Consider the following 56,939-nt stretch of genomic DNA (forward strand, 5'->3'; position numbering starts at 1 on the left):
TGGGGGTGGGGGCGCCCCCCCGGGGGCTTTGTTTCCCCGGGGGGGGCGTCCCCCGCCGCTCCTACCATGGCCTGGGCGGTCTGACCTCATGCTCGTCACCCGTCCCATATCTGCCGATCTCGATTTGCTCGACCTGCATCGGCTGGCGCCGTCGCGCTACCCGATGCTGCTCGAATCGGCCGCCCACGGCACCGCGCAAGGACGCTGGGACCTGCTCCTGGCGACTAGCGGGGAGGCGCTGTCGCTGCATGCCGATGGCAGCCTGCACGGTGGCGATGGCAGCGCAGGGCAGCCGAACTTCCTCGACGCCCTAGACGCCTGGTGGCACGCGCTACGCTTGCCGCGCGACGAGCCGCGCTGGCCGTTTCGCGGCGGCTGGGCGCTGTTTCTCGCCTACGAACTCGCGGCGCAAGTCGAACCCGTGCTGCGTTTGCCGCGCGCGCTCGGCATGCTGCCGGTAGCGCAGGCATTGCGTTGCCCCGCCGCGATCCTGCGCGACCATGCCACCGGCGACTGCATCGCGGTGGCCGAGGCTGCGCATGCCGGCCTGATCGAGCAGATCGTGGGTGACATCATCCGCTACGCCGACAACGAGCCGCTGCCGGCCTGGCAGCCGCCCACATCCCTGCGCGAGGATCCGCCGCAGCGCTTTACCCGGGGCGTGTCCCGGATCCTCGACTATCTCGCCGCCGGCGACATCTTCCAGGCCAATCTCTCGCGCGGCTGGCAGGCACAGTTCGATCGGACGCTGGATCCGGCTGCGCTGCACCAACGCCTGCGCTCGGCCAATCCCGCGCCGTTTTCCGGGCTGTTCGCGGGGGAAGGATGGGCGGTGGTCAGCGCTTCCCCGGAACGCCTGGTTTCGGTGCGCGCCGATGTGGTCGAAACACGTCCTATTGCCGGGACGCGGCCGCGCGTTGCCGGCGACGATGACCTTCTGCGCATCCGAGAACTGGTCGGCCACCCCAAGGAGCGGGCCGAGCATGTGATGCTGATCGACCTGGAGCGCAACGACCTGGGCCGGGTCTGCACGCCGGGCAGCGTCGAGGTGGACGAATTGATGAGCGTGGAAAGCTATGCCCACGTCCACCACATCGTGAGCAACGTGCGCGGCCGTCTGCGCCCGGAAGCCACGCCCGGCGAGATCGTGCGTGCGGTGTTCCCGGGCGGCACCATCACCGGATGCCCCAAGGTACGCTGCATGCAGATCATCGCCGAGCTCGAGGCAACGGGACGCGGCGCCTACACCGGCGCGATGGGCTGGCTGAATCGCGACGGCGATCTGGACCTGAACATCCTGATCCGTAGCGCCGAGATCGAAGGCGAAAGCCTCCGGTTCCGGACCGGCGCCGGCATCGTCGCCGACTCCGATCCCGAGCGCGAACTGGAGGAAACCCGCGCCAAGGCGCGCGGCATGCTCCGGGCGCTGGGGGTGGAGACGTGAGCGTCGGCCTGTATCGCGGCAATGCGCGCATCGAGGCGATCGATCCCGACAGTCGCGGCATTGCCTACGGAGACGGGCTGTTCGAGACGATGCGCGTGCACGCCGGCGGCGTGCCATGGTGGCAGCGGCACTGGGCGCGATTGACGGCCGGTGCGGCGCGCCTGCACATCCGGCTGCCGGATCCGGGTTTCGTCGCCGCCGAGGCAGGCCGGATGCTCGAAGGCCGGCGCGAAGGCGTATTGAAACTCGTCGTCACCCGGGGGGCAGAAGGCCGCGGCTACACGCCTGCATCCGACGTCGATGCCGACTGGCAACTTGGCTTGCACCCGCTCCCCGACGCCGAGGGTTCAGATGGCCTGGTATTGCGCTGGTGCCGCATCCGGCTCGCGCACCAGCCGCTGCTGGCCGGGCTCAAACATTGCAACCGGCTCGAACAGGTGCTTGCACGTGCGGAATGGCGGGAAGCGGACGCGTGCGAGCGCGTGGCGCACGAAGGCCTGCTGTGCGACCAGGCCGGCCACGTGGTCTGCGCCACCGCGGCCAATCTGTTCGTTCTGCAGCAAGGGCATTGGCGCACGCCGGTGCTCGACGCCTGCGGCGTCGCTGGCATCTGCCGGCAGTGGGCGATTGATGCGCTGGACGCGGAGCAGGCGAGGCTCGCGCCGGCCGATGTGGAAGCCGCCGACGCCGTTTTCCTGTGCAATGCAGTGCGCGGTATCCTGCCGGTCGCTCGCCTGGGCGATCGGAGCTGGCCTCCGCATCCGGCCGTTGCGCGGGCCATGCGCCTGCTCGCAGGTGCGCACCCCGCCTTCGCCACGGAGCAGTCGTGAGTTCCAGCCGCCAACGCCGCCCTGGCCTGACCCTGCTGAGAATCCTGTTCGTGCTGTCCGCCCTGGTTGCAGGCGCGGCAGGCTACTGGGTCGTCGCGCGCTACATGACGTTCGCCGATGCGCCGATCGCGGGCGTCGACAAGGGCGACAGCGTGCTGGTCGAACGCGGCGACTCGTTCGTGAGCGTGCTCGGCAAGCTTTACGAGGCGGGCGTTCCGGGTGGGCAGGAACTCGAGTGGCAGGTACTGTCGCGCCAGCTCGGCGTGGCCGGCAAGCTGCAGGTGGGCGAGTACGCGCTGGAGCCGGGGATCACGCCGCGCGAGTTGCTCACGCGCATGCGCCAGGGCAAGGTGGTGGGGCATCGCTTCACGATCGTCGAGGGCTGGAACATCCGCGAGTTGCGCGCGGCGCTGGCCCGGGCGACGCCGCTGGAACACGAAACCGCGCAGCTCGATGCGTCCGCACTGATGCAGGCCGTGGGCGCGCCGGGCCAGCATCCGGAAGGCCGCTTTCTGCCGGAGACCTATGTCTATACCCGTGGCGACAGCGACCTGGATATCCTCAAGCGCGCGCACGCCGCCATGGTCAAGGCCCTGGACGCCGCGTGGGCCGCACGCGCGCCCGACCTGCCGCTTCGCAACAAGGACGAGGCGCTCACCCTGGCTTCGATCGTGGAGAAGGAAACCGGGATCGCCTCCGAACGGGCGGAGATCGCCGGCGTATTCGTGCGCCGGCTCAAGACCGGCATGCTGCTGCAGACCGATCCCACTGTGATCTACGGAATGGGCCAGGATTACCGCGGCAACATCCGCCGCGCCGACCTGCTCGCCCATACCCCCTACAACACCTATACGCGCGCGGGCCTGCCGCCCACGCCCATCGCCATGCCCGGAGTCGACGCGCTGAAGGCCGCGACCCGGCCCGCGGGAGGCGATGCGCTGTACTTCGTCGCCGTGGGCGATGGCAGCGGCCGACATGTGTTCACGCGTTCGCTGACCGAGCACCAGACGGCAGTGCAGGCCTACCTGCGGCGTTATCGCCAGCGCGTGGCGACCCCGGCGCCCGCAACGACCCCGGCGCCCGCGCCAACGACGCCCCCTGCGCAATGAGCGACACGCTCAGGATCCATCCGCGTTTCGTCACCGTCGAAGGCGGCGAGGGTGCCGGCAAGACGACCGTGCTCAAGGCCCTGGTGGTTGCCCTGCAGGCGGCTGGCGACGAAGTCGTGCTCACCCGCGAACCCGGCGGCACGCCGCTGGCCGAGCAGATCCGGGAACTGCTGCTCTCGCCCGCGCACGAGGCCCCGGTGGCCGAGGCGGAACTGCTGCTGATGTTCGCGGCGCGCGCGCAGCATGTGGCCTACACGATCATTCCGGCGCTCGAACGCGGGGCCTGGGTGCTCAGCGACCGTTTTACCGATTCGAGTTACGCCTACCAGGGCGGCGGGCGCGGGCTGCCAGCGACGCTGATCGAAGCGCTCGAACAGCATGCGGTCGGCATCGCGCCTGGCTTGACGCTGCTGCTCGATCTTCCGGTCGCCCAGGGCCGCGAACGCACGCGCGGCCGTGAGCTGGCGCTGGGCGGCACCGGGCCGGACCGGATCGAAAGCGAGCAGGACGCGTTTTTCGAACGCGTGCGCGATGCCTACCGGAGGCGGGCGCAGGCCGATCCCGAACGGTTTCGCGTGATCGACGCGTCCGTGCCGGCCGCCGATGTCGCGGCCGAAGCGGTCGCGCTGCTGCGCCAGTGGCAGGAGACGACGCGATGAGCGTGTCCGGGTTCGCGCCCTGGCAGCGGCGCGCTTACGAGGCCGCCCGCGCACGCATGGATGGCGGTGGCCTGGCGCACGGATTGCTCTTCTGCGGGCCGGCCCACCTGGGCAAGCGCGCCGTCGCAGAAGCGCTCGCCCGGCGCATGCTCTGCACCAGCCGCGACGCGCACGGCAATGCCTGCGGCGCATGCCGCGGTTGCGAATTGTTCGCGGCCGGAACCCATCCGGATTATCGCTTCGTCAGTTTCATTCCCAACAAGGAAGGTACCCGGCTGCGTACCGAACTGGTGATCGAGCAGATCCGCGAAGTCTCGGAACGGCTGACGCTCACGCCGCAGTACGGCGGCGCGCAGATCGTGGTCATCGATCCTGCCGATGCGATCAACCACGCCGCCTGCAACGCCCTGCTCAAGACGCTGGAAGAGCCGCAGCCAGACCGTTACCTGTGGCTCGTGACCGCGCATCCGGCGCGTCTGCCCGCAACGATCCGCAGCCGCTGCCAAAGGCTCGAATTCCCGTTACCGCCGCACGACGAGGCGCTGACCTGGCTGCAGCAGCAGGGGCACGCCGCAAAAGCGACCGACGAGGCGTTGCAGGCCGCGCGCGGCCATCCGGGGCTGGCGCACGCCTGGCTGGCGGAAGGCCGGATCGCATTGCGGCGCGAAGTCGCCGGCGACCTGTCGCATCTCACCTCGGGCAAGGCCGCCGCGGTGCAGACAGCGCAGCGCTGGACCGCGGATGGCGATGCGGACCTGCGCCTGCGCTTCGCCGCCGAGATCGCGCTGGAGCAGGCTGTGTTGGAGCAGGTCGCGCCTGCGCAGGGTGCCGGCTTGACCGATCCCCGGCGAACCCGCAGGCTGGCGGCGTGGTTCGACACCGCCAACCGCACCCGCGACCTGCTGCGCACCACGGTGCGCGCGGACCTGGCGGTGACCGAACTGTTGCTGGCCTGGCGCGATGCCACGGCCGGACAGGTCGAGCGCATGGGGGCACGTTGATATGGGAAGGCTGACATGACCGCCGGAGCGGGTGGAGCACGCCAGGGCATCCTGTCGCTGGCGGTGAAGGACAAGGCTTCGCTGTACAACGCGTACATGTCGTACGTGAAGCATGGCGGCATTTTTGTCCCCACCACCAAGCGCTACTTCCTGGGGGACGAGGTGTTCCTGCTGCTGACCCTGCCCGAATCCAGCGAACGCCTGCCGGTGCCCGGCAAGGTGATCTGGGTGACGCCGCCCGGCGCGCAGGGCAACCGCACCGCCGGGATCGGCGTGCAGTTCGCCGATACCGCCGAGGGCGAGAACGTCAAGGGCAAGATCGAGACCCTGCTCGCCGGCACGCTCAGCGCCGAGAAACCCACCCATACGATGTAGCGCGCGATGCGCGGCCGGCTTGTCGCTGCGGCCCTGCTCGCACTGGCCCTCGCCGGCTGTCGGGATGCGCGCGATCTGCGGGTGGAGGTGCGGCCTGCGCCCGGCCACCAGGCGTGGTGGATGCGGACGGACATCGTGCCTGTCGGCACCCGCGTACGCGGTATTGCGGCACAACAGCTCGATCCGGCGTGGTGCAGGGCGAGCGCGCTGTCCGAAGAGGCGTTTCCCGATTCCGTGCGATACGGAACGCAGGGGCTGGACGCCTACTTCGCGCGAGGGCGGCGCGGGTTCTCGGCTGAAGGAAGCTTCGACGGCCGGTCGCTGGAAATCATGCTCGGAATCTTCGAGAGCTGTCGAGGCGAGACCGGGAACTTCCTGCTGGTGCTCGCGGCGGATCGTCCGGTTTCGGCACCGGGCGCAGTCGTGCAAGTCGAGCAGATTTCCTCCCAGCCAGTGCTGATGCACATGGCCACGGATCCTGCGCGTGGCGAGATATTCGTCTCGAGCTGCTTCCAGTGCGATGAGGTCGGCAGGTGGCAGTGGCAGAGTGCCTCAGGCCGCTTCATACGCCAGCCAGAACCCGATCCCGGCTGATGTGCCGGCTTGCGTCCCCTGTGCGGCGGACGCCTACACCTGATTCTGATCGCGGTTGCCATCGCCCGGCTGGACGTCGCGCTGGTCCGATGGACGCGCCCAGCGATCTTCCCCGGGCTGTGCAGCCGTGGCCGGCGTCGCCGCTTCCTGGGTCTCCGCGGGCACCGCGCCGTCGGCGCGCAGCCGGGGCGAATCCCAGCCCGGCCGCGGCGCGAACCGCTCGCCGTAGCGGGCCTGCAGCGCCTCGAGTTTCGCAAGCAGCACGTTGGCGCCGGTTTCGCGGATGTACTGGATCGGCCCGCCGCGGAACGGGGCGAAGCCGGTGCCGAAGATCACCCCGGCATCGAGCAGGTCGGCATCGGCGACCACGCCGTCGTGCAGGCAGGCGACGGCTTCGTTGAGCAGGGGCAGGATCAGGCGATCCTCAAGGTCGCCAGGCGCCTTGTAGTCCTTGGCCACTTCGGGCTTCCGGGCCTTGCCGTTTTCCCAGGCGTACAGGCCCTGGCCATCCTTCTTGCCGCGCTTGCCGGCCTCCGGCGGTGCCTGCAGCGCGGCTGGAATCGGCAAGCCCAGGAACGGCGCGAGTTCGGCACCGACACCGGCGGCGACATCCAGCCCGACCGTGTCGACCAGTTCGATCGGGCCCATCGGCATGCCGAACTTCACCGCGGTCTTGTCGATGACCGGGCCGGGGATGCCCTCGGCGTATGCGGTCATCGCCTCGAGCATGTAGGGGAACAGCACGCGGTTGACCAGAAAGCCCGGCGTGCCGGCGACCGGCACCGGCAGCTTGTCGAGCTTCTTGCAGAACGCGGCTAGCCGCGCTTCCACGTCGCCGCCCATCGCGTCGTGGCGGATGATCTCGACCAGCGGCATCAGCGCCACCGGATTGAAGTAATGCAGCCCGGCGAACCGTGCGGGACGCTGCAGGTGGTCGCGCAGCTCGACCAGCGGGATCGACGAGGTGTTGGTGGTCAGCAACGCGTCGGGCTTGAGTTTGGGCTCGAGCGTGGCGTAGAGCTCGCGCTTGGCCTGCGCCTGTTCGATGATCGCCTCGATGACCAGGTCTGCGCCCGCAACGCCGCTGCCCTCGAGGTCGGATTTCAGGCGCGAAGCGACCTGTGGCCGCTTGCTTTCGTCCTTTACCTTCTTTGCGAACAATTCCTGCGCGCGCGCCAGGGCGCCGTCGATGAAACGCTGCTCGCGATCCTGCAATGTGACCTCGAAGCCCTTGTAGGCCGCCCATGCGGCGATGTCGCCGCCCATGACACCGGCGCCGACCACATGCACCGACCGGATTCCCGGGTCCTTGCCTCCGAGCCCCTTCAGCCGCTCCTGCAGGAAGAACACCCGGATCAGATTGCGCGCGGTCGGCGTGCCGGCCAGCTTCACCACCGCCTTGCGTTCGGCCGCGAGCCGCGACTGGATGCCGCCGCCGCTGCGCCGCCAGGTCTCGATCAGCGCATATGGGGCGGGGTAGTGATCCTTGCGCGCCTTGCGCGCGACCTGCTTCACCAGCATCGGCGCCAACAGCTGGCGCGCCGGCCAGGTGTTGGTGATCCAGCCCAGGAAGCGCTGCCGGAAAGGACGCGCCGTTCCCTTCAAGGCGAGTTCGACCGCCGCATCCACCAGTACGGCGGGCGCCACCACCTTGTCGACCAGGCCCATCGCCTTCGCGCCCGATGCCGACAGGGTCCGCCCGGTCAGCATCACATCCATCGCCGCCGGCGCGCCCACGAGCCGGGGCAGGCGCACGCTGCCACCCCAACCGGGATAGATGCCCAACTTCACTTCCGGCAGGCCGATGCGGGTCGACGGATCGCTCGACGCCACGCGGTAGCGGCAGGCGAGTGCGATCTCGGTCCCGCCGCCCATGCAGAAGCCGTGGATCGCCGTGACCGTGGGGCAGGGCAGTTCGGCGATCTTCTGGAACACTTGCTGGCCGCGAAAGATCGCGTCGTTGACCGTGCCCTTGGCGTCGAAAGCCTGGAATTCCTTGATATCGGCGCCGGCGACGAAGCCGCTGGCCTTGGCCGAGCGGATCACCAGCCCCTTGGGCGGATCCACCGCGAGCCGCTCGACAATGCCGTCGAGTTCGATCAGCACGTCCTGGGCGAAGGTATTGACCGAGGCGTCGGCACGGTCGAAGGACAGCACGATCACGCCATCGGGGCGCTCCTGGGCCTGCCAGTGGGCGAAACGCAGTCCGGCAAGGCGGGCGGTGGTCATGGAGGGGTCATCCGCGGGGGAGATGGGACCTTATGATCCGGAGGTTGTTCCGAATGCGTCAAATCGGGGCGCGAGCAGGCGACGCGAACCAGCGCGAACCAGCGGCGAAGCAGCGCGATCGCGTCACGATCGCAGCCATGAGCGCGCGGGCATGGCTTGTGGCAGTCGTCCCGCGGCCCCAGCTCCTCCACACTGGCGGCCGTTCGGGAATTGCTCCAGAACATCATCGCGGGTCGTTATCACGCACGGTCGCAAGGCCGCGCATCCAAGGAGTCCCCGGCCCGATGGCCGAAACCCCCTCAATACCGGAATCGAATCAGGCCGAACCGCCGCAGGGGGGTTCGCAACAGCAGGATTCGCAGCAACTCGACCAGGAACTGGTGGGACGCGTGCAGCGTGGCGACATGGCGGCGTTCGACCTGTTGGTGCGCAAGTACCAGCACCGGATCGCCGCGCTGATCGGGCGTTACGTCTCAGACTGGAGCGAATGCCAGGACATCGCCCAGGAAACCTTCATGCGCGCGTATCGCGCCCTCGGCAATTTCCGTGGCGACGCGCAGTTCTACACCTGGCTGCACCGGATCGCGGTGAACACCGCCAAGAACCACCTGGTCGCGAGCAACCGGCGCCCCCCGACCGACGACATCGAGGTCTCGGATGCCGAGCAGTTCGATTCAGGCATCCGCCTGCGCGACAACGACACGCCAGAGCGCGAGCTGATGCGCGAACAGATGGAGCGCACGGTGATGCGGGCGGTGGAGGCATTGCCGGAGGAGCTGCGGATGGCGATCACCCTGCGCGAGGTCGACGGGCTGAGCTACGAGGAGATCGCCGGCCGGATGGACTGCCCCATCGGTACGGTTCGCTCCCGGATCTTCCGCGCCCGGGAGGCGATCGACGCCCAGCTGCGCCCGCTGATGGATGGGGAACCTTCGCGCCAGCGCGTGGTCGGATAGGCGCCATCCGGAAACCTGGCCAGAAGCCTGGTCTTCCTGCCCACCCCGATTGCGTGACCTCGATATGCAGGAACTCGATGCCCTGATGCGGGACAAACTTGAAACCCACTGCCGTCAGCAGCTCTCGGCGATGCTCGATGGCGCGTTGGCGCCGGACGAGGCCCGTTTCCTGCTCCGGCGCCTGCAGCACGACCACGAGCTGGCCGGCTGCTGGGAGCGCTGGCAGCTGTGCGGCGATCTGATGCGTGGCAGCATGCCGGCGCTGTTGCCGCGCGATTTTTCCCAGCGGGTGCTCGGGGCCGTCGCCGAGGAAGGTCGGGCACATGCGGCAGTCACCCGTGCAGCCGGCCGAACCGGTCTTCGCTGGGGCTGGGCCGGTGGTGCAGCCCTGGCGGCTTCGGTCGCTGTGGCGGCCTTGTTCATCGCGCAGCGCAATCCAGCGACGGTCGAGCCGACCGTCACCGGAGCGGTCGCGCCGCTTGCCGCGGCCGCGCCGACGCCGGACATACCAGTCAGTCCGCAGCAGCCTGCGCCGAAGCCGACTCCTGCCACATCGGCGCGGGACACCGCCGCCAGCGTCGCAGCCGCCGCGCTCATGGCATCGGATCGGCCGCGCCGCGCCACGCGCCGCGCGCGTGAACCGCTGCGTCGTACCGTTGCACAGCAGGTCGAGAGCCAGCAGCCCGCCGTCGTTGAAATCGCCGTGGCCGAGCCAGGCGGGGGCCAGCCGGACACGCGTGTCCCGGAAACGGTCGCCTCCCACGATCCCTTCGCAGCCTCCGCGCTTGCGCCGTCCAGACCGTGGCCGCGAGCCGTCCTACCGGGCCTTGCGTCGGGAGCGCTGACGGTGGATTACGAGACCGCCGGGACTTCGTCCGGCTACGACTATTTCGAACCGCAGCTGCCTGTCGACGAGGCGCCCGTCGACTAGCCGGATCGTGCCGGGCGCGGCGCTCCCGCTTCGCCCGACCGACGTTCGCCGCATTTCGCGTCATCCAGCCTTCGTTCGCGCCCTTCGAGTTCACGCCCTTCGAGTTCATGCCCGATGAAATCTTCCGTGCGCATTCTGGTCCTGATCGCGGCTACGGCCGCCGCCACTACGGCGGTCGTCGCCCCCTACGTGTCCACCGCCCAGTCACCCGCCCCCGCGCCGGCGCCGCAGCTGGTCGCGGGTTTGCCCGACTTCACCCGCCTGGTCGAGGAAGTGGGACCGGCGGTGGTCAATGTCGAAGCCCAGATCGGAGGCGGGCGCCGCAGCGCGCAGCAGATGCCCGATGAGGAAGAAATACCCGAAATCTTCCGACGCTTCTTCGGCCCCGGCTTCCCGGGTATGCCTGCGCCGGATGGTCCGCAGGGCGGTCCGCGCGGGGTGTCGATGGGCACCGGCTTCATCATTTCCAACGACGGCTATGTGCTGACCAACCACCACGTGGTGGAGGGTGCCGATGAAGTGAAGATCAAGCTGTCCGACCGCCGCGAGCTGACCGCAAAAGTCGTCGGCAGCGACCAGCAGTCGGACGTGGCGCTGCTCAAGGTGGCGGCGACCGGCTTGCCCGCGCTGCGCATCGGCGATTCCAAGACCCTCAAGCCGGGCCAGTGGGTGGTAGCGATCGGTTCGCCGTTCGGGCTCGATCATTCGGTCACCGCCGGCATCGTCAGCGCGGTGGGGCGCTCGAATCCCTACGCGAACCAGCAGTACGTGCCGTTCATCCAGACCGACGTGGCGATCAACCGCGGCAACTCCGGCGGCCCGCTGCTCGATACGCGCGGCCAGGTGGTCGGCATCAATTCGCAGATCTTCAGCAATTCCGGCGGCTACATGGGCGTGAGCTTCGCCATTCCCATCGATACCGCGATGGGGGCGGTGAACCAGCTCAAGAAGAACGGGCGGGTCCAGCGCGGCATGATTGGCGTCCAACTGCAGCCGATCACCGCCGACATCGCGCGTGCATCGAACCTGCCCGATACCCGCGGCGCCCTGGTCAGTGGCGTGCAGCCCAACGGGCCCGGAGAGCGCGCCGGCATCGAACGCGGCGACGTGATCCGTTCGGTCAATGGCACGCCCATCTACGATTCCACGCAGCTGCCTCCCATCGTCGGGGCCATGGCGCCGGGTACCCGGATCACCCTGGGCGTGCTGCGCGATGGGCGCGAGCGCGACGTGTCGGTCACCCTCGCGCCGCTGGACGAGGGCGTGGCGAGTGGCGCAGAGCCGTTCGGCGAGGACCCGCAAGGACAGGACGCCCCGCGCGCCGCCTCCAATCCGCTGGGCATCATCGGCCAGGACCTCGATGCCGATGATCGCCGCCAGCTCGGACTGGGCCAGGACGAAGGCGTCGGCGTGGCGCGGGTGCAGGGCCTGGCCGCGCGCGAAGCCGGCATTCGTCCTGGCGACGTGATCCTGGCGGTGGGGCGCGCCAACGTGGCCAGTGTCGCCGCACTCGAACGTGAGCTCGGCAAGATCAGGGCTGGGCAGGCGGTGATGCTGCTGGTGCGCCGCGGCGGCGGGACCCAGTACATCGCGGTGACGCCGCGTACCGACGGCGAGGAGGAGTAGGCGCCTCGCCCTGAGCGGCCCGGGTGGCGATCGTTCGCCGCTCGGATCGCGATCATGGCCGCTCCGGTCCCCGCGGGGTGGGACATGCGATAATTCTGCGTTGCAACACAGGGCCGTCCACGGCCATTGCGCCGTCCATTGCCCATGTCCAACGCCACGCCCGCGTCCATGCGGAACATCCGCAACTTCTCGATCATCGCCCACGTCGACCACGGCAAGTCGACCCTGGCCGATCGGATCATCCAACTGTGCGGCGGACTGGAAGCGCGTGAGATGGAAGCGCAGGTCCTCGACTCGAACCCGATCGAGCGCGAGCGCGGCATCACCATCAAGGCCCAATCCGTGTCGCTGCCGTACAAGGCGAAGGACGGGCAGATCTACCAGCTCAATTTCATCGACACGCCCGGCCACGTCGATTTCAGCTACGAGGTGAGCCGTTCGCTAGCTGCGTGCGAAGGCGCGCTGCTGGTGGTGGATGCCGCACAAGGGGTCGAAGCGCAGTCCGTCGCCAATTGCTACACCGCGGTGGAGCAGGGCCTGGAAGTGGTGCCGGTGCTCAACAAGATCGACCTGCCCACCGCCGACATCGAACGGGTGAAGGCCGAGATCGAGGCGGTGATCGGCATCCATGCCGACGATGCGGTCGCGATCAGCGCCAAGACCGGCCTCAACGTCGGTGACGTGCTCGAGGCCATCGTCAGCCGGATTCCTCCGCCGCAGCCGCGCGACACCGACAAGCTGCAGGCGCTGATCATCGATTCCTGGTTCGACAATTACCTGGGCGTGGTCTCGCTGGTACGGGTGATGCAGGGTGAGATCAAACCCGGCGCCAAGATGCTGGTGATGTCCACCGGACGCAGCCACCAGGTGGAGTCGGTCGGCGTATTCACGCCCAAGCGCAAGGCGCTGCCCAAGCTCGGCGCGGGCGAAGTGGGCTGGATCACGGCCTCGATCAAGGACGTGCACGGCGCGCCGGTCGGCGACACGCTCACCCTGGCCGGCGATCCGGCGCCGCACCCATTGCCCGGTTTCCAGGAAATGCAGCCGCGCGTGTTCGCCGGACTGTTCCCGGTCGACGCCGAGGACTATCCGGACCTGCGCGAGGCCCTGGAGAAGCTGAAGTTGAACGACGCCGCCCTGCGCTTCGAGCCGGAGAACTCCGAAGCGATGGGGTTCGGCTTCCGCTGTGGCTTCCTGGGCATGCTGCATCTGGAGATCGTGCAGGAGCGCCTGGAGCGCGAATACGATCTCAACCTGATCACCACCGCGCCCACCGTGGTGTACGAGGTGCTCAGGACCGATGGCAGCGTGATGCCGCTGGATAATCCGGCCAAGCTGCCGGCGGCGAACCTGATCGAGGAAGTGCGCGAGCCGATCATCCGCGCCAACATCCTGACCCCGCCGGACTACGTCGGCAACGTCATCACCCTATGCGAGGAAAAGCGCGGAAGCCAGATCGGCATCACCTACCTGGGCAGCCAGGTGCAGATCAGCTACGAGCTGCCGATGGCCGAGGTGGTGCTGGACTTCTTCGACCGGCTCAAATCCGTCAGCCGCGGCTACGCCTCGCTCGACTACCACTTCCTGCGTTTCGACCCCGGTCCGTTCGTGCGCGTGGACACGCTGATCAACGGCGACCGGGTGGACGCGCTCTCGCTCATCACCCACCGCCAGCACGCCGATCGCCGCGGACGCGATCTGGTCGAGAAGATGCGCGAGCTGATCCCGCGGCAGATGTTCGACGTCGCGATCCAGGCGGCGATCGGGTCGCAGATCATCGCCCGCAGCACGGTCAAGGCGCTGCGCAAGAACGTGCTGGCCAAATGCTACGGCGGCGACGCCACTCGCAAGAAGAAGCTGCTGGAGAAGCAGAAGGAAGGCAAGAAGCGGATGAAGCAGGTCGGGCGGGTGGAGATCCCGCAGGAGGCCTTCCTCGCCGTGCTGCAGGTGGACAACAAGTGAGGCGGGGGTGGGGACTGGAGGCTGGAGACTGGCGGCAAACGCTAGGATCCCGTGTGCCCGTCTCGGTGCCCGTGTTCTCCCAGCCCCGAGTCCCCAGTCCCTAGTCTCCGTTCAAAGGAACCCGAATGCGCTTGTTCGAAGTCGGCTTGGTACTACTGACACTGTTGAGCGGTCTGATATGGCTACTGGACAAGCTGTTCTTCGCCCGGCGTCGGCTGGCGCGCGAGGGGCTGGTCGAGGCCGGGGAGCCGGTGGTTGTCGACTACGCCAAGGCGTTCTTTCCGGTGCTGGCGATCGTACTGATCCTGCGCAGCTTCGTGGCCGAGCCGTTCCGGATTCCGTCCAGTTCGATGATGCCGAGCCTGCTGATCGGCGACTTCATCCTGGTCAACAAGTTCGCCTACGGGCTGCGCCTGCCGATCACCAACCAGAAGTTCGTCCCCATCGGCGAACCCAGGCGAGGCGACGTGGTGGTGTTCCGGCCCCCGCATCACCCCGACCAGGACTGGATCAAGCGTGTCATCGGCCTGCCGGGCGACACCATCGGCTACCGCGACCACGTGGTCTACGTCAACGGGGAGCCGCTGCACTACCGTCCGATCGGCCAGTACATCGGCAAGGGCAAGGGGCAGGACATGACCGGCGCCACCCTTTCCGCCGAGGCGCTGCCAGGCCGTACCCATCCGGTCCTGGCGCGTGAGGACCTGCCGTTCATGATGCAGGGCGAAGGCGAGTGGCAGGTGCCGCAGGGCAGCTATTTTGTGATGGGCGACAACCGCGACAACAGCGAGGACAGCCGGTTCTGGGGCACCCTGCCGGAGCGCAACCTGCGCGGCAAAGCCTTCCTGATCTGGATGAACTGGGACTCCAGCGCCGGCGGGGTAGACTTCTCGCGCATGGGCAGCCAGATTCCGTAGGCCGTACAGTACGCCGGCGGCGTCGGGGGACGCGGCACTCACTTCAAGGGGACAGCGATGAAGCGCAACCAAACCGGGCTCACCCTGATCGGCTTCGTGATCGTGCTGGCGGTCGCCGGCGTGTTCGTCTACGTGGGAATGAAGCTGGTGCCGATGTACACCGAGTACTACGCGGTCAAGCAGGCGCTCAAGGGCCTGGCCGAGGAGCCGAACATTGCGCAGCAGGATCCGTCGAGGATCAAGGACCTGTTCTTCCGGCGGCTGTACATGAGCTATTCCGAGAACGTCAAGCCTGCCGACGTGCAGCTGCAGCGCCATGAGGAGGGTGGCTGGAAGATGAGCGTCAACTACGAGCTGCGCAAGCCGATGATGGGCAACCTGGATGTCATCGCGAAGTTCAGCGCCACCGAGGACCTGGTGAGGCGTGACGCGGCAAATTGACCGCGACGCCGGCCGCTTCGGCGGCCATCGTTTCACCGATGCCGGGTTGCTGGAACAGGCGCTCACCCACCGCAGCGCGGCGGCGCGCCACAACGAACGGCTGGAATTCCTCGGCGACGCCCTGCTGAACCTGTTCGTCGCCGAAGCGCTGTACGCGCACTGGCCACAGGTGGACGAAGGCGCGCTGACCCGCGCCCGCGCCGAACTGGTGCGCGAATCCACCCTCGCCGCCATCGCCCGCGACATGGCCCTGGGCGAGCGCATCGTGCTCGGGCCGGGCGAGCTCAAGAGCGGCGGTCACCGTCGCGATTCGATCCTCTCCGACACCCTCGAAGCGCTGATCGCGGCGATCTACCTCGACAGCGACTTCACGACGTGCCGCGCGGCCGTGTTGCCCTGGTTCCAGGACGCCATCGCAGCGCTACCGCCGCCGCACCGGGTGGGCAAGGACGCCAAGACCCGATTGCAGGAATGGCTGCAGGGGCGGCAACGCCCGCTGCCGCAGTACGCGCTGGTGGCCGAAAGCGGCAACGACCATGCCAAGCGCTTCGTGGTGCGCTGCTCGCTGGTGGACGCGGCGCTGCAGGCCGAAGGCGAGGCGGGTTCGCGCCGCGCCGCCGAGCAGATCGCGGCCGAGGGCGTGCTGGCGCAGCTGGAAACCCCGTAGGGCGGGTCTTGACCCGCCTCCCCCGGGGCAACGGCGTGCGTGCGGCCTGCGATGGCGGCTTCGGAATTGCAAGCTTCGTGATGGCGGGCCAGGGCCCGCCCTACAATCCACGCATGAATCCTTCCAGCCATCGCGCCGGCCACGTCGCCGTCATCGGCCGCCCCAACGTCGGCAAGTCGACCCTGGTCAATGCGCTGGTCGGCGCCAAGGTCAGCATCACCTCGAACCGGCCGCAGACCACCCGCCACCGCCTGCTCGGCATCGCCACGTTTCCGCAGGGCCAGCTGATGCTGGTCGACACGCCCGGCCTCCACCGGGAGCAGGGGCGCTACAAGGCCTCTGCGATGAACCGCTGGATGAACCGTGCCGCACGCGGCGCGCTGGAAGGCGTGGACGCGGCGGCGCTGGTGATCGAGGCCGGGCGCTGGGACGACGAGGACGGTCTCGCTTACGAGGCACTGCGCGAGGCTGGGGTTCCGGTCGTGCTGGTGGTCAACCAGGTCGACCGGATCAAGGACAAGAGCGCCCTGCTGCCGTTCCTGGCCAAGGTAAGCGAAGGGCGTGCGTTTGCGGCGGTGCATCCGGTCTCGGCGCTCAAGCGCAAGGGACTCGAGGCGCTGGTCGATTCGTTGCTCGGCCTGGTTCCGGAACAGCCGCCGGCGTACGGAGAAGACGAGATCACCGACAAGAGCCAGCGTTTCCTGGCCGGCGAGATGGTGCGCGAACAGCTGATGCGCCAGCTCGGCGCGGAACTGCCTTACGCGACCACGGTGGAGATCGAGCAGTTCGTCGAAGAGGGTGCGTTGCTCCGGATCGGCGCGGTGATCTGGGTCGAGCGCGAGGGACAAAAGGCGATCGTCATCGGCAAGGCCGGCGAACGCCTGCGCGAGATCGGCAGCAAGGCGCGCGCGGCGATGGAACGCCTGTTCGGCTGCAAGGTGTTCCTGCAGACCTGGGTGCGGGTGCGCGAGGGCTGGTCCGACGACGAAACCGCGTTGCGCAGCCTGGGTTACCACGACTGACGATGCCGGCATGCGCTACGTCGCCGAGCCCGCGTTCGTGCTGCACGCACGCGCCTATCGCGAGACCAGCCTGCTGGTCGAGGTCCTGAGCGCACAGCACGGACGCATCGGGCTGCTCGCGCGCGGCGTGCGCGGCGCCAGGCGACATGTGCTGCGCGCGGCGCTGCAGCCGTTCCAGCACATCAGGTTCGATGCGGTGCAACGGGGCGAGCTGGCACAGCTGCATGCGGCTGAGGCGCTGGACGCCGCGCCGCTGCTTTCCGGTGACGCAGGCCTGGCGGCGTTCTACGTCAATGAACTGGTGCTCCGTCTGGCGCCGCGGCTGGATCCGCATTCGGACCTGTACGCGGCCTACGCCCGGGCGCGCGAGCGCTTGCGTCTAGTCCAGGCCGACCGGCAGGCGCTGTCATGGACGCTGCGCCGTTTCGAACGCGATCTGCTCGAGGCGCTGGGTTTCGGCATGCCGCTGGCGCTGGATGGCGATGGGGTGCCGATCGATGCCGCGGCGCGTTACCGGCTCGATCCCGAACACGGCCCGCGCCGGATGCTCAGCGACCGCGGACGCAGCGAGCGCGAAGACGCCGCGACCGGGCGCGCATTGCTGGCGCTGGGCGAGGACCGGCTGCCCGATGAAGACGACCTCGCTGGCTTGCGTCGCGCGCTGCGACCGGTGCTGGCCCATCACCTCGGCGGCCGCGGGCTGAAGTCCTGGGAACTGATGGGCGAACTGGGACGTCTTGCCAGGAGCGCGAGCGAAGGCATGCTGGATCGCTGACGCATCTGCCACGGGAAGGCGATCGGGGCGACTTTGGCCGGTATTGCTGCTGCGCGAAGGCTCCCGGTACCCGCACCGCAATGCTCATCGCGCTTGCGCGATCGTGTCCTGTGCAATGTCGACAAAGGCCTGCAGTGCCGCTGGCGAATCGCCTTCTTCCTGCAGCCTGGCGGCCGCGTCCTGCAGCCGGCTCGCACCGACAAAGCCGCAGCTGGCACGCAATCGGTGTAGTTGTTCACGTCGCGCAGCGCCACCGCCTTCGCGCACCGCGTGCACCTGCATCGGGAGTTCGCCCAGGAACAGCGCACGCAGCGCGGCGACGTTGTCCATGTTGCCGCCCAGTGCCTGCGCCGCTGCGGCATCGTCCCAGACCGGCCGCTTGTCCGTGGCCACCTCGCGGCTCTCGGTTTCCCTGTCGCTGACCGCGAGCCCGAGCGCGCGCCGGATCGCGCCGAGCCAGGCGGGGGCGTCGACAGGCTTCACCAGCACTTCGGAAAAGCCTGCTGCGATCAGCGGATCGAGTTCGCTACGCTCGTGCGCTGCGGTATGCGCCAGCGCGGGCGTCGCTGGCCAGTCGCGGCGTAGCGTGTGCAGCAGCTCGGTGCCGGTGCTGTCGGGGAGGTTCGCATCGATCAGCCACAGGTCGTAACGCCGCCGGGCCGAGAGCCGCAGCGCCTCGGCCGCGCTGCCCGCGCCATCCACCCGCGCCGGCAGGGTTCGGGTCAGGGCCAGCAGGTAGGCGCAGGAGGTGGGATCGTCTTCCACCAGCAGGATATCCGGATTCATCGCTCCCTCGCTTGCGCCCGCTATCCTCGCGGCATGCGCCCGATTTTAAGCATGCCCTGCCTGCGTCTGGCCTGTGTGGCCCTGCTGGCCGTGCTGTCGATGCAGGCGCAGGGGCGCACTCTGCAGGCGCGCATCGCGAAAGTGTCCACGCCGGTCGCCACGCTTGAGCAGGTACGCGTGCGCCTGGATTGGCCTGCCGATGCCACCGAGGGCGAGCTGACGCTGCAGGCTGCGGCGGTGGATGCAGCCGACCTGGGCTACCGCTGGCGCCACGTGAGCTGGCATTGCCCACTGCAGCGCACCGGACCGGATAGCTGGCGCTGCGACGGCGTGCTGCGCAGCGGGCGCAGCAAGGCGCTGCGGCTCGCGCTGGACCTCGGTGCCGCCTCCAGCGACGCGGTGCTGAGTGACGGCCCGGCCCGCTTCGCCGTGCGACGCAGCGCGGCGACGCCCGACCTCACCACGCTCGATCTGACCCGGGTACCGATCGTGTGGTTGCAAGCGTTGCTCGCACAGGCCTGGAGCGAAGGACAACTGAAGGCGGGCACCCTCGACGGCCGGCTCTCGGTCGAAACTCCGACCGGGCGGCCGTTGCGCATCGCCGGCGCGCTGACCGCGCGCGCCGTGGCGCTGGAAACCGCCGATGCGACCATCGCCGCCGAACACCTCGACGGTCGGTTCGACATCGACTACCGCAAGACACCGCTGCTGACGCTGCTTGCCGTAGACGGGGAATTGCGCGGTGGCGAATTCCTGGCCGGGAGCACCTACGTCGCATTGCCCGATTCGCCCGTGGGGTTGCGGATCGATGGCATGCAACGTCCGGGGCAGGGCTGGCAACTGCCGACGATCGCCTGGAGCGACGGCGACGCGCTGGTCGCCGAAGGCTCGGCAGCGTTCGGCCCCGACGCACGCCTGCGCGAGCTCGACATCCGCGCCCGCAGCGCGAATCTCGAGCCCGTGCGCCAGCGCTACCTGTCAGGGCAACTGGCGCTGTTCGGCCTGGGGGAGGTGGCGCTGGACGGCGCCGCCGACCTGCACCTGCAGGTACAGGACGGCCGGTTGGCGCGCGCGGACCTCGCCCTGCATGCGGTCGACCTGCGCGACCCGAACGACCGCTTTGGATTCGGCAACCTGGAGGGCGATATCCGCTATGCGTCGAACGGACAGGTCGACAGCGAACTCGCCTGGCAGGACGGCAAGCTGTATGGCCTGGATTTCGGCGCCGCGCGCCTGCCCTTGCGCAGCAATGATGGGATCCTCGTGTTCCGCGAACCGGTTGTCCTGCCGATGATGGGCGGGCGATTGCGATTCGAGGACGTCAGCCTGCGCCCGCCCGCTGGCGGCGAAGGGCTCGATCTGCGTTTCGCGCTGGACATCGACGGCGTCGATTTCGGTCAGGTGTCGAAGGCGATCGGCCTGCCTGCGTTCCAGGGCACGCTTTCGGGCCGAATCCCGCAGGCGCGCTATGCCAGGGAACGTCTGGATTTCGACGGTGGGCTGTCGATGCGGCTGTTCGACGGCACGGTCGAGTTCACCTCGCTCGCGCTGGAGCGCCCGTTCGGCACCGCCCCCAGCCTGAACGCGGACATCGCCTTCGAAGACCTGGACCTTCTGCGGCTGACCGAGGTCCTGGATCTGGGCAGCATCACCGGCCGCCTGGATGGACGCATGGATGAGTTGCGCCTGGTGGACTGGACGCCGGTCGCGTTCGATGCGCAGTTCCGCAGCGATGCCGCTGCCGCAAAGCGCGAGCGGGTGAAACAGCGCATCAGCCAGCGCGCGGTGCAGAACATTTCCAGCGTGGGCGACGCGTCGTTCGTCAGCAGCCTGCAGGGCCGGTTGATCGGCCTGTTCGACGATTTCGGCTATGCGCGGATCGGGATCGGCTGCCGTCTGGCGAACGAGGTCTGCCGCATGTCCGGCCTGGACGGCGATCCTGGTCAGGGCTCAGTGCGAGCCGGTTCAGTGCGAGCTCGTTCAGAGCAGGACGGGTTTACTATCGTCGCAGGTGCAGGGCTGCCGCGGCTCAACGTGGTGGGCTACAACCGCGACGTCGACTGGCCCACCCTGGTCGAACGCATTGCCGCGGTCGGCAAGGGCGACGTCAAACCGGTGGTGGAGTAGGTCGGGGCTACGCCCCCGACGCGGAAACGCAGACGCCGGGGGCGTAGCCCCGGCCTACGGAGTAGGGCATGAAACGCTGGATGGGGACACGCTTTACCGGAGCACCGATCACCGCTGCGCTGGTGCTGACCGCGTGCGTGACGATCAACGTGTACTTCCCCGCCGCCGAGGCGAAGGAAGCGGCCAAGGAGTTCGTGGAAAACGTCATCGACCATGCCGACAAGGTCGAGATCAAGACCGAGGGCGAGAATGGCGGCGGCATGGCCTGGCGTCTGCCGCGGATCGATCCGCTCGCCCTGATCGGCATCGCGCCTGCCTATGCGCAGGGCGCGCCGGACATCACCATCAAGACGCCGGCGATCCAGGCGATCCAGTCGCGGATGGAATCGCGCTTCAACAGCACCCTGCGCCGTGGCTTCGACTCGGGCGCCCTTGGCTTCACCAGCGATGGTCTGGTCACCGTGCGCGATGCCTCCAAGCTGGAACTGAAGGACCGCGTTGCGATGAATGCGGCGGTGGCCGACGACAACCGCGACCGCAAGGCCGTGTATCGCGAAGTCGCGGTGGCCAACGGCCATCCGGAGTGGGAAGCCCAGATCCGCGGTGTGTTCGCCAAGCAGTGGATCGAAAGCGCCAGGTCGGGATGGTGGTACCAGTCCGGCGGGGCCTGGAAGCAGAAGTAGGGCGAAATCGCCATAGCGTCGCCCGCGATATCCACGCGCGGGCGCAACGCCTGCGCCGCGCAGGCGGTCGATCACGGCAATGCGACAATATCCGGTCGCCCGATCACCTCCCGCATCGCTTGGCCAAGATCGACCAGACCCCGTTCGAGATCCAGATCCTCGACCTGAGCCACGACGGGCGCGGCGTCGCGCGCCGCCCGCCCGACCATGCCAATGCCGGCAAGACCGTGTTCGTCTCCGGCGCGCTGCCCGGCGAAACGGTGATGGCCCGCCAGAGCGCGCGCTCGCGCAGCTTTGACGAAGCGAAGACGCTGGAGGTACTTGTCGCTTCGCCCGACCGGGTGCCGGCGCGCTGCCCGCATTTCGGCACCTGCGGTGGATGCGTGCTGCAGCACCTCGCCGAGGACCGCCAGATCGGCGCCAAGCAGCGTGTGCTGCTGGACAATCTGGAGCGCATCGGCCACGTGGCACCGGATGAAGTACTGCCGCCACTGACCGATGCCAGCTGGGGGTATCGGCGCAAGGGCCGCTTCTCGGTCCGCCGGGTGGAGAAGAAGGACCGGACCCTGGTCGGCTTCCGCGAGGAGGATCCGCGTTTCGTCGCCGACCTGCGCGAATGCCATACCGTGATTCCCTCGATCGGCACCCGGATCGCGGCACTGTCCGATCTGGTCGACGGGCTGGAGGCGCGCCGGGACATCCCGCAGATCGAATTCATCGCCGGCGACGCGACCGACGCGTTCGACGGCGTCGCCCTGGTATTCCGCCATCTGCGGCCGTTGTCTCCGGCCGACCTCGACGCGTTGACCGCTTTTGGCCAGGCGCACCGCTTCGCGATCTTCCTGCAGCCGGGCGGCATCGATTCGGTGCATCCGCTGTGGCCGCAGGCACCGGAATTGTCGTTCGAGCTGCCGCAGTGGGAGGTCGAGATGAAATTCCGGCCGCTCGACTTCATCCAGGTCAATGCTGGTCTGAACCAGAAGATGATCGCCCGCGCGCTCGCGTTGCTGGATGTCCAGGCGGGCGATCGCGTGCTCGATCTGTTCTGCGGGTTGGGCAACTTCACCTTGCCGCTGGCGCGTATCGGTGCCGATGTCGTGGGCGTGGAAGGCGATGCCGGCCTGGTAGCGCGCGCGCGCGAGAATGCCGTGCACAACCATCTGCCGAATGCGCAATTCCATGCCGCGGATCTCGCCCAGGATCTGCGTGGGCAGCCCTGGATGCGTGCCGGCTTCGATCGCTTGCTGCTGGATCCGCCTCGTTCCGGCGCGGACGTCGTACTCAAACAGCTCCCGCTCAAGGGGCTCAGGCGTATCGTCTACGTCAGTTGCCATCCAGGCTCGCTGGCGCGCGACGCGGGTTATCTGGTCAATGAACGTGGCTGGAAGCTGCGCGCCGCCGGTGTGATGGACATGTTTCCGCATACCGCGCACGTGGAATCCATCGCGATGTTCGAAACGTAGGCCGGGGCTACGTCCCCGACGCGTCGATGTCTGGCCGACGGCGCGTAGCCCCGACCTGCGCACATGTAATCGCGGCCAACGCTGCTGTCCAGGGTGAATGATGGGGATCGAGATCGAACGAAAATTCCTGGTCGCCGGCGACGCCTGGCGTGCCGCTGCGCACGCGGTCGTGCCGATGACCCAGGGCTACCTCAACGATCAGGATGCGATGGACGAGGCGGTGCATGGCAACGCGGCGCAACGCGCTTCGGTCCGGGTCCGGATCGCGGGCGATCAGGCCTTCCTCAATCTCAAATCGCGCGAACTAGGGTGCAGCCGCCAGGAATTCGACTACCCCATTCCGGTCGACGACGCGCAGGCCCTGATGGCGCTGTGCGTGGGCGGAACCATCGACAAGCGCCGTCATCTGGTCCGGCATGGTACGCACCTGTGGGAAATCGACGAGTTCCTGGGCGACAACGCCGGGCTGGTCGTGGCCGAAATCGAGCTGGAAAGCGTCGACGAACCGTTCGAGCGACCGGACTGGCTGGGCGCGGAAGTCACCGGGCTTGCGCGCTATTACAATCTGGCGCTGGCGTCGCGTCCGTTCTCGCAATGGAATCCTGGCGAGCGCGCCGCCGCCGATGCCTAGCGTGTACCGTGCGCGCGATCTGAACCGGGCATCACCCTCGTGCGTACGGCGCACGCGACGGAGAGTTCAATGCTGCTGATTGGTCTGACCGGAACCGAACTGGAAGCGCGCGAACGCGACTGGTTGCAGCATGACGCCTGCGCCGGAGTCGTGCTGTTCGCGCGCAATTTCGCCTCCCGGGCGCAGGTCGCCGATCTTTCGGCGGCCATCCGCGCCGCGGCGCCGCGGCCGCAGCTGATCTGCGTGGACCAGGAAGGCGGCCGGGTGCAGCGGTTCCGTGACGGATACAGCGCATTGCCGCCCCTGGAGCGCTTCGACACGCTGTATCGCAGCGATTCGGATGCGGCGCTGGCGCGAGCGCGCGAGCACGCCTGGTTGATGGCGAGCGAGGTGCGCGCCAGCGGCGTCGACCTGAGTTTTGCGCCCGTGGTCGACCTGGGCCGCGGCAACCGCGCGATCGGCAGCCGCGCATTCTCACCCGATCCCGACGTGGTGGCGGCCTTCACCCGCGCCTACGTCGAGGGTATGCACAGTGCGGGCATGGCGGCCACGTTGAAGCATTTCCCCGGACACGGTTCGGTCGCCGAAGACACGCATTTCGACAGCGCGGTCGACGACCGATCGCTGGACACCATCCGTCGCGAAGATCTGGTGCCGTTCGCGGCCGGCATCGAGGCGGGCGCCGATGCGGTGATGATGGCGCATGTCGTCTATCCGCAGGTCGCGCCGGAACCGGCCGGGTACTCACGGACCTGGATCGAGGACATCCTGCGCCGCGACATGGGCTTTCGAGGCGTCGTCTTCAGCGACGACATCGGGATGGCCGCCGCATTCTCCGCCGGCGGGGTGGCGGCGCGGGTGCACGCCCACCTGGACGCCGGGTGCGATGTGGTCCTGGTCTGCCATCCTGACCTGGTCGACGAATCGCTCGCGGCGGTCGCCGGTCGCAGCCTCAATACCATGGCGCTGACTGGCTTGATCGGACGCGGTCCGATGGGTTGGGACGGCCTGCTTGCCGACGCGCGCTACGACAGCGCGCGATCCGCCCTCGACCGGCTTGGAGGCGCCGCATGACTGGTCCGCAGCTGAAGGATGCCTTGGCCAAGTCCGATGTCGTGCACGATCGCGATGCGCTGGCGATGGCGATCGAGCAGATGGCCGATGCAATCCGCGCGGATTTCAGCGACGACGAGGTGCCATTGTTCGTCACCGTGATGCACGGAGGCCTGCCGTTCGCCGCGCAGCTGGCCTTCGCGCTCGGCGAGCGCGGGCTCGACCTCGAGTTCGACTATCTGCATGCGACCCGATACCGCGGCCAGACCTCGGGCTCGGGACTGGCCTGGCTGCATCGCCCTACCACACCTATGCGCGATCGGCGCGTGCTGCTGGCCGACGACATCCTGGACGAGGGCCACACCCTGCTCGCGGTCAAACGCTGGTGCGAGGACCAGGGCGCGCGCGAGGTGCGCGTGGCGGTGTTGGCGGTGAAGGTCCACGACCGCTGCGTGGAAGGCATTGAAGCCGATTATGTGGGGGTGGAGGTGCCGGACGCATATGTGTTCGGGTACGGGATGGATTATTACGAGCAGGGGCGCAACCTGCCGGCGATCTATGCGTTGAGGGAGTGACGCGGCGGAGTTCACGAAGCTCCGTTTCTGAGCTGGTCGCACCGCGCACCTGCTTTCGTGATCCGCGCTAATGCCATGCCGTCATCCCCGCGCAGGCGGGGAGCCAAGGACGTTGTTGCTGCATTTCGTGTGGTCCTGTCGCAGCATTCATAGGAGCAGAGCTTTCGCCTGCGGCGAGTTACTTTTCTTTGCTGGTGCAAAGAAAAGTAACCAAAAGAAAGCACCTACTCGTGAGGTCAACACCGCTCAGGGGATGTGCGGTGCTGTCGCCATTTTCGGACTCGCCATCCATGGCTCGGTCCGAAAACGGCCGGCATCCATGCCGGCCGCCCTACGGGTGTTCGGATGCAGGTCGCATGCGCAGCGCAGAAAACATCAAATGCCAAAGCTCGCGCTCATTGCCCCGGAGCTCTTCTGGCGATCTGACGTAGTCCTGCGCCTTTGACTTTCCTGGCCCTGCAGCAGCCACCGCCGACCGGAAACCCCGGAGGGGCGGCGGCCATGGATGGCCGCCGTTTTCGGATCGAGGCAGGATGCCGAGTCCGAAAATTCCTTCGCCACTCAGATTCCTTGAGCGACCTGTCGAGGAAGGTGCTTTCTTTGGTTACTTTCTTTGCACCAGCAAAGAAAGTAACTCGCCTTCAGGCGAAAGCTCTGAGCTCAAACGGCGAAAGATCGGTATCCCGGTACGAAAACCCGCCCAGAACAAACCAGCAAACCACCATGCCTCCGGTTACCCTAAGCCCATGACCACCGACCCCATCGACCTCACCCTGATCGGCGGCACCGGCATCTACGCCCTGGCCGAGTTGCAGGACGCCGAAGCCCATCAGCCCGTCACCAAGTACGGACCTCCCTCGGGCCCGATCCGCATCGGCACCCTGGCAGGCAAGCGCGTGGCCTTCCTTGCGCGCCATGGCGAAGGACATTCACTGCCGCCGCACAGGATCAACTACCGCGCCAACCTGGCCGCGCTGCATGCCCTGGGTGCGACGCGCGTGCTCGCGCTCAATACGGTCGGTGGCATCACCGAACGCTTCGGGCCGCGCGTGCTGGCGTGTCCCGAGCAGCTGATCGACTACACCTGGGGCCGCATCTCCACGTATTGCGAGGAGGAGGGCAGCGAGGTGCTGCACGTCGACTTCGGCGATCCCTATGCGCCGATGTTGCGCCGCACGATCCTGGCCGCGGCTAAGCGCGCCGACGTGGCGCTGGTGGATGGCGGATGCTACGGCGCCACCCAGGGGCCGCGACTGGAATCGAAGGCGGAAATCGCGCGGCTGCGTCGCGATGGCTGCGACCTGGTCGGCATGACCGGGATGCCGGAGGCCGGGCTGGCCCGCGAACTGGGCCTGGAGTACGCCTGTCTGGCCATCGTGGCCAACTGGGCGGCCGGCGCGGGCCCCGACCCGGACGAGGTCATCACCCTGCAGGACGTGCTGGACAACGTCGCGGCGGCATCGGCGGGACTGCCCGCGCTGCTGCGGGAAATCCTGGCCGGGTGATTGCAAGCGCCGTTCAGGCTGCAGCATACTCGTGCCGCCGCCGGCCGCCCCACGCGCCGCGGCGTACCCATCCAGACGAGGTCACACGCACCATGCAGTACGGAACAGTGAAGTGGTTCAACGACGCGAAGGGCTTCGGCTTTATCGCCCCCGAGGACGGCAGCGCGGACGTGTTCGTGCATTTCTCCGCGATCAATTCCAAGGGCTTTCGCAGCCTGCAGGAAGGCCAGCGGGTCAGCTACGAAGTACAGCAGGGCCCGAAGGGCGCCCAGGCCGCGGACGTACAGCCCGTCGCCGCCTGATCCCGTAGTCGCATACGAGATTTTTGGAGCCCCGCCGATGGCGGGGCTTTTTTATGCGGGGTACCGAAAGGTTCCCAGGCGCGCTCACGCAGGCGGCGGATGGCAGCCGCCCGATCAATGTCCAATGTCTGCACCTCACACGCCAGTCTGGGCGTGCGGTGCCTCCACCGGCTTGGACTGCGGCGAATCCTTCTGGCGCAGCCAGATGCTCAGCACCACCAGCGCCAGAACCGCGAAGAATTCGCTTTGCCAATTCTGGAAGGATTCGAACCAGAACTGCGCCTCTTGCACGTAATGGCCCAGCGAGATCGGATCCTCGCCCTGAAGCAGGCGCTCGGCGCGCTCGTGCTGCCAGCTGCCGTGCAGATGCAGTGCGAACGACAGTACGAACAGCAGGCCAAAGGCGATCGCCAGCGAATGCCCGTACAGCGTTTTCCACAGGCCGCCCATACGCACGGGCCACGGCTTCGGGCCGCGATCGATGCGCTCCTTTTCCTGCTCCGGCGATAACGGCCGCGACTCGGCCGAACCTTTCTGCCGCAGCGTGACGGTCAGCAGCACGTACATCGCCATCTGCAGGAACTCGCTTTCCCAATTCTCGAAGGTGGCCGATACGAAGTGGCCGCTGGTGAGGTATTGCGGTAGCGTCAGCGCCGCGGCGTCGTGCTCGAGGCGTTCGGTGTTGTAGACGCGCCAGCCGGCGAAGATCTGGCCGCCCAGGGACAGCAGCATGCAGGCCAGCAGTACCAGCGACAAACCGTTGCGGTACAGGAACGAGTCGCGCCCCGAGCTCATGGCTTTGAACCCATGTCTTGGCGGTGCGACCGGCGCGTGTCGTCCACGATTCGGCCGCGTGGCATTGCCGCCGTTGTCCGCCGGAGTTCTGGCTGCCGCGCAGATTCATGCTTTATGTCCATCGCCAGTGCCTTGCGCAGGGGTGGCCGACTCTCGCGTCTGCGCACTAAAGGGCGTGTGAAGCACCGGTCACTGTCCTGAATCCGGGGACACGGGGACCCGCGCCCGATGGGCGCACAATGGGCGCATGACGGATCCTGTGGACAGCAACCAGGCGCCCGAATTTGCGCCCCGCGATCTCTGGGCCGACGACTTGGCCCTGCGCGAAGCGGTCGCCCGCGAGGGTGGCGGCGGCTTCGCGGACCGTCTTGCGCACTACGGCCGGCTTGCCGGAAACGAGCTGTATGTACTGTCCTTCGATGCGCATCGCGATCGTCCGAGGCTGCGCACGCATGATCGCTACGGCGAGCGCATCGACATTGTCGAATTCCATCCCAACTACCACGCCATCATGCAGGCCGCGATCGAGAACGGCGTCGCCGGCCTGTCCTGGTGCGAACCCGTCCCCGGTGCCCATGTGGCGCGGGCGGCGCTGAGCTATCTGCACTACCAGGTGGAACCGGGCAGCAGCTGCCCGCTGACCATGACCCATGCGGCCGTGCCCGTGCTCGCCCGCGAGCCGCGCCTGCGCGAATGGGGGCAGAAGGCCGCCGCGCCGCGGTACGACGGGAGCAATCGGCCGATCGGGGACAAGCCCGGCATCACGCTGGGGATGGGCATGACCGAGCGACAAGGCGGCAGCGACGTGCGCGCCAATGCGACGGTCGCGGTGCCTCGCGCATCGGACGGCGAATACGAGCTCAGCGGCCACAAGTGGTTCTTCTCCGCGCCGATGTCGGACGGATTCCTCGTCACCGCGCAGGCACCGGGCGGGCTCAGTTGTTTCCTGATGCCGCGCTGGAAATCCGACGGTACCCGCACCACGTTCCGGTTGATGCGACTCAAGGACAAGCTCGGCGACTGGAGCAATGCCTCGAGCGAAGTGGAATTCGACCGCGCATGGGCATTGCGCGTGGGCGAGGAGGGCAGGGGCATCGCCACGATCCTGGAAATGGTGATGCTCACGCGTCTGGACTGCATGCTCGGGTCGGCCGGGCTGATGCGTATGGCGCTGGCGCAGGCCTTGCACCACTGCCGCCATCGCCGCGCCTTCGGTCAACGCCTTGTCGACCAGCCACTGATGCGCACCGTGCTGGCCGACCTCGCGCTGGAGGCCGAAGCGGCCACCGCATTTGCGATCCGCGTTGCGGGGGCGGTGGATCGGGCGCCAACCGACCCGCAGGAGGCTGCCCTGGCCCGCGTCGCGACGGCGATCGGCAAGTTCTGGATCTGCAAGCGCGCGGTCGTGGTGGTCAACGAAGCGCAGGAATGCCTGGGCGGGAACGGATACGTCGAGGAGTCGTTGCTGCCGCGGCTGTACCGCCAGGCGCCGCTCAATTCGATCTGGGAGGGCAGTGGCAACATCCAGTGCCTGGACGTATTGCGCGCCCTGCAGCGCGAGCCGGAGACCGGGCGGGCGCTGTGGACGGAACTGTCGGCTGCCGCTGGCCGCAACGCCGCCTGCGATGCGGCCGTGGAACGCCTGCATCCGGTCCTGCACGGATCGAAGGCGGTCGACCAGAGCCAGGCGCGGCGCTTCGTCGTCTCCCTTGCCCTGGCCCTGCAGGCGAGTGTGCTGCTACGGGCGGCAAGCCCGGTGGCGGAAGCGTTCTGCGACACCCGGTTGAGTGGTGGCCACGAGTACGGAGTGGCTGCCGGGGCTTTGACGGCCAGCGCGGGTCTCGATGCCGCGATCGAACGGTCCTTGCCGGTGCAATGACGCGCAGCACATGCACCGGCAACTGCGCTCGGCAGTCTGTGTTGCTGCAGGTTCCGCGCGTTTCGCATGCGTCGTGATCGCGTGAGCGTGCCGTCGTAAACGCTGTGCTGGACGCATCTTTCAGGAGTCAGGCCCCGATTGGCCTGGTATTCGCGCGACGTCGACTGCCGGCGAAGCATGCTGCGGCGTATATCCACATGACTGATGCCTGGAGGCATGCGATGCAAACGCACCACGCAGACACTCGCCACAGCGACCAGCATGGCCGCCCTTACGTGCGTCTTGGCGCGATGCTCGTGCTTTCGTTCCTGGCCATGTATGCGTTGATGTACGCGATGGTCGATCGTTGGCAGAACGTGCACAACAATCTCAACCAGGCGTGGATGGCTGGCCTGATGGTGGCGCCGATGCTGGTGATCGAACTGGCGCTGATGTGGCGCATGTATCCGCATCGCCGGCTCAATGCCCTGCTGCTGGCGGGAGGCGTCGCGCTGGGCCTTGCCTGCTGGTGGATGATCCGTGCGCAGGTGGCGATCGACGACCGCCAGTTCCTGCGCTCGATGATCCCGCACCATGCCGGCGCGCTGCTGATGTGCGAACGCAACCGGCTGCGTGATCCCGAACTGCAACAACTATGCCGTGACATCATCGCCTCACAGAGGCGCGAGATCGACCTGATGCAGGCCAAGCTGGAAGCGCGCGCGCAATAGCCCCAGCCTAAACCCTGCGGACGACATCAGATGCGGGTCGTCGCGTAGCGCCGCACTAGCGGACGATTGCCTCGACGCAGGCCAGCCTGGACTCCGAAGGCGCAGGTGAACCCCTCAGACGGCGCAAATGTCCTTCGCCCCACACGCGCACCTCTTCGATGATCGGCAGCAGGGTCGTGCCGTACGGCGTGAGCCGGTAGATCACCGGGGCGGGCACGGCGCCGGTGGGGATGCGTTCGAGGATGCCGTGCGCTTCCATTTCGCGCAGCTGCTCGGCCAGGACCTTGTGCGAGATCGGCGCGGCCCGGCGCTGCAGGCCGGCAAAATGCAGTTCGCCGTGGGCGAGCCAGTAGAGCAGGGTGAGTTTCCATTTACCGCCGATGGCGGCGAACGCGGCGGCCAGCGGGCAGTCGGCAAGCGGATCGACCCGCGTTCCGGGAGGGTTACCTGCAGGTGCATTCTTGTGCATGGGCGCCCCGCGTTTGCATGCTACCGCCATCATGCGAAACGGAGCGCCGCAATGCAAAGCCCGATCCCGGCCCTGGTTGCGGCGCTTTGCCTGATGCTGCCGATGCCGGCGCTTTCCGCATCCCAGGCGCAGGCTGATTCGCCCGCTGCCGCTGCGACACGCGATGGCGCGCACGACTTCGATTGGGAAATCGGCACCTGGAAAACCCGCCTGCGCCGGCTGGCCAAGCCGCTGTCCGGATCGCACGAATGGCTGGAATACGAAGGTACCAGCGTGGTGCGCGCGGCACTCGATGGCCGCGCCAACCTGGTGGAATTGGAGGTCGAAGGCGCTGCAGGCCGCATCGAAGGCGTGAGCCTGCGCCTGTACGCGCCGCAGGCGCAGCAGTGGAGCCTGAACTTCGCCAACATCCGCAACGGCCTGCTCACCCAACCGGTGCTGGGCGGCTTCCGCGACGGCATCGGCGAGTTCTACGGGCAGGACGAACTCGACGGTCGCGCCATCCTCGTGCGCTTCGTGATCTCCGAAGTCACCGCCAACTCGGCCCGTTTCGAGCAGGCCTATTCGAACGACGGCGGCAGGACCTGGGAAACCAACTGGATCGCCACCGACACCCGGATCGCGCCGTAGCGCGGCGCGTCACGCCATCGCGTCGCGCGCCGCGTCCTGCAGCCATTGCATCGCACCGCGATACGGCCCCGGGCCATGGCTCACGCGGGCCACGCCGAGTTCGCGCAGGCGCGCCATCGGCGGTGTGCCCGGCATCGCCATCACATTGACCGGCAGCGGTGAGCCCTGCACGGCGCGCGCGATCAGGCGTTCATCGGAAAGCCCGGGCAGGAACAACCCGCTCGCGCCCGCTGCGGCATAGGCGCGCGCACGGTCGAGGGCTTCGTCGACCATCCCCTCGTCGTGCGCTTCGCCCGGCTTCTGGAAGAACACATCGCTGCGTGCGTTGATGAACAGCGCGATGCCGGCCGTATCGGCGGCCTTGCGCGCCTGGGCGAGACGCTGCGCCTGATCGGCCGCATCGCGCAATGCGCCGCTCTCGGGGAAGCTGTCTTCGAGGTTGCAGCCGATCGCACCGGCGTCGAGTGCCGCCGAGACCGTGGCGGCGACCTGTTCCGGCGTTTCGCCATAGCCGCTTTCCAGGTCGACGGTCACAGGCAGGCTGCTCGCAGCGACGATGCGCCGCAGGTTGTCGAGGGCCAGTACGAGCGGCATGCGCTCGCCATCGTCGAAACCATTGGCTGCGGCCACCGACCAGCTGCCGGTGGCGAGCGCGGCGGCGCCGGCCGCGGCCACCGCCTTCGCGCTGCCCGCGTCCCAGACATTGAACAGCACCAGCGGATCTCCGGGCTGGTGCAGGGCGTGGAAACGGACGGCGCGGTCGTATTGCGTGGTCATGCGGATGCCTCGGCAGAAGGGGTAGGCAAGCTTCCACCGTGTCGGACATGCAGGCAATGACGCGCCGGGTCATGACGGCATGACCTGGCAGGTCATGGTGCCGCATCCGCCGGCCTTCTATGCTTGCAGGCATGCACGCACCGAACCGATCCGCCGATGCCGGCGCCACGCCGATCGGCGCGCTGCTGCGCGAATGGCGCGCCGCGCGACGCCTGAGCCAGCTCGATCTGGCCCTGTCCGCAGACATCTCGACCCGGCACCTGAGCTGCGTCGAAACCGGCAAAGCCCAGGCCAGTCGCGAAACCGTCGCGCGCCTGGCCGACGCCCTGGACATGCCCCTGCGCGAGCGCAATGCGCTGCTGCTGGCCGCCGGCTATGCACCCACGCATCCGGAGAGCGCGCTCGGCACGCCGGACCTGGCACCGGTGCGGCGCGCGATCGACTTCATCCTGGCCCAGCAGGAGCCTTATCCCGCCTTCGTCCTCAACCGCCACTGGGACATCCTGATGGCGAACACGGCCGCGGCACGGGTCAATGCGCTGGTCATGGGCGGGCGAACGAGTGCGCACGACAACATGATCCGGCAGGTATTCGATCCCGAGGATCTGCGGCCCGCGTTCGCCAATTGGGAAGCCGTGGCGGGCGACCTGATCCGGCATCTGCACGACGTGGTCGCCGCCGTGCCCACCGATGTGCGCGCCCGCGCGCTCCTGGACGAGGCGCTGGCCTACCCCGGAGTGCCGACGCGCTGGCGCACGCGCGACCTGGAAGCGGTGCCTTCGCCGTTGCTGACCACGGTCATGCGCGGGGGCGGACGGGAGCTGCGGTTTTTTTCCACCATCACCCGCTTCGGCACGACGCGCGACATCACCCTGCAGGAGCTGCATATCGAGTGCTGCTTCCCGGCGGACGAGGCGACCACCGCGCTGTGCCGTGAGCTGGCGACACGCACGGCGTCGGTGTAGTTCGAAGCTGCCAGTTCTCCGCCTTCAGTCGATGAACTGCAGCCGCGCAAGTTCCGCGTAAAGCCCATCCTGGGCGAGCAGCTGCTCGTGCGTGCCTTCGGCGACCACCCGGCCGCGATCCATCACCACGATGCGGTCGGCCTTGAGCACGGTAGCCAGGCGATGCGCGATCACCAAGGTAGTGCGGCCTTGCATCAGGTGCTCCAGCGCCAGCTGCACGGCGCGTTCGCTTTGCGCGTCGAGGGCGGAGGTCGCCTCATCCAGCAGCAGGATCGGCGCGTCCTTCAGCAGCGCGCGGGCGATGGCCACGCGCTGCTGCTGGCCGCCGGACAGGCGCGCACCGCGTTCGCCGAGTTCCTCGTCGAAGCCCTTGGGCAGGATGGACAGGAACTCGTAGGCCTCGGCGGAACGTGCTGCGGCTTCGACCTCCGCATCGTCCGCTTCGAGGCGCCCGTAGCGGATGTTGTCGCGCGCCGAGGCCGCGAAGATCGTGGGCTGCTGCGGAACCAGCGCGATGCGCTCGCGCAACGCGGCAGGATCGAGGGTGCGGATATCCATGCCATCCACCGCGATACGCCCGCGCTGTGGATCGTGGAAGCGCAGCAGCAGCGAAAATACGGTGCTCTTGCCGGCGCCCGACGGTCCGACCAAGGCGACGGTTTCGCCAGGATGCACGTGCAGGCTGAAGTCTTCCAGCGCGGGCAGATCGGGACGGGCAGGGTAATGGAAGGTGACGTCATCGAGCGTGACTTCGCCGCGCAGCGGCTGCGGCAGGATCGCAGGATCCGCCGGTGCGGCGATCGCCGGCGCTTCCTGCAGCAGCTCGTTGATCCGGCCCATGCCGCCGGCCGCGCGCTGGAGCTCGTTCCAGACTTCGGCCAGGGCGCCGACCGATCCGCCACCGATCAATGCGTACAGCACGAACTGCCCCAGCGTGCCGGCAGTCATGCGTCCGGCGTTCACGTCGTGCGCACCCGACCACAGCACCAGGGTGATGGCGCCGAAGATCAGGGTGATCGCGACTGCGGTAACGATGGCCTGCGAGCGGATGCGCCTGCGGGCGGTCGCGATGGCGATGGCGACGGCGTCGCCGAAGCGCCCCCGCTCGTAGGGCTCGCGCGCATGCGCCTGTACGGTGCGCACCGCGCCAAGTGCCTCGGTTGCGAGCGCATTGGCATCGGCCACGCGATCCTGGCTGGCGCGCGAGATCTTCTGGATGCGGCGCCCGCCCAGCACGATGGGCAGCACCGCCAGGGGGATGCCGACCAGCGCATATGCGGCCAGTCGCGGCTGGGTGACGAACAGCATCACCAGCGAACCAATCACGGTCACGCTGCTGCGCAGGGCCACCGACATGCTCGAACCGACCACGCTACGCAGGAGTTCGGCATCGGCGGTCAGGCGCGAAACCAGCTCGCCGCTGCGGTTGCGGTCGTGGAACCCGGCGTCCAGCTCGATGAGGTGGGCGTACAGCCGTTGCCGCAGGTCGGCAACCACACGCTCGCCCAACAGAGAGACGAAGTAGAAGCGCGCAGCGCTGGCCAGGGCGAGGGCCAATGCGACCAGGAACAGCAGACCGAATGCGCGGTCGATGTTGTCGCCGCTTGAGAAGCCACGATCGATCATCTGGCGTACGGCCAGTGGCAGGCTGAGCGTTGCGGCCGAAGCGGCCGTTAGCGCCACCAGCCAGGCGCCGAACAGCGCGCGCTGGCGCATGACGAACGGCCACAAGGCACGCAGCGTGCCGATGGGGGCTTTGGACGAAGGCGCTGTAGGTTCGGTCACGATCGGGAGTGGCCTGCGAATCGGGCATTGTAGGAGCGGGATCGCTTGCCCATCCGGCGAGCGATTCCGCGAAACGACTGGAACCCCGGCCTGCCGTTGTAGGCAATCCCGCGCGACCGCGAGTGCCTGTCCGGACGCCGTGGCTATGCGAGGGGAAGGACTGTCACCCGATCACGGGTGGCGTCGCGCAACTGCGTTTTCAAGGCATCGACCGCCGCGGCAGGCAGGCGGATCCGGATCCGAGTGCCGTCTGCAACATGCCGCTCGTGCAGCTTCTCGGCAGCGTGCGCGGACAACGCAGCATGCACTGCGCCGGTGTCTTCGAACGGGAAGGCGAGGTCGGCTTCGACCAGGGGCACGATCGGCGTGCGCGGCGCGGTGCGCAGGCATTCGGCCGCGGCGCCGCCGTAGGCGCGCACCAGCCCGCCAGCGCCGAGTTTGATGCCGCCGTACCAGCGGCTCACCACCACCGCGACCCGGTCGAAGCCCTGGCCATCGATCGCCGCCAGGATCGGGCGCCCCGCTGTGCCTGCGGGTTCGCCGTCGTCGCTGCTCCGGTATTCGGCTCCGATCCGCCAGGCCCAGCAATGATGGGTCGCCTCGACCTCGCTCACGTCGCGTATCCATTCCATCGCTGCGTCGGGCGTGGCGACCGGAGCGGCCTGGGCGCGGAAGCGGCTGTGTTTGACCTCGATCGCATGCGCGACCGGCGCCACCAGAGCATGCAGGCTCACGGCGCGAATTCGGCGAGGTCGTCCGGCAGCGCGTAATGCGGGTAGCGGCGCTTGAACTCGGCCAGGCTCTCGCGTGCGGCGTCGATCTCGCCGTCGGCGACGAGTTCGCGGATCTGCTGCAGCCAGGCGCGCTGGACCGCCGGCGAATCCGCGGTGGCCGGCGGCTGGTCGTCGATCGCCTGGTCCTCGAAGCCGGCGGCGTCGCGCTCGACCCGCGTGCCGGTCACGGTGATCTGGTCGAGGGCGGTTTCCTCGTCGGCCGCCGCCTTGGCTTCGGGGGCGGATTCGCGCCGCGCGCGCGCAGCCGCGCCTGCGGCAGCCGCGTTCTCCGTCGCATCGACCGGAGATGGCACGGGCGCAGGTGCAGGCGCCTGCGCCGGCGGTACATCGACCGGTTCGGCAGCGTCGAACACGATGTCCTGCGCATCGGGCGGTGGCGGGGGGGCAGGCGCAATACGCACCTGGGATCGCTCTGACGCGGGGAAGGCGTCGCGTTCCTGTTCGGCGACTGCTTTCGCTTGCCCGGTGGTTTGGCTCGACGCTTGCGGCCGCGCGTACTCGGCGGGAAGTGGTGCGGCTTCTGTCGCAGGCTCCGGTGGTGCGGTGATCGGGGCAGGTTGCGGAGCCACTGCTGCGGCGACCGGCAGTTCCTCTGCCGCGCTCGGACCCGAGCTGCGGATCGCACGCGCGGCGGCTGGTGCCTCGGAATAGACCTGTACCTGCTCCTGCGAGGGCCGCAACTGCCATGCGATGCCGATCGCCAGCGCCAGGGTCGCCACGGCGCCTAATGCCAGCGGCCAGCGCGGACGGGGCTTGCGAGGACGCGCCGCCACCGCGCCATGGGCGGCAGCCAGGATCCGCGCATCCAGCGCCGCCGAGGGTTCGCCGGACGCACCCAGCCGTGCCAGCCGGTCGGCCAGCACGCGCTCTTCCTGCGTCAACGGTTCGTGTCGTGCGCCGGTCATTCGCTCAGTCTCGCGCGGAGTTTGTCCATCGCGTAGCGCAGACGCGATTTCACCGTCTCGCGCCCCACCCCGGTGATCTCGCCGATCTCCTCCAGCGTCAGCTCCTGCTCCAGGCGCAGCAACAGCACCTCGCGTTGCTCGTCCGGCAGCTCCGCCAGCGCCATCTGCAGCCTGCGTCGCTGCTCGAATTCCGAAAGGGTGCGCTCGGGGGTGTGAGGATCGGGTACCCGGGCCGTGCGCTCGTCCGCGTCGATGGGCGCGGGCGGGCGATGCTTGAGCGCGCGCCAATGGTCGTTGAGGCGGTTGTGCGCGATCCTGAACAACCAGGTGCCGAACGCGGCCTCGGGGCGCCAGCCGGCGCGCGCGGCGATCACCTTCTGCCAGATGTCCTGGAACAACTCGTCGGTCAGCGCGCTGTTGCGCAGCTGGCGGTCCAGGAAACGATAAAGCGGTCCGCGATGACGCGCGTAGAGCTGCTCGAACGCGTCGACCTGCCCGGCTGCATAGGCCAGCATCAGAGTTTCATCGCTCGGTTCGCTGGCCGCGGCGGCGTCGTTCATCGCCGGCAGGTTACGGGTTGCCGGAGTGCACGTGAAGTAGACGGGCCTGGCGCGGCAGGGACGGGGCAGGGTCAGGCTGGCAGCGCGCATGGCCGGACCAACGGTCGGAAAACGTCGATGGGGTTAGGGGCGCGGTGCGCGATTCAGGCTATGCTCGGGCTATGAAGGGGGAGATGCAGGCTGCCGAGGGACAGGCATCGGCAGCAGGTCCGGTGCTTGCGTACCTGCGCCCGCTCGATAGCCTCGCCGGTACGCTCGAAGGCACCCTGCCAACGGGTTCGCGCCTGGTGGTGCTGTGGGACGACCCATTGCTCGGGCCCGGGCGCTCTTCATTGCGCCGGCTTCCCGTGTCTCTGCTGGAAGCGGGCATCCAGGCGCTCGATCAGGGCGCCGGAATCAGTGGCGACGAGACCATGCTCTGCGATGCGTGGAGCGAAGACGGTGCCCGTATCGCGATCGCAGTGTTGCTGCGCCAGCCCTTTGCCGGCGCGTCGCGCGCTGGCTGGCTCGCGCTGGCCCGGCGCATGGTGGCCACGACCCTGGCGCAGGCGCGCGCGCAAGCCCGGATCGAATCGCTGCAGAAGGCGCAGCGCCTGCAGCACGCGCTGTACGAAATCGCCGACCTGGCCGGATCACGCCTGGAAATGGGCGAAATGCTGTCGCGCATCCACGCCGTCGTCGGCGAGCTGATGTTGGCGGAAAACTTCTACATCGTCGTGTCCGACGAGGGCCTGCAGTCGATGCGGTTCCTGTATTTCGCCGACAGCGTCGATACGTTCGTCGCCGAGCCGGAGCGGATCTACAGGTTCGACGAGATGCCCAACAGCCTGACCGTCGCCCTGCTGCGGCACGGTCATGCGGTGCATGGGCCATCGTCACAGGTACGCGAACAACTGCAGGTAACGCGCGACCCCGCCCATGGCCCCGACAGCGCCGATTGGCTGGGCGTGCTGATGCAGCGCGAGGGCGCCATCTGCGGCGCCATCGTGGTGCAGAGCTACGAACGGCCCGACTGTTATCGCGAGGAAGAACGCGCGCTGCTGGAATACGTCGCCCAGCACATCCTGACCGCCCTCGACCGCAAGCAGACCCAGGTGGAGCTCGAGCGCCGCGTGGTGGAGCGCACCCGCGAGCTGCAGGAGGCCAATTCGGTGCTCCAGGCCGAGATCGTGGAACGGCAGCGGGCCGAGGCATTGCAGCGCGCGCTGTTCCGGATCACCGAACGCTCGATGAGCGGCGACAGCATGCAGCAGTTCTACGCCGACGTGCATGCGATCGTCGGCGAGCTGCTCTACGCACGCAATTTCTACATCGCCATGCTCAGCGAAGACGGCGAACGGATCGAATTCCCCTATTCGGTCGACGAGCGCGACAAGATCCGCAGCCCACGCCATCGCGCCACCGGGTTGACCGAATACGTGCTCGACCACGGCAAGTCCCTGCGGGTCAACCGAGAGGGCATCGCCCGGCTTGAGCGCGTGGGCAAGGTGCGCAGCCTGGGTTCCCAGGCGCACTACTGGCTCGGGGTTCCCCTGGTGCACGGGGCTGTCACGGTCGGCGTCATCGCCGTGCAGAGCTACACGCCCGAGATCGATTTCGACCAGGCCGACGAGGACCTGTTGACCTATGTCGCCCTGCATATTTCCGGCGGACTGGAGCGCAGGCGCGCGCAGGAATCGCTCAAGGCCGCGCACCTGCAGCTGGAGAGCCGGGTCGAGTCGCGCACCCGGGAACTGGCAGCGACCAACCGCGAGCTGCGCGCCCAGATCGCCGAGCGCGAGCGGGTCGAACGCCAGCTCAGCCATCAGGCACGGCACGACGACCTGACCGGCCTGCCCAACCGTGCGCACCTGCTCGATCGCATGGATGCCGCGATTGCGCGCATCCCCCAGGCCGGCAGCCTGGCAGTGCTGTTCATGGACCTCGATCGCTTCAAGCTGGTCAACGACAGCGTCGGCCACGCCTCCGGCGACCAGATGCTGATCGAGGCGGCCAGCCGTCTGTCCGCGCTGCTCGGCGAAGGCCAGGTGGCCGCACGTCTGGGCGGAGACGAGTTCGCGGTGCTGGTGGAAGGCGACGCCGACGATGCGGCGCTGGAGGCCTTCGCGGACCGGATCCTGAGCGCGCTGTCGGAACCGATGTGGATCGCCGGGCGCGAACTGTTCCCCTCGGCCAGCATCGGCATTGCCCGTTGGGATCCGCGCTACCAGCGCGGCGAGGAGCTGCTCCGCGATGCGGACGCCGCCATGTACCGGGCCAAGGCCAACGGCCGCGACCGCAGCGCACTGTTCGACGAGGCGATGCGCGAGGAGGCCGTCCGCCTGCTCGATCTGGAAAGCGATCTGCGCCGCGCGATCAAGAAGGATGATTTCGAGGCGCATTTCCAGCCGATCGTGCGCCTGTCCGACGGCGCGGTGGTCGGGCACGAGGCGCTGCTGCGCTGGAACCACGAGACACGCGGACTGCTGTCGCCGGCGGCCTTCATCGGCGTGGGCGAGGACAGTGGCCTGATCGAGGAAGTCGACTGGCTGCTGTACCAGCGGGTGATGCAATGGTTGCGCGTGCACCCGTCTGGCTACGTCTCGATCAACGTGTCACCCCTGCATCTGCGCTCGGACGATTTCGCGCGGCGCCTGCTCGAAATGGCGGATGACGCAGGCGCCGATCCGCGGCGCCTGCGGATCGAGATCACCGAGGTCGCGCTGCTCGACGACTCCCCGCGCGCGCTGCGCATGCTCAACTATCTGCGCAGCCGCGGCGTCGGCGCCCTGCTGGACGATTTCGGGACCGGTTTCTCGGCCTTGTCGTATCTGCACCGGTTTCCGATCCAGGCGATCAAGATCGATCGCAGCTTCATCGCCGGACTCACCGGCGCAAGCCGGACCGAAAGCCTTGCGCTGGTGCGCGCGATCCTGGCGCTGGCCGGTACCCTGGGCATCGAGAGCATCGGCGAGGGCGTGGAAACCACGACCCAGGCCGACCTGCTGCTCGGCCTGGGCTGTCAGTACGGACAGGGCTACCTGTTCGGCAAGCCCGAACCCGTGGCCAGGCCCGCCGCAGGTTCCGCTGGCGAGACCGTGGTGCCGTTCCCGCAGTCGGTGAACAGGTCGGCCTGACGCGTTCGGCCACGTCTGCTCAATCGGCGATCCCGATGCGGTGGGTTTCGTCGCCACCGACCGTATTGCGGGCAGCATCGATCAGTTGCAGGAATTCGGCGCGCTGGCTCCAGCGGTCGCTGCCCTGCGCAGCGCGGGCCGCCCGGGCGATGTCGTCCCACCCCCAGCCTTCGATCTGCGTGCCGCCTCGCAGTGCATCGGCGTAGGCGGCGACCGCCGCGGCAAAACGCATTGATTCGCCGGGCTGGGCTTTGGCATCGCGGCGCAGGATCGGAGTCTCGATCAACCGGCTCGCCGTCGCCTGCGGCAGCTTGTAGCGCAGGCGCAGATGGGCGACTTCTCCGGACGTGGACACCGGTCGCGCCTGTACGTCGGCATAGCGCAGTGCAGGCAGACGCTGGGTCCCCGCGCCGACCGGGGTGAGCTCATACAGGGCGGTGACCTCGTGTCCGGCGCCGATGTCGCCGGCATCGACCTTGTCGTTGGCGAAGTCTTCGCGCCTGAGCACGCGGTTTTCGTAGCCGATCAGGCGGTATTCGGCCACTTCCGCCGGATTGAACTCGACCTGGATCTTCACGTCGCGGGCGATGGTCAGCAGGGTCGACTGCATTTCCTCCACCAGCACCTTGCGTGCCTCCTGCAGGGTATCGATGTAGGCGTGGTTGCCATCGCCAACGTCGGCCAGCTGCTCGGCCATGGCGTCGTTGTAGTTGCCGTCACCGAAGCCGAGCGTGGTCAGGGCGATCCCGGACTTGCGCTGGTCGCCGACCAGGGTCTCCAGTGCGCCCTGGTCGATGGTGCCGACGTTGAAGTCGCCATCGGTCGCCAGGATCACGCGGTTCACGCCGTTGCCGGCGTATGCCTGCCTGGCCATCGCATATGCCAGGCGGATGCCCTCGCCGCCATTGGTGCTGCCGCCTGCCTGCAACTGTTCGAGCGCCGCCAGGATTTCGCCATGACGGTCGCCCGGCGTGGGCGGCAGCACCAGTCCGGCGGACCCGGCATAGACCACGATCGACACGCGGTCCTGCGCGCGCAGCTGCGGCACCAGCTGGGCGAAGGCCTGCTTGAGCAGCGGCAGCTTGTTGGGCTGGTCCATCGAACCCGACGTGTCGATCAGGAACACCAGGTTCGCCGGCGGCAGGGTCGCCTTGGGGACGTCATAGCCCTTGATGCCGATCATCAGCAGCTGACGCTGAGCATTCCATGGCGCCGGCGCGAGTTCGGTGGTCACGCGGAACGGCTTTTCGCGCGAGTCCGGCGCGGGATGCCCGTAATCGAAGTAATTGATGAACTCCTCGGCGCGGACCGCGTCGGCGGGCGGACGGACGCCGTCGCGCAGCATGCGCCGCACGTTGGCATAGCTGCCGGTGTCGACATCGACGGAGAAAGTGGACACCGGCTGTTCGCTGGTGCGTTGCACCGGATTATCCTCGCGCGCCGCGTACTTCTCGGTGTTGTCGGGTTGCCAATAGCCGCCCGGCGCGATCACCGGCGCTGCGGCCGCAACCGACGCCGGAGCCATCTGACGCATCGCCTTGGCCGCAACATAGGTGCCGGTGACCGCGACCTGATCGAGGCTGACGGCTTCGTTCTCCGCTGTGGCCCGCGGCGGCGGGGCAGGTGCGATCAGGCCAGTGCCGTCGGCTTCATTTCTTTCTGCGGTGGTGGACGTGGTGCTGCAGGCCGTGGCCAGCGTGCACAGCAAGGCGATGGTCAGTGCATGGCGTTGCATGGGCGCTCTCCGGGGATGGACGGAGGGGCAAACGCGGCAGCGACGGGATCGGGGTTGACGGATGTGGGCCCGGGTCCGGCGTCATGCGAAGGGCGAATACATGGCGAGCAAGATCGAGCCGACGTCTCGCGCGGACGCGCGTCCTTTTTCGTCGTGACCCATCCGTACTACGCGATGAGACTGACCTGCGCGTCTTTTCCGGCAAACAGGTTCGTTTGAAACCGCTTCATGGCGATGCTCACGGCATTCCGGTGACGGATGTCACAAGACGTTCTGTGTATGGGCAGATTAGTGCGCGATGGTGCAGTGCGACTTGATCGCATTTATATGATAAGTAGCATCGTCATTGGGGGCGCCGGACCACAGTACAGCTGATGCATTCGCGATTAGCGTGCGTCAGCCGGCTTATTCGGACAGCCGTACTTCATGAGTGGATTTGTTGCGGTCCGGAGCGCGCTCGTCGACTTCGCGGCGGCCCTCGGAGCTGTATCGAGTCAGGCGTTGAGACCGCATTTCTGGGATTTCGCAAGCAGGCGCGTGTGCAGCCTGATCGGGATCCACGCCAACGGCAGCGATGACGCATGGGTGTTTCGTGCATCTCGCTCCTCGCCGATCCACGCAGCCAGTTTCGATTCGTCCTGTTGCGCCCTGAGCGTGGCTATGGGCATCGAGTGGCGGTTCGCGGCGCGCCATTCCCGGGGAATACGTAGCGGCGACCGCAGCGCAGCCATGCGCAGGAACCGGACCACAGAACAAAGTCACCCACCGGCCCACTGTCCGCGGACGGCGACGAACGTCGCCTGCGATACGACCGCTTATATGACAAGCCAGTGAATTCCGCCGCGTCTCAGACGAGCAGGGAAGCCGCTAAAGAAATGTCCATGCCAACCCCGGAGAGAAAACAGATGAAATCCGCCGTCTTATGGTCTGCTGTGCGCGTCGCGCTGGTTGGGTTGGGATGCGCGACTGCGTGTCCGTTCGCGTTCGCGCAAGCTGCCGCTACGGCATCCGGCCAGGAACCGGCCGCTGCTCCGGACGATGCGTCGCAGACATCTCCCAAGCCGGAGGGTGCCACCGCGGAGGCGGGTCAACCGCAGTTCGACGACGTGCAGGACATGAGCGAGGTCGTCGTGACCGGGCAGCGCGCCTCGCTGCGCCGCGCGCAAGCGATCAAGCAGAACGCCGCCGGCGTGGTCGACGCGATCTCCGCCGAAGAGGCCGGCAAGTTCCCAGACCAAAACGTCGCCGACTCGCTGCAACGGGTGCCCGGTGTCTCGGTCAACCGTACCGGCAGCGGCGAGTCCAGCCAGGTCACGGTGCGCGGCCTGGGGCCGCAGTTCGTCAACGTGCTGGTCAACGGCCGTTCGATCGTGTCGGATGCGGAGAACCGCGGCTTCAACTTCGACACCCTGCCTTCGGAACTGATCAGCACCGCCGAGGTGTACAAGACCAGCGCCGCCGACATCGTCGATGGCGGCATCGGCGGCACCATCAACATCCGCACCGCGCGGCCGCTGGACAACGAGGGCTTTCATTTCGCCGGATCCCTGAGTGCGCTCAACGACAGCATGGAAGGCGGCCTGGACGACAAGTCCACTCCCAAGGGTTCGTTCTTCCTCAGCCACGCCAACGCCGATCAGACCTTCGGCTGGCTGCTGTCGGGCATGTACTACGAGCGCAAGCACCGCAGCTACCAGGTCAATCAGCAAGGCTGGTACGTCTCCGATCTGACGGACCCTGCGGTGCTTGCGAGTCTGCCTCCAGCCTTCCACAGGCTGCGCGAGCAAGGTGTGGAGGAGGTGGCGACGCCGGAAACCACGATCGGCAACTACACCACCATCGATTCGGTGCGCAAGGGCCTGAGCGCGGCGATCGACTGGAATCCGAGCGATTCGCTGAAGCTGAAGTTCGATGCCATGTACTCGAACTACGAGTCCGACCAGTTGCAGCACGGCCTGGGGTTTTACGGCAATACCAACGACATCACCGATATCGAAGTGGATGACAACGGCACCGCCACCGAATACACCCGCGGCGATACCGGCATACTCGCGACCGATTACATCGTGTCCACGCTTCCGCGCGATGCGAAAGTATTCCAGACTGGAATGAACCTGGCCTGGCAGATCGACGACACCACCACCCTGGAAGTGGACCTGTCGCGCGCCAAGTCGTGGAACAAGTACGACAGCGGCGACTCCTACCGCGTGGTGGGCACCCGCAACATCGGCTATGTGCCGCACTGGACCAACCCCGGCGGCGGCGGATTCCCCTACTACAACTACGACGCGCTTACGCCCAGCGACGCCATATCCAACCTGTACTCGCACTGCTGCGGCATGGGCGGCGATCATCGGACCAACCGGCTCGACGAGGTCAAAGCGAATCTGACCAAGTCCTTCCTGGACGGCCCGTTGGCGCAGCTGAGCTTCGGTGCGCTGGCGTCCAACCGCTCCACCCGCTTCATCGACATGGGCGTGGATGACGCCATGAGCCTGTGCGCCTTCTACTGCGGCTACAACGCCACCACGCCGGCCGATGCCATCGGTGCCTACGTGTTCGATGCGGGCAACTGGTTCGGCGGCCACTCGCAAGGCTTCCCGGCCCAGTGGGTCAGCTACGACCCGGACATGTACATGGATTACCTGACCACGCCGGAGTCCTACATGCAGTTGCAGGGACTGAAGACCGACGAGGAGATCGCCGCCTTCGTGGCGGCACTGGAGGCCAACGGTGGCGGCTGGGCGACCCACCCGATCCAGCGGAGCTACTGGCAGGTCAAGGAAAAGACCTCGTCGTTCTACGTCAAGGCCGATTTCGAAGGCACGATGCGAGATATGCCCTGGCACCTGGACCTGGGCTACCGTTACATCAAGACAGACACCGTGTCCTCCGCTTTCGTAGCGCCGCTGCTGGACGTCCGGGTCAATCCCACCGATACCAGCAATGCCATCGGCACCTTTGGCGAGCCCGTCCTCACCCGCGCCGAGGGAAGTTACGACTACTGGTTGCCGTCGGCCAACTTCAGGCTGAACCTGCGCGACGACCTGGTCTTCCGCCTGAACGCGTCAAGGACGCTGACCCGTCCGGAGCTTTCGCAGCTGCGGGTCTCGGCCGGCTACAACTTCCGGCCCAACAACCAGACGGTCAGCACCGGCAATACCAATCTCAAGCCCTACCTGTCTGAGAACTTCGACATCGGTCTGGAGTGGTATTTTGCCGATACCAGCTACGTCGCCGTGGGCGCATTCTTCAAGAACATCAGCAATTTCACCACTACGGTCGACACTCAGGTCGAGATCCTGGGCTTCCCCTTCACCCAGACCTTGCCGGTCAACCTCAACGAGGCCAAGGTCGAGGGCCTGGAGTTCACCTACAACCAGCAGTTCACCGGCCTGCCAGCGCCCTTCGACGGGTTCGGCACGGCTTTCAACTACACCCACGTCAAGAGCGATGCCTCGATCGACGAGGCGATCCTGTCCGGCGCCGGACGCTTCGCCATCCCCGGAATCGGGGATTCGGCCAACCTGAGCCTGTTTTACGAAAAGGGACCCTGGCAGGCGCGCCTGGCCTACAACTGGCGCGACGAATGGCTGTCGTGCCTGTCCTGCGGTTCCGGCTCGCAGCCCGAATACACCAAGGCCTACGGGCAACTGGACATGAGCGCGGCCTACAGTCTCAACGACCACTTCTCGGTGTTTGTGGAAGGCACCAACCTGACCCGCGAGGAACGCGAGGGCTACATGCTGTACGAGAACCGCCCGACTTTCATCAATTTCGAAGGCAGGACATACACCTTCGGGGTGCGCGCAAAGTGGTAGCGACCGGTCCCCGGCGCGTGCGCCGGGGACATGCGCCCGGCCGTGACGGGCGGTCGGGCTGCGCACCGCGCCCGATCGCATCCTGATCCTAGGAATGGCCGGCTAACGCGAACGGGCAGGGCGTTTGCTCTTCCTGTCCTTTCTTTCCGCCGCGGAGATCAGCGCCAGCGCTTCGGTGATGATCTGCGCCATCGCCGAGCTGGCTTTTTCCGCGTCGCCGGATTTGATGGCGTCGAATACGCGCCGATGCGCGGGGATGCTGGGCGAGCCCTTGATGCGGTTTGTCAGCCGGATCGAAAACTTGAGCGCGGTATGGATGAATTCGTCGAGCTGGAGGTAGAACGGGTTCTCGGTGGCCTCCAGTATCGCAACGTGGAAGGCGATGTCCGCGGCGAGGTGGTCGCCATCGCCGCGCCCGGCCGCGACCATGCGCTCGAGCCCGATCTCGATCCCGCGCAGGGTCTGGGGAGTCGCGTATTTCGCCGCGAGCGCAGCGGCGGCGGTTTCCAACCCCAGCCGCATCTCGGTGAAATGACGCAGAAGTTCGTAAGAGAACTTGCGTTCCAGCATCCAGCGCAGCACATCCGGATCGAGCAGGCTCCACCGTTCCTGGGGCTGGGTGACGATTCCGCTGCGGGGCCGCGTCGAGATCATGCCCTTGGCGGTGAGCATCTTCACCGCCTCGCGGGTCACGCTACGGCTGGTTCTGTGGCGTTTCGAGATCTCCGCTTCGCTGGGGAACTTCTCTCCGTCGAATTCCCCCGAGACGATCGCTTGACCCAACGATTCGAGCAGTTGGTTGGTCAGTGTCATGCGGCCGGGAAGCCGGGACCTGGTGGTGACTGTCATCCAAGCAACCTCGTTGCCGTAGCATCCGGCCGCAGTTGCCCGGATGATGCCATGGCGCGGCACGGGCTTCAGCGACGGCCGGACGAGCACCGTGAAGGGCGTGCTTCCGCCGGGTTTCCCGGCGTTGGCCGGCGGCGAGATGGGTTGCCAGTGGTGGCAGGGATGATGCAGCAGGCTGCGGCCGCGAGCGGAGCTGCCTTCGGAGTTGTCCGGTCAGGCAACGCGTGCCGCGGCAATGGGGTTAAAGTCGCCTGCGGCGCAGCCGGAGGACAGGGCATGGGCAAGGCAGAGTTCGAGCAATCCCTGGCCAGCGGCCGGCACCAGGTGCTGGCATCGATGAGTGGCAATTGGGAGGGAGCGACCCGTGTCTGGTTCGAGCCTGACCAGCCGCCGGTGATGGACGTGCGGCAACGCGGCACGCTGCGCAGCGTGCTCGGTGGCCGCTTCCTGCTGCACGAATACCGCTACGGCGAAGGCGAGCAGGCGGGCGAGGGCATTGCCCTGTACGGACTGCACCTGGACGAGGACGCGTACGAAGCGGCCTGGGTGGACAGTTTCCACACCGGCAGCGCGATCATGTTTTCGACGGCACACGCAGATGACAGCGGATTCAAGGCGCTTGGCAGCTATGGCGATGGCCAGGGCGGCCCGCGCTGGGGCTGGCGCACCGAGATCGCCCAGCCAGCCGCCGACGAACTGGTCATCACGATGTTCAACATCACGCCAGACGGTGCGGAAGCCAGGGCAGTGGAGACGCGTTATGGCCGCGTCATGCGCGTAACCAATGGCTGAGCTGTTTGATTTGGGCACTAGCAATGGAACTGCGTACTGCTGAGCGACCGGATATCCCAGCTCTTGGCGAGCTCATTGAAGTCTCCGGTCACGCCTTGAGTATCGGCTACTATTCGCCGGAACAAGCAGACGCGATCACTCGCCACGTATTCGGCGTCGACACCCAGCTGATTGATGATCAGACCTACTTCGCCATAGAACACGAGAACCGTATCGTTGCCTGTGGTGGCTGGAGCAAGCGGCGTACGCTGTTCGGCGGGGATCAAACCAAGACCGGATCGGACCCGCTGCTTGACCCGGCCACGGAGCCCGCCCGCATTCGTGCGTTCTTTGTGCATCCTTCCATGGCGCGTCGTGGCTTGGGGCGCCAACTCATGACCGCGTGCGTGGCGGCATCAAAACAGGCTGGCTTTAGTTCGTTGGAGCTGATTGCCACCATGCCAGGCGAGCCACTCTACCTGGCGTCCGGATTTGTCGTACTTGAGCGTTTCGACCTGGATCTGCCTGGTGGCATCCATGTGCCAGTTTCCCGCATGAGAATGGCGATATAGGGGACTGGTGGAGCCCGCAAGCTCCGCCGCTAGCGCGGCGGCTTTCGCCCAGCCAGCACAACCCGGGTCGCGGAGTTCGATCAGGGCGTATTCGGTATCCGATCGGCGTGGCGACCGAAACTGATCTGCGGGAGCGGCCTTTGATCCTGCACTGGACGGAGCGTAATCGCGACCAGGGCCGCCCCCACGAAAGGTCGCTCTCACAGATGCGAGAAGCCCCGCCGAAGCGGGGCTCTCGTTGCGGCTGCACAGCTGCGATCAGAACTTGTAACCCACGCGTGCGTAGTAGAACCCACCGTTGAATCCATATGGCGCATGCACCGGGTACTGCGCGCCGGCGACGCCGCCCCAGGGGTTGTCCTCCGGCACCTTGTCGAACAGGTTCTGCGCGCCGACGTTGAAATACAGGCCGGACGCGAACCGCCAGCCTACTTCCGCATCCACCGTAACCGCGCTGTCGCCGTAGATCGGCAGGCCGCCGTCCTCGATCGCCACGACGTCGCTGTCCAGGTGATCCTCGTAGAACGAGCCGTAGTAGTTCACGCGCAGGTTGGCCTGGAACACCTCGCGCTGGTGGTTGATGCTGAAGTAGCCCTTGGTGCTGGGCAGCGATTCCTCCAGCTTCTTGATTCGCGCCTCGCTGATGATGCCCGGGGTGAAATCGTCCACTTCGGTCTCGTTCCAGTTCGCGGCCAGCGAATAGGTGGTGTCGCCGCCGAAGTGTTCGGTGGTCCAAGTCGTGACCAGGTCCACGCCGGTGGTGGTGGTGTCGAAGTCGTTGACGAAGAAGCCCACCCGGCTAAGCGACGCCAGGTCCGGGCGGCCGCGGGCGATGAGTTCGTCGCGTTGCGCCTGGGTCACGTCGAAGTCCGTGCTGCGGGCAATGCGGTCCTGCACCTCGATGCGGTAGGCATCGGCGGTGACCAACCAGTCGCCGCTGTTGAACACCAGGCCCAGCGATGCGTTCTTCGATTCCTCCGGCTGCAGGGGCTCGGCGCCGGGGAACAGGCCTTCGAGCAACGCCGGCGGCAGCGTCGCGGTGTCGCGCAGCTCGCCATCGATGAAGGCGGTGGTGACTTGGCTGACGTTGGCCTGGCCGGGCGTGGGCGCACGGAAGCCGGTGCTCACCGCGCCGCGCAGGGCGAAGCTGTCGGTGAAGTCGTAGCGGCCGGTGAGCTTCCAGTTGGTGGTGCCGCCGAAGTCGCTGAAGTCCTCATGCCGCACTGCCGCCGCCAGCCGGAACGCGTTGGTGAACTGGGCCTCGGCATCGACGTAAACCGCCCAGTTGTCGCGGTTGAACGTACCCACCGTGCCCGGCGCGAAGCCGGGAAAGCCGTTGGAGCCGATGCTGAAGCCCTGCTCGGTTAGCGGACCGATGGCAGTGGACGGAGTGTCGCCGCCTTCGATCTCGAACTTCTCCTCGCGCCACTCCGCGCCCATCGCCAGCGCCAGCGGTGCCACGGTGAAGCCGGTCTCGACATCCTTGCCGACATCGAAGTTGAAATTGGTTTCGGTCTGGACGTTGCCGCCCGGCTCGAACCGCCCGCCGTCCGGCTGTACCGGCCCGGTCGAGGCGTTGACCGTATTGAGCATGAAGAAATCGATCTGGTTGCGGCCCCAGGACCCGCTCAGGTCCCAATGCCAGCCGTCGCCCCACATGCCCTTGACCCCAGCGACCACCGAGGCGTCCTTCATCAGCCCGCCGAAGCTCGGGGTGAAACCGCCGGGCAGTTGCGACAGGAAGGTGAAGCAGTTCGCCGGCAGCGCATCGACCTGCGGACCTACGACCGAATACGGAATCAGGTTGCCGTCGGCATCGCGCAGGGCGATGGTCGGGCAGGCGCCGCCGTCCAGCGAGCCGACCAGCAGGGACTGGCCGCCGTCGTTCGAATATACGCCGCCGCGGTTGGTCGGGTTGCGGTAGTAGAAGCCGCCGGTGACCTCGCGCCTGGCCAGGTTGCCGAACAGATAGGTTTCCACGTTCTCGCCGGAAATGCCCAGGTTGTAGACGAACTTCAGGTCCTCGTTGACCTCCGGCGAGCCCCAGATCTGCGCCGGATCCTGTACGTCGGGATAGCCGGCCGCAGCGACCGCCGCGGCATCGTCGCGCTGAACGCTGCGCGAAGTGGCATCGGCCTTGCGCGATTCGAAGGTGAAGGTGGCGAAGCCGTCCGAAGTCAGCGGCATGCCGAGTTGTGCGCTGGCCTGGCGGGTGAAACCGTCGCCCTCGTATTGCTGGCCGGCGAAGGCCTCGACCGTGCCGCCCTCCTCCAGCCGCTTCAAGCCGAAGTTGATCACGCCGGCGATGGCATCCGACCCGTACTGCGCTGCTGCGCCGTCGCGCAGCACCTCCACCTGCTCCAGCGCCAACGACGGGAACACCGAGATGTCCGGCCCCTGCGAGCCGTCGGACAGGCCGTGGCCGAGGAAGGTGATGACCGCAGCGCGGTGGCGGCGCTTGCCGTTGACCAGCACCAAGGTGTTGTCCGGCGGCAGCCCGCGCAGATTGGCTGGGCGGATCAGGGTGGCGGCATCGTCGATCGGGATGGTGCTGACGTTGAACGAGGGAACCAGCGTGCGCATCTTGTCCAGCACGTCGACCGAGGGCTGGTTGTGGAATTCCTCACCGCCCAGGATGTCGATCGGCACCGACGAGCTGGCCTCGGTGCGTGGTTTGGTGCGCGAGCCCAGTACCGACACGACGTCCAGGGTCGTGGTCTCATCGGCTTGGCTGGCCGGCGGGGGCGCCGCTGCCTCCTGTGGCACGGGAGCATCCTGCGCCTGCGCCAGCGTTGAGAGGGCAAGCATCAGTCCCAGGCTCAGAGCGGATCGGGTGAAGCGGGCGGACGGCGTTGGCATGGATTTGCTCCGTAGGTATGAGTAGGCACGCTCACGCGTCGCTCCCATGGACGTGCGTTGCGCTGCCATGGACGTGACGTTCCGGAGCCCCCGCCGAGGTTTGTAGCACGCTAGTCATATATCCGGGAGAGGGAATTTCGCCTGCAAACGTTTACAGTCGAAAAAAAAAAGCGCCTGTAGCCGTGGTGTGCCCAGGCGCAGGCGCCCTTGCCCGGCCATGCGCGGCGCATCGGCGTGCGCACGGCGCACGCGACGGTCGCGAATGGGGATGGCGGGTCGAGACCCGCCCTACGGGGTGCGGATTACCAGCAGCCGCGGTTCGGTCATATCCTCGATCGCGTAACTCACCCCTTCGCGTCCGAGGCCAGACTGCTTCACGCCGCCATAGGGCATGTTGTCGACACGGAAGCTGGGGACGTCGCCGACGATCACGCCGCCCGCTTCGATCCGGTCCCAGGCGCGCATCGCGTGGGCGAGATCGGCGGTGAACACGCCGGCCTGCAGGCCGAAGTCGCTGTCGTTGACCCGGGCGATGGCATCGTCGAAGTCGTCGAACGCCTCGATGCAGGCCACCGGGCCGAAGGCCTCCTTGCGGTAAAGGTCGGCGTCGTACGGCACGTTTTCCAGTAGCGACGCGGGCAGCATGTTGCCCTTGCGCTTGCCGCCTGCGAGTTGCCTTGCTCCGGATTTCAGCGCGGCCCTGACCCAGCTGTCGACGCGCCTTGCGGCGTCCTCGTCGATCATCGGCCCGATGAATACCTTCTCGTCGCGCGGGTCGCCCATCTTCAACTTGCCAACCGCCGCAGCGAGCCGCTTCACCAGCTTCGGGTAGACCGCACGATGCGCGTAGATCCGCTGCACGCTGATGCAGCTCTGGCCGGACTGGTAATAGGCGCCGAACACCAGGCGTTCGACCAGCGCGTCCAGCGGCCGGCCGGGATCGGCGTCCACGATGCAGGCCGCGTTGCCGCCCAGTTCCAGGGTCACTTTCTTGCGGCCCGCGCGGGCCTTCAGGTCCCAGCCGACCAGGCCGCCGGTAAAGCTGAGCAGGGCGATGCGCTCGTCTTCCACCAGCAGGCTGGCATCTTCGTTGGAGCACGGCAGGATCGAGAACGCTCCCTTCGGCAGGCCCGTCTCCGCCAGCACCTCGCCGATGATCAAGGCGCCGACGGGCGTTTTCGCCGCGGGCTTGAGCACGAACGGGCAGCCCGCGGCGATCGCCGGCGCGACCTTGTGCGCCACCAGGTTGAGCGGAAAGTTGAACGGAGTGATGAAGGCGCAGACACCGATGGGGACCCGCCGGGTCATGCCTCGGTAGCCACGGGTGCGCGGGGAAACCTGCAGCTCGATCACCTCGCCGCCGATGCGCGTCGCTTCGCCGGCGGCGATGCGGAAGGTATCGATCAGCCGGGTGACTTCGCCGCGCGCATCCCGGATTGGCTTGCCGGCCTCGATGCACAGGGCCAGCGCCAGCTCCTCCTGGCGTTCGCTGAATCGGCGCACGCAATGTTCGAGCACGTCACGGCGCGCGTCGGGTGTGAAAGCAGCCATCGCCTCGCGCGCCTTGTGCGCGGCGACGATGGCCTTGCGTACTGCCACCTTGTCGGCGAACGCCACGCGTGTGGCGCGCTTGCCGGAGTACTTGTCCAGCACCTCGAGATCGGTGTTCGCCGGGAATGGCTTGTTGGCAAGGTAATACGGGTAGGTCTTCTTGAGCATGCAAGTCTCCGTGGACGCATGTTTGCAGCATCGCCGTTAAGCGCGTCTGCAGGAGCGCCGCTGTGGCGCGACGCCTCAGTTACCCGTGGGAGCGGTCTTGGCCACGATTGTTTCTTCCGGGTACGGATTGAAAGACGAAAGCATTCGCGGTCAAGGCCGCTCCCACTCCAATGCGATCGGGCCGAAGCGGCGCTCCTACAGGAGCTCGCCTTCGACGCGGACCCCCAGCACGCCATCCTGGAGCCGTGCTTCGAGCCTGTCGCCAGGCGAAGCTTCGCCGACCTTGCGCACCACGCGGCCATCAGGGTGCTGGAGGATGGCGTAGCCGCGGGCGATGGTGGACAGCGGACTGACCGCTTCCAGCGAACGGGCGAGGTTGCGCAGGCCCAGTGCCTCGCCTTGCAGGCGACGGGCGATCGCGGCCTGGGGTCGCGTGCGCAGCGCGATCAGGCGCTGGCGCAGCAGCGCGAGCCGGCGTTCGGGGTGACAGGCGCGCAGCACCGCGTCGGCATGCCGCAGCCGCGCACGCGCGGCGTCCAGCCGACGTTGCACCCCTGCCTGCAGGCGGCGCGCGGCGTCGTCCTGGCGACGACACAGCAGGGCGAGCCGCGCCTGCGGCCGGGCAGCCTGCAGGCGCAGCACCGCGCGGTCCGCGCGCTGGGCGAGCTGACGCAGGCGATCCGCCTGCAGGCGATGCATGCGCCGCTGCAGCCCCAGCAGCTGCGTGGTCAGGTCGGCGCGATGCGGCACCAGCAGTTCGGCGGCCACCGAAGGCGTAGGCGCGCGCAGATCGGCGGCGAAATCGGCCAGGCTGAAGTCGGTTTCGTGGCCGACGGCCGAGACCACCGGCACCGGCGAGGCGGCGAGCGCCCGCGCCAGCTGTTCGTCGTTGAAGGCCCACAGGTCCTCCAGCGAACCGCCGCCGCGCGCAAGCAGCAGTATGTCGTAGCGTTCCGAAGCGATCGCGCGCGAAAGCATGCCGCGGATCTGCGCGGCGGCGGTCTCGCCCTGCACGGGCACCGGCAACACGTCGACCTCGACCAACGGGAAACGCCGCGCCAGCACGCTCAGCACATCGCGCACCACCGCGCCGCTCGGTGAGGTGATCAGGCCGATGCGGCGCGGGAAGGCGGGCAAGGGCCGCTTGCGTGCATCGTCGAACACGCCGTCGGCGGTCAGCCTGGCCTTGAGCGCGTCGAACGCGCGCCGCAGCGCGCCTTCGCCGGCTTCCTCCATGTGATCGAGCACCAGCTGGTAGTCGCCGCGCGCCTCGTACAGGGTCAGGCGGCCGCGCGCGAGCACCCTTAGGCCCTCGCGCGGCTGGAACTTCAGCCATGTGCTCTTGGGCCTGAACATGGCGCAGCGCACCTGCGCGCGTTCGTCCTTGAGGGTGAAGTAGAGATGGCCGGATGCGGGTTTGGAGACGTTACCCAGTTCGCCCTCGACCCAGATCAGCGGGAATGCGCCTTCCAGCAGGTCGCGGGCCAGGGTGTTGAGCTGGCTGGGGGTCAGCACTTCCCCGGTCGGAGCATCGGTCATCGGGTGATTGTAGGGCGGGCCCAGGCCCCCATCGCCCGGCCTCGAACCTGGACACCCCTGCACGGCCCCGTCGCGAGGGTGGAATCGACGCCAGGCCAAGGCAGGCCGGAAACAGGCGCACGCGAATGCGGGATCGCCGCGATCCGCGAAGGCGGGCCCGGGCCCGCCCTACAATGTGCGGATGTCCGCAAGCCCGCAGCACACGCCCAGCCTGATCCATTCGCTTGCCGAGTGGACCTACGGCCCCGCGCCGCGGCGCAGGACGCGCCAGGTTTCGGTTGGCGGGGTCAAGGTAGGCGGCGATGCGCCGGTGGTGGTGCAGTCGATGACCAACACCGACACCGCCGACGTCGCTTCGACCGCGAAACAGATCGCCGAGCTGTGGCGCGCCGGTTCCGAACTGGTGCGGATCACGGTGAATACCGCGGAAGCCGCCGCCGCGGTCCCGCGCATCGTCGAGCGCCTGCGCATGCAGGGGCTGGAGGTACCGGTGATCGGCGACTTCCACTACAACGGCCATCAGTTGCTGGCGAACGAGCCGGCCTGCGCCGAGGCGCTGGCCAAGTACCGGATCAATCCGGGCAATGTCGGCTTCGGCAAGAAGCGCGACACCCAGTTCGCGCAGCTGGTGGAATTCGCCATCCGTTACGACAAGCCGGTGCGCATCGGCGCCAACTGGGGTTCCCTGGACCAGGCGCTGGCGGCGCGGCTGATGGACGAGAACCACGCGCGCGCCGAGCCCTGGGACGCGGGTCGGGTGATGCGCGAGGCGCTGATCCTCTCGGCGCTGGACTCGGCGCATCGTGCCGTCGAACTGGGGCTTCCCGCCGATCGCATCGTGCTCAGCGCCAAGGTCAGCGGCGTGCAGGAGCTCATCGCGGTCTATCGCGACCTGGCCTCGCGTTCGGATTTCGCCCTGCACCTGGGCCTGACCGAGGCCGGCATCGGCAGCAAGGGCATCGTCGCTTCCAGCGCTGCGCTGGCCGTGCTGCTGCAGGAGGGCATCGGCGATACGATCCGCATTTCGCTGACGCCCGAACCTGGGCAGGCGCGCACGACCGAGGTGGTGGTGGCGCAGGAGCTGCTGCAGACCATGGGGCTGCGCGCGTTCACGCCGATGGTCACCGCGTGCCCAGGCTGCGGCCGCACCACGTCGGAGTTTTTCCAGGAACTGGCGAAGGTGGTGCAGGAACACGTGCGCGCGAAGATGCCGCTTTGGAAGATCAGCCACCCGGGCGCGGAGAACCTCACCCTGGCGGTGATGGGCTGCGTGGTCAACGGACCGGGCGAATCGCGCCATGCCAACATCGGCATCTCGCTGCCGGGCACCGGCGAGGCTCCAGCCGCGCCGGTCTTCGTCGACGGTGAAAAGAGCGTCACCTTGCGCGGTGAGAACATCGCCGTCGAATTCGTCGCGTTGATCGATGACTATGTCGAGCGGAAATTCCGGTCCGGCGCCGCACCGGGCCCCTGAGGTCGTCGCGAAAACCGTTTCCGTCGCAAAGGCGGAAACCCGGGCCGGCGAGGCCTTCCTGCAGCGCCACGGCGGACGCTTGCTGCTGTTGTTCGCCGGCCTGCTGTTGCCGCTGTGGGGCTTCGCCGAGCTCGCCGACGAGGTGCGCGAGGCGGAAGCGTTTCCCTTCGATGCGCCGATCCTGCAGCTCGCGCGCGCCATGGCGCGGGAGGGATTCGACCGCTGGTTCCTGCTGTTCTCGGCGATCGGCTACCAGTACGGCGTGGTGCCGTTCGACGTCGCGCTGGTGGCGGCGCTGGCGTGGCGACGGCGCTTCCGCGAAAGCATCTTCGCCGCCGCGGCGCTCGGCGGCTCGGCGCTGTTGAACCTCGCCACCAAGCAATTCTTCGCGCGCGAGCGGCCAAGCCTGTGGGAATCGATCTCGCCCGAGGCGAGCTTCAGTTTTCCCAGCGGCCATGCGATGGGCTCGATGACCCTGGCGGCGGTGCTGGTCCTGCTGGCCTGGCACACGCGCTGGCGCTGGCCCACGCTCGGCGCGATGGCGTTCCTGGTGGCGATGGTGGGCCTGTCACGCATCTATCTGGGCGTGCATTACCCCTCCGACATCCTCGCCGGCTGGACCGCTGCGTTGGTGTGGGCGGTGGGCTGTTACGGGCTGGCGTTCTACGGCCACCTGCGCCCGTGGGGCGAACGCTGAGCGCGGACGAGCGCTTCGTTCATTCGCCGGGTTTGACCGCCTCCACCGGCGCGCTGGTCGCCGCCCGGCGCGCCAGTTGCGCCTCGCGATGCGCGATATAGGCATTGGCGGCGAAGATGATGCCGGCGCCGAGGACGGTCCAGCGGCTGATCGCCTCGTCGAACAACAGCCAGCCGGCGAAGGCGACGATCGGCAGCTGCATGAAGCTGATCGGCGTGAGCGCGGAGACATCGCCCAGCTTCAGCGCGCGCGTCCACAGCAGCTGGCCGCCGGTGCCCATCACGCCGGTGGCGATCACCCAGAGCCAGGCCATGCCCTGCGGCCATTCCCACACCGCCAGCGCCGGCAGCAGCGAAATCGGCACCCAGAACAGATAGGTCCACAGCACGATCGTGTCGGCGGTGTCGATGCGCGAGAGCTGCTTGATCTGGATCGCGACGACCGCGCTGAGCACCGAGGCAGCCAGCGCGACCAGGCTGCCGAGGCTGAACTGCGTGCTGCCGGGTTGCACGATCACCAGCACGCCGATGAAGCCGATCGCCACGGCCGCCCAGCGGCGGGCGCGCACCTGTTCGTGCAGGAAGATGACCGCGGCGATGGTCACGAACAGCGGGGTGGAATACGACAGCGAGACCGCCTGCGCCAGCGGCAGGTTGCCGATCGCCCAGAAGCCGCACAGCATCGACGCGACCCCGATCGCGCTGCGCAGGAAATAGCGCGGCAGCTGGGTCGTGCGCAGCGACGCGAGCATCCGGCCGCGCAGCAGCGGCAGCAGTGCCAGCAGCCCGAACAGGTTGCGGAAGAATGCGACTTCGTAGGTGTCGAGCAATTCCGAAGCCAGACGGATGGTCACCG

At 67.5% G+C, this 56,939-nt stretch carries 49 protein-coding genes and 1 pseudogene (1 of these 50 running past the window's edge); 34 read left to right on the forward strand and 16 right to left on the reverse strand.

Annotation, left to right across the window (positions count from 1 at the left end; all coding sequences use genetic code 11):
• Window positions 1-88 precede the first annotated feature (88 nt).
• The 7 genes from MC375_RS10635 to MC375_RS10665 all read left to right on the forward strand — a co-directional run bounded on the left by MC375_RS10635 (window position 89) and on the right by MC375_RS10665 (window position 6,012).
• Complete coding sequence (locus MC375_RS10635) at window positions 89-1,444, forward strand: aminodeoxychorismate synthase component I (protein ID WP_242103378.1); 1,356 nt, start codon at window positions 89-91, stop codon at window positions 1,442-1,444.
• The gene (pabC, locus tag MC375_RS10640) at window positions 1,441-2,274 is read left to right on the forward strand and encodes an aminodeoxychorismate lyase (RefSeq protein WP_242103379.1); all 834 of its coding nucleotides are present in this window, start codon (window positions 1,441-1,443) and stop codon (window positions 2,272-2,274) included. Before MC375_RS10635 ends, pabC begins: the two co-directional genes overlap by 4 nt.
• Window positions 2,271-3,383 carry an endolytic transglycosylase MltG gene (gene mltG / locus MC375_RS10645; protein ID WP_242103380.1) on the forward strand — a complete coding sequence of 371 codons (1,113 nt, stop codon included), beginning with the start codon at window positions 2,271-2,273 and terminating at the stop codon, window positions 3,381-3,383. The genes pabC and mltG overlap by 4 nt, the downstream gene beginning before the upstream one ends.
• On the forward strand, window positions 3,380-4,042 hold the full coding sequence (gene tmk, locus MC375_RS10650; protein WP_242103381.1) for a dTMP kinase: 663 nt from the start codon (window positions 3,380-3,382) through the stop codon (window positions 4,040-4,042). Before mltG ends, tmk begins: the two co-directional genes overlap by 4 nt.
• Window positions 4,039-5,043, forward strand: coding sequence for a DNA polymerase III subunit delta' (locus MC375_RS10655; protein ID WP_242103382.1), 1,005 nt, complete (start codon window positions 4,039-4,041; stop codon window positions 5,041-5,043). The genes tmk and MC375_RS10655 overlap by 4 nt, the downstream gene beginning before the upstream one ends.
• A 15-nt stretch (window positions 5,044-5,058) precedes the next feature.
• Complete coding sequence (locus MC375_RS10660) at window positions 5,059-5,418, forward strand: PilZ domain-containing protein (RefSeq protein WP_242103383.1); 360 nt, start codon at window positions 5,059-5,061, stop codon at window positions 5,416-5,418.
• A 120-nt stretch (window positions 5,419-5,538) separates the two neighbouring features.
• A complete protein-coding gene (locus MC375_RS10665) occupies window positions 5,539-6,012 on the forward strand; it encodes a hypothetical protein (RefSeq protein WP_242103384.1) in 474 nt (157 codons plus the stop codon).
• Window positions 6,013-6,174: 162 nt separating this feature from the next.
• Here the strand turns inward: MC375_RS10665 and MC375_RS10670 are convergent.
• Window positions 6,175-8,241 (reverse strand): annotated as a pseudogene (locus MC375_RS10670) (3-hydroxyacyl-CoA dehydrogenase NAD-binding domain-containing protein); the annotation flags it as partial.
• Window positions 8,242-8,525: 284 nt separating this feature from the next.
• Between MC375_RS10670 and rpoE the strand changes: the two are divergent.
• From rpoE to recO, 9 genes are all read left to right on the forward strand, one after another.
• Window positions 8,526-9,197, forward strand: coding sequence for an RNA polymerase sigma factor RpoE (gene rpoE, locus MC375_RS10675; protein WP_277929440.1), 672 nt, complete (start codon window positions 8,526-8,528; stop codon window positions 9,195-9,197).
• A gap of 85 nt (window positions 9,198-9,282) precedes the next feature.
• A complete protein-coding gene (locus MC375_RS10680) occupies window positions 9,283-10,128 on the forward strand; it encodes a sigma-E factor negative regulatory protein (RefSeq protein WP_242103385.1) in 846 nt (281 codons plus the stop codon).
• A 114-nt stretch (window positions 10,129-10,242) separates the two neighbouring features.
• Entirely contained in the window at window positions 10,243-11,754 is a 1,512-nt protein-coding gene (locus MC375_RS10685; protein WP_242103386.1) for a DegQ family serine endoprotease, read from the forward strand.
• Window positions 11,755-11,922: 168 nt separating this feature from the next.
• Complete coding sequence (gene lepA, locus MC375_RS10690; RefSeq protein WP_242103432.1) at window positions 11,923-13,716, forward strand: translation elongation factor 4; 1,794 nt, start codon at window positions 11,923-11,925, stop codon at window positions 13,714-13,716.
• A gap of 125 nt (window positions 13,717-13,841) precedes the next feature.
• Window positions 13,842-14,633: a signal peptidase I gene (gene lepB / locus MC375_RS10695; protein ID WP_242103387.1), complete on the forward strand. Its 792-nt coding sequence runs from the start codon at window positions 13,842-13,844 to the stop codon at window positions 14,631-14,633.
• Window positions 14,634-14,690: 57 nt separating this feature from the next.
• On the forward strand, window positions 14,691-15,074 hold the full coding sequence (locus tag MC375_RS10700) for a DUF4845 domain-containing protein (RefSeq protein ID WP_242103388.1): 384 nt from the start codon (window positions 14,691-14,693) through the stop codon (window positions 15,072-15,074).
• A complete protein-coding gene (gene rnc / locus MC375_RS10705) occupies window positions 15,058-15,741 on the forward strand; it encodes a ribonuclease III (protein ID WP_242103389.1) in 684 nt (227 codons plus the stop codon). Before MC375_RS10700 ends, rnc begins: the two co-directional genes overlap by 17 nt.
• Window positions 15,742-15,854: 113 nt before the next feature.
• Window positions 15,855-16,763 carry a GTPase Era gene (era, locus tag MC375_RS10710; protein WP_242103390.1) on the forward strand — a complete coding sequence of 303 codons (909 nt, stop codon included), beginning with the start codon at window positions 15,855-15,857 and terminating at the stop codon, window positions 16,761-16,763.
• A 10-nt stretch (window positions 16,764-16,773) separates the two neighbouring features.
• The gene (gene recO, locus MC375_RS10715) at window positions 16,774-17,538 is read left to right on the forward strand and encodes a DNA repair protein RecO (protein ID WP_242103391.1); all 765 of its coding nucleotides are present in this window, start codon (window positions 16,774-16,776) and stop codon (window positions 17,536-17,538) included.
• 84 nt (window positions 17,539-17,622) lie between these two features.
• On the opposite strand, the gene MC375_RS10720 is transcribed toward recO, so the two are convergent.
• Window positions 17,623-18,324 carry a response regulator gene (locus MC375_RS10720; protein WP_242103392.1) on the reverse strand — a complete coding sequence of 234 codons (702 nt, stop codon included), beginning with the start codon at window positions 18,322-18,324 and terminating at the stop codon, window positions 17,623-17,625.
• Window positions 18,325-18,375: 51 nt separating this feature from the next.
• Between MC375_RS10720 and MC375_RS10725 the strand changes: the two genes are divergently transcribed.
• From MC375_RS10725 to MC375_RS10760, 8 genes are all read left to right on the forward strand, one after another.
• Window positions 18,376-20,451, forward strand: a complete 2,076-nt coding sequence (locus MC375_RS10725; RefSeq protein ID WP_242103393.1) for a hypothetical protein — start codon at window positions 18,376-18,378, stop codon at window positions 20,449-20,451.
• 68 nt (window positions 20,452-20,519) lie between these two features.
• The gene (locus MC375_RS10730) at window positions 20,520-21,134 is read left to right on the forward strand and encodes a YdbL family protein (RefSeq protein WP_242103394.1); all 615 of its coding nucleotides are present in this window, start codon (window positions 20,520-20,522) and stop codon (window positions 21,132-21,134) included.
• Between the two features lie 119 nt (window positions 21,135-21,253).
• Window positions 21,254-22,597 (forward strand): 23S rRNA (uracil(1939)-C(5))-methyltransferase RlmD, encoded by a 1,344-nt coding sequence (gene rlmD / locus MC375_RS10735; RefSeq protein WP_242103395.1) that lies wholly within the window; start codon window positions 21,254-21,256, stop codon window positions 22,595-22,597.
• Between the two features lie 100 nt (window positions 22,598-22,697).
• Window positions 22,698-23,228 (forward strand): CYTH domain-containing protein, encoded by a 531-nt coding sequence (locus MC375_RS10740; protein WP_242103396.1) that lies wholly within the window; start codon window positions 22,698-22,700, stop codon window positions 23,226-23,228.
• Between the two features lie 69 nt (window positions 23,229-23,297).
• On the forward strand, window positions 23,298-24,302 hold the full coding sequence (gene nagZ / locus MC375_RS10745) for a beta-N-acetylhexosaminidase (RefSeq protein WP_242103397.1): 1,005 nt from the start codon (window positions 23,298-23,300) through the stop codon (window positions 24,300-24,302).
• Complete coding sequence (locus MC375_RS10750) at window positions 24,299-24,856, forward strand: hypoxanthine-guanine phosphoribosyltransferase (protein ID WP_242103398.1); 558 nt, start codon at window positions 24,299-24,301, stop codon at window positions 24,854-24,856. The genes nagZ and MC375_RS10750 overlap by 4 nt, the downstream gene beginning before the upstream one ends.
• 746 nt (window positions 24,857-25,602) lie before the next feature.
• Entirely contained in the window at window positions 25,603-26,361 is a 759-nt protein-coding gene (locus MC375_RS10755) for an S-methyl-5'-thioinosine phosphorylase (RefSeq protein WP_242103399.1), read from the forward strand.
• 92 nt (window positions 26,362-26,453) lie between these two features.
• Window positions 26,454-26,663 (forward strand): cold-shock protein, encoded by a 210-nt coding sequence (locus MC375_RS10760; protein WP_242103400.1) that lies wholly within the window; start codon window positions 26,454-26,456, stop codon window positions 26,661-26,663.
• 135 nt (window positions 26,664-26,798) lie between these two features.
• Here MC375_RS10760 and MC375_RS10765 read toward each other — a convergent pair whose 3' ends face one another.
• On the reverse strand, window positions 26,799-27,458 hold the full coding sequence (locus tag MC375_RS10765; protein ID WP_242103401.1) for a DUF6766 family protein: 660 nt from the start codon (window positions 27,456-27,458) through the stop codon (window positions 26,799-26,801).
• Window positions 27,459-27,705: 247 nt separating this feature from the next.
• Between MC375_RS10765 and MC375_RS10770 the strand changes: the two genes are divergently transcribed.
• Window positions 27,706-29,337 carry an acyl-CoA dehydrogenase family protein gene (locus MC375_RS10770; protein WP_242103402.1) on the forward strand — a complete coding sequence of 544 codons (1,632 nt, stop codon included), beginning with the start codon at window positions 27,706-27,708 and terminating at the stop codon, window positions 29,335-29,337.
• A 221-nt stretch (window positions 29,338-29,558) separates the two neighbouring features.
• The gene (locus MC375_RS10775; RefSeq protein ID WP_242103403.1) at window positions 29,559-30,047 is read left to right on the forward strand and encodes a DUF305 domain-containing protein; all 489 of its coding nucleotides are present in this window, start codon (window positions 29,559-29,561) and stop codon (window positions 30,045-30,047) included.
• A gap of 55 nt (window positions 30,048-30,102) precedes the next feature.
• On the opposite strand, the gene MC375_RS10780 is transcribed toward MC375_RS10775, so the two are convergent.
• Window positions 30,103-30,516 (reverse strand): helix-turn-helix domain-containing protein, encoded by a 414-nt coding sequence (locus MC375_RS10780; RefSeq protein ID WP_242103404.1) that lies wholly within the window; start codon window positions 30,514-30,516, stop codon window positions 30,103-30,105.
• A gap of 51 nt (window positions 30,517-30,567) precedes the next feature.
• Between MC375_RS10780 and MC375_RS10785 the strand changes: the two genes are divergently transcribed.
• Entirely contained in the window at window positions 30,568-31,146 is a 579-nt protein-coding gene (locus MC375_RS10785) for a hypothetical protein (RefSeq protein ID WP_242103405.1), read from the forward strand.
• A gap of 9 nt (window positions 31,147-31,155) precedes the next feature.
• Here MC375_RS10785 and MC375_RS10790 read toward each other — a convergent pair whose 3' ends face one another.
• Window positions 31,156-31,923 carry an isocitrate lyase/phosphoenolpyruvate mutase family protein gene (locus MC375_RS10790; protein WP_242103406.1) on the reverse strand — a complete coding sequence of 256 codons (768 nt, stop codon included), beginning with the start codon at window positions 31,921-31,923 and terminating at the stop codon, window positions 31,156-31,158.
• A 131-nt stretch (window positions 31,924-32,054) separates the two neighbouring features.
• On the opposite strand from MC375_RS10790, the gene MC375_RS10795 reads away from it, so the two are divergent.
• Window positions 32,055-32,888, forward strand: a complete 834-nt coding sequence (locus MC375_RS10795) for a helix-turn-helix transcriptional regulator (protein ID WP_242103407.1) — start codon at window positions 32,055-32,057, stop codon at window positions 32,886-32,888.
• 24 nt (window positions 32,889-32,912) lie between these two features.
• Here the strand turns inward: MC375_RS10795 and MC375_RS10800 are convergent, their stop codons facing one another.
• The 4 genes from MC375_RS10800 to MC375_RS10815 all read right to left on the reverse strand — a co-directional run bounded on the left by MC375_RS10800 (window position 32,913) and on the right by MC375_RS10815 (window position 36,932).
• Window positions 32,913-34,673, reverse strand: coding sequence for an ABC transporter transmembrane domain-containing protein (locus MC375_RS10800; protein ID WP_242103408.1), 1,761 nt, complete (start codon window positions 34,671-34,673; stop codon window positions 32,913-32,915).
• A gap of 143 nt (window positions 34,674-34,816) precedes the next feature.
• A complete protein-coding gene (locus MC375_RS10805) occupies window positions 34,817-35,407 on the reverse strand; it encodes a YigZ family protein (protein ID WP_242103409.1) in 591 nt (196 codons plus the stop codon).
• Window positions 35,404-36,372, reverse strand: a complete 969-nt coding sequence (locus tag MC375_RS10810; protein WP_242103410.1) for a hypothetical protein — start codon at window positions 36,370-36,372, stop codon at window positions 35,404-35,406. Before MC375_RS10810 ends, MC375_RS10805 begins: the two co-directional genes overlap by 4 nt.
• Window positions 36,369-36,932, reverse strand: coding sequence for an RNA polymerase sigma factor (locus MC375_RS10815; protein WP_242103411.1), 564 nt, complete (start codon window positions 36,930-36,932; stop codon window positions 36,369-36,371). The genes MC375_RS10810 and MC375_RS10815 overlap by 4 nt, the downstream gene beginning before the upstream one ends.
• A 173-nt stretch (window positions 36,933-37,105) precedes the next feature.
• Here MC375_RS10815 and MC375_RS10820 point away from each other — a divergent pair, with 173 nt between their 5' ends.
• The gene (locus tag MC375_RS10820) at window positions 37,106-40,048 is read left to right on the forward strand and encodes an EAL domain-containing protein (RefSeq protein ID WP_242103412.1); all 2,943 of its coding nucleotides are present in this window, start codon (window positions 37,106-37,108) and stop codon (window positions 40,046-40,048) included.
• Between the two features lie 19 nt (window positions 40,049-40,067).
• On the opposite strand, the gene MC375_RS10825 is transcribed toward MC375_RS10820, so the two are convergent.
• Both MC375_RS10825 and MC375_RS10830 read right to left on the reverse strand, forming a co-directional pair.
• Window positions 40,068-41,783, reverse strand: coding sequence for a VWA domain-containing protein (locus MC375_RS10825; RefSeq protein WP_242103413.1), 1,716 nt, complete (start codon window positions 41,781-41,783; stop codon window positions 40,068-40,070).
• A gap of 494 nt (window positions 41,784-42,277) precedes the next feature.
• On the reverse strand, window positions 42,278-42,514 hold the full coding sequence (locus MC375_RS10830; protein ID WP_242103414.1) for a hypothetical protein: 237 nt from the start codon (window positions 42,512-42,514) through the stop codon (window positions 42,278-42,280).
• 174 nt (window positions 42,515-42,688) lie between these two features.
• Here MC375_RS10830 and MC375_RS10835 point away from each other — a divergent pair, with 174 nt between their 5' ends.
• A complete protein-coding gene (locus MC375_RS10835; RefSeq protein ID WP_242103415.1) occupies window positions 42,689-45,604 on the forward strand; it encodes a TonB-dependent receptor in 2,916 nt (971 codons plus the stop codon).
• A 102-nt stretch (window positions 45,605-45,706) separates the two neighbouring features.
• Here MC375_RS10835 and MC375_RS10840 read toward each other — a convergent pair whose 3' ends face one another.
• Window positions 45,707-46,453 carry a FadR/GntR family transcriptional regulator gene (locus MC375_RS10840; RefSeq protein ID WP_242103416.1) on the reverse strand — a complete coding sequence of 249 codons (747 nt, stop codon included), beginning with the start codon at window positions 46,451-46,453 and terminating at the stop codon, window positions 45,707-45,709.
• Window positions 46,454-46,729: 276 nt separating this feature from the next.
• Here MC375_RS10840 and MC375_RS10845 point away from each other — a divergent pair, with 276 nt between their 5' ends.
• Both MC375_RS10845 and MC375_RS10850 read left to right on the forward strand, forming a co-directional pair.
• Window positions 46,730-47,245 (forward strand): DUF1579 family protein, encoded by a 516-nt coding sequence (locus tag MC375_RS10845; protein ID WP_242103417.1) that lies wholly within the window; start codon window positions 46,730-46,732, stop codon window positions 47,243-47,245.
• A gap of 23 nt (window positions 47,246-47,268) precedes the next feature.
• The gene (locus MC375_RS10850) at window positions 47,269-47,796 is read left to right on the forward strand and encodes a GNAT family N-acetyltransferase (RefSeq protein ID WP_242103418.1); all 528 of its coding nucleotides are present in this window, start codon (window positions 47,269-47,271) and stop codon (window positions 47,794-47,796) included.
• Between the two features lie 258 nt (window positions 47,797-48,054).
• On the opposite strand, the gene MC375_RS10855 is transcribed toward MC375_RS10850, so the two are convergent.
• The 3 genes from MC375_RS10855 to xseA all read right to left on the reverse strand — a co-directional run bounded on the left by MC375_RS10855 (window position 48,055) and on the right by xseA (window position 53,913).
• Window positions 48,055-50,655 (reverse strand): TonB-dependent receptor, encoded by a 2,601-nt coding sequence (locus tag MC375_RS10855; RefSeq protein ID WP_242103419.1) that lies wholly within the window; start codon window positions 50,653-50,655, stop codon window positions 48,055-48,057.
• A 288-nt stretch (window positions 50,656-50,943) separates the two neighbouring features.
• Window positions 50,944-52,374, reverse strand: coding sequence for an aldehyde dehydrogenase family protein (locus tag MC375_RS10860; protein ID WP_242103420.1), 1,431 nt, complete (start codon window positions 52,372-52,374; stop codon window positions 50,944-50,946).
• Window positions 52,375-52,569: 195 nt separating this feature from the next.
• Window positions 52,570-53,913: an exodeoxyribonuclease VII large subunit gene (gene xseA / locus MC375_RS10865; protein WP_242103421.1), complete on the reverse strand. Its 1,344-nt coding sequence runs from the start codon at window positions 53,911-53,913 to the stop codon at window positions 52,570-52,572.
• Between the two features lie 181 nt (window positions 53,914-54,094).
• Here xseA and ispG point away from each other — a divergent pair, with 181 nt between their 5' ends.
• Together ispG and MC375_RS10875 are read left to right on the forward strand one after the other, a co-directional pair.
• On the forward strand, window positions 54,095-55,387 hold the full coding sequence (gene ispG, locus MC375_RS10870) for a flavodoxin-dependent (E)-4-hydroxy-3-methylbut-2-enyl-diphosphate synthase (protein WP_242103422.1): 1,293 nt from the start codon (window positions 54,095-54,097) through the stop codon (window positions 55,385-55,387).
• Window positions 55,344-56,084 carry a phosphatase PAP2 family protein gene (locus MC375_RS10875; RefSeq protein ID WP_242103433.1) on the forward strand — a complete coding sequence of 247 codons (741 nt, stop codon included), beginning with the start codon at window positions 55,344-55,346 and terminating at the stop codon, window positions 56,082-56,084. Before ispG ends, MC375_RS10875 begins: the two co-directional genes overlap by 44 nt.
• A gap of 19 nt (window positions 56,085-56,103) precedes the next feature.
• Here the strand turns inward: MC375_RS10875 and MC375_RS10880 are convergent, their stop codons facing one another.
• Window positions 56,104-56,939, reverse strand: the 3' portion of a protein-coding gene (locus MC375_RS10880; protein ID WP_242103434.1) for a DMT family transporter. Its footprint extends 34 nt past the window's final position; only the last 836 of its 870 coding nucleotides appear in the window; the start codon falls outside the window, past its right edge — the gene reads right to left on this strand; its stop codon occupies window positions 56,104-56,106.

The organism is Lysobacter sp. M2-1, assembly GCF_022662495.1.
Classification (GTDB): Bacteria; Pseudomonadota; Gammaproteobacteria; order Xanthomonadales; family Xanthomonadaceae; genus JAKPBU01.

What these genes read in the sequence shown, in the direction of transcription:
- MC375_RS10635 (WP_242103378.1), top strand. Translation starts at nt 89, where the DNA reads ATGCTCGTCACCCGTCCCATATCTGCCGATCTCGATTTGCTCGACCTG.
- tmk (WP_242103381.1), top strand. Translation starts at nt 3,380, where the DNA reads ATGAGCGACACGCTCAGGATCCATCCGCGTTTCGTCACCGTCGAAGGC.
- MC375_RS10655 (WP_242103382.1), top strand. Translation starts at nt 4,039, where the DNA reads ATGAGCGTGTCCGGGTTCGCGCCCTGGCAGCGGCGCGCTTACGAGGCC.
- MC375_RS10660 (WP_242103383.1), top strand. Translation starts at nt 5,059, where the DNA reads ATGACCGCCGGAGCGGGTGGAGCACGCCAGGGCATCCTGTCGCTGGCG.
- MC375_RS10665 (WP_242103384.1), top strand. Translation starts at nt 5,539, where the DNA reads ATGCGGACGGACATCGTGCCTGTCGGCACCCGCGTACGCGGTATTGCG.
- rpoE (WP_277929440.1), top strand. Translation starts at nt 8,526, where the DNA reads ATGGCCGAAACCCCCTCAATACCGGAATCGAATCAGGCCGAACCGCCG.
- MC375_RS10680 (WP_242103385.1), top strand. Translation starts at nt 9,283, where the DNA reads ATGCGGGACAAACTTGAAACCCACTGCCGTCAGCAGCTCTCGGCGATG.
- MC375_RS10685 (WP_242103386.1), top strand. Translation starts at nt 10,243, where the DNA reads ATGAAATCTTCCGTGCGCATTCTGGTCCTGATCGCGGCTACGGCCGCC.
- lepA (WP_242103432.1), top strand. Translation starts at nt 11,923, where the DNA reads ATGCGGAACATCCGCAACTTCTCGATCATCGCCCACGTCGACCACGGC.
- lepB (WP_242103387.1), top strand. Translation starts at nt 13,842, where the DNA reads ATGCGCTTGTTCGAAGTCGGCTTGGTACTACTGACACTGTTGAGCGGT.
- MC375_RS10700 (WP_242103388.1), top strand. Translation starts at nt 14,691, where the DNA reads ATGAAGCGCAACCAAACCGGGCTCACCCTGATCGGCTTCGTGATCGTG.
- era (WP_242103390.1), top strand. Translation starts at nt 15,855, where the DNA reads ATGAATCCTTCCAGCCATCGCGCCGGCCACGTCGCCGTCATCGGCCGC.
- recO (WP_242103391.1), top strand. Translation starts at nt 16,774, where the DNA reads ATGCGCTACGTCGCCGAGCCCGCGTTCGTGCTGCACGCACGCGCCTAT.
- MC375_RS10720 (WP_242103392.1), bottom strand. Translation starts at nt 18,324, where the DNA reads ATGAATCCGGATATCCTGCTGGTGGAAGACGATCCCACCTCCTGCGCC.
- MC375_RS10725 (WP_242103393.1), top strand. Translation starts at nt 18,376, where the DNA reads ATGCCCTGCCTGCGTCTGGCCTGTGTGGCCCTGCTGGCCGTGCTGTCG.
- MC375_RS10730 (WP_242103394.1), top strand. Translation starts at nt 20,520, where the DNA reads ATGAAACGCTGGATGGGGACACGCTTTACCGGAGCACCGATCACCGCT.
- MC375_RS10740 (WP_242103396.1), top strand. Translation starts at nt 22,698, where the DNA reads ATGGGGATCGAGATCGAACGAAAATTCCTGGTCGCCGGCGACGCCTGG.
- nagZ (WP_242103397.1), top strand. Translation starts at nt 23,298, where the DNA reads ATGCTGCTGATTGGTCTGACCGGAACCGAACTGGAAGCGCGCGAACGC.
- MC375_RS10750 (WP_242103398.1), top strand. Translation starts at nt 24,299, where the DNA reads ATGACTGGTCCGCAGCTGAAGGATGCCTTGGCCAAGTCCGATGTCGTG.
- MC375_RS10755 (WP_242103399.1), top strand. Translation starts at nt 25,603, where the DNA reads ATGACCACCGACCCCATCGACCTCACCCTGATCGGCGGCACCGGCATC.
- MC375_RS10760 (WP_242103400.1), top strand. Translation starts at nt 26,454, where the DNA reads ATGCAGTACGGAACAGTGAAGTGGTTCAACGACGCGAAGGGCTTCGGC.
- MC375_RS10765 (WP_242103401.1), bottom strand. Translation starts at nt 27,458, where the DNA reads ATGAGCTCGGGGCGCGACTCGTTCCTGTACCGCAACGGTTTGTCGCTG.
- MC375_RS10770 (WP_242103402.1), top strand. Translation starts at nt 27,706, where the DNA reads ATGACGGATCCTGTGGACAGCAACCAGGCGCCCGAATTTGCGCCCCGC.
- MC375_RS10775 (WP_242103403.1), top strand. Translation starts at nt 29,559, where the DNA reads ATGCAAACGCACCACGCAGACACTCGCCACAGCGACCAGCATGGCCGC.
- MC375_RS10780 (WP_242103404.1), bottom strand. Translation starts at nt 30,516, where the DNA reads ATGCACAAGAATGCACCTGCAGGTAACCCTCCCGGAACGCGGGTCGAT.
- MC375_RS10785 (WP_242103405.1), top strand. Translation starts at nt 30,568, where the DNA reads ATGCAAAGCCCGATCCCGGCCCTGGTTGCGGCGCTTTGCCTGATGCTG.
- MC375_RS10790 (WP_242103406.1), bottom strand. Translation starts at nt 31,923, where the DNA reads ATGACCACGCAATACGACCGCGCCGTCCGTTTCCACGCCCTGCACCAG.
- MC375_RS10795 (WP_242103407.1), top strand. Translation starts at nt 32,055, where the DNA reads ATGCACGCACCGAACCGATCCGCCGATGCCGGCGCCACGCCGATCGGC.
- MC375_RS10810 (WP_242103410.1), bottom strand. Translation starts at nt 36,372, where the DNA reads ATGACCGGCGCACGACACGAACCGTTGACGCAGGAAGAGCGCGTGCTG.
- MC375_RS10815 (WP_242103411.1), bottom strand. Translation starts at nt 36,932, where the DNA reads ATGAACGACGCCGCCGCGGCCAGCGAACCGAGCGATGAAACTCTGATG.
- MC375_RS10820 (WP_242103412.1), top strand. Translation starts at nt 37,106, where the DNA reads ATGCAGGCTGCCGAGGGACAGGCATCGGCAGCAGGTCCGGTGCTTGCG.
- MC375_RS10825 (WP_242103413.1), bottom strand. Translation starts at nt 41,783, where the DNA reads ATGCAACGCCATGCACTGACCATCGCCTTGCTGTGCACGCTGGCCACG.
- MC375_RS10830 (WP_242103414.1), bottom strand. Translation starts at nt 42,514, where the DNA reads ATGGCTGCGCTGCGGTCGCCGCTACGTATTCCCCGGGAATGGCGCGCC.
- MC375_RS10835 (WP_242103415.1), top strand. Translation starts at nt 42,689, where the DNA reads ATGAAATCCGCCGTCTTATGGTCTGCTGTGCGCGTCGCGCTGGTTGGG.
- MC375_RS10840 (WP_242103416.1), bottom strand. Translation starts at nt 46,453, where the DNA reads ATGACAGTCACCACCAGGTCCCGGCTTCCCGGCCGCATGACACTGACC.
- MC375_RS10845 (WP_242103417.1), top strand. Translation starts at nt 46,730, where the DNA reads ATGGGCAAGGCAGAGTTCGAGCAATCCCTGGCCAGCGGCCGGCACCAG.
- MC375_RS10850 (WP_242103418.1), top strand. Translation starts at nt 47,269, where the DNA reads ATGGAACTGCGTACTGCTGAGCGACCGGATATCCCAGCTCTTGGCGAG.
- MC375_RS10855 (WP_242103419.1), bottom strand. Translation starts at nt 50,655, where the DNA reads ATGCCAACGCCGTCCGCCCGCTTCACCCGATCCGCTCTGAGCCTGGGA.
- MC375_RS10860 (WP_242103420.1), bottom strand. Translation starts at nt 52,374, where the DNA reads ATGCTCAAGAAGACCTACCCGTATTACCTTGCCAACAAGCCATTCCCG.
- xseA (WP_242103421.1), bottom strand. Translation starts at nt 53,913, where the DNA reads ATGACCGATGCTCCGACCGGGGAAGTGCTGACCCCCAGCCAGCTCAAC.
- ispG (WP_242103422.1), top strand. Translation starts at nt 54,095, where the DNA reads ATGTCCGCAAGCCCGCAGCACACGCCCAGCCTGATCCATTCGCTTGCC.
- MC375_RS10875 (WP_242103433.1), top strand. Translation starts at nt 55,344, where the DNA reads ATGTCGAGCGGAAATTCCGGTCCGGCGCCGCACCGGGCCCCTGAGGTC.